The sequence below is a fragment of the Xanthomonas sp. 3498 genome (genome assembly GCF_014199795.1).
Classification (GTDB): Bacteria; Pseudomonadota; Gammaproteobacteria; order Xanthomonadales; family Xanthomonadaceae; genus Xanthomonas_A; species Xanthomonas_A rydalmerensis.
Window position 1 is genome coordinate 171,269 of sequence record NZ_JACHOH010000007.1, and the last position, 54,744, is coordinate 226,012.

General features: G+C 69.8%; 57 protein-coding genes and 2 tRNA genes (2 of these 59 only partly in view). 31 read left to right on the forward strand and 28 right to left on the reverse strand.

Annotation, left to right across the window (positions count from 1 at the left end; translation table 11 throughout):
* Both GGR66_RS18075 and GGR66_RS18080 read right to left on the reverse strand, forming a co-directional pair.
* Positions 1 to 380 carry the 5' portion of a bifunctional alpha/beta hydrolase/class I SAM-dependent methyltransferase gene (locus GGR66_RS18075; protein ID WP_184449598.1) on the reverse strand. It extends 1,375 nt beyond the left edge of the window, so 380 of the gene's 1,755 nt are visible here — the first part of the coding sequence; its start codon is at positions 378 to 380; its stop codon lies beyond the left edge, outside the window.
* A 64-nt stretch (positions 381 to 444) separates the two neighbouring features.
* Positions 445 to 1,059: a CDP-alcohol phosphatidyltransferase family protein gene (locus GGR66_RS18080; protein WP_184449601.1), complete on the reverse strand. Its 615-nt coding sequence runs from the start codon at positions 1,057 to 1,059 to the stop codon at positions 445 to 447.
* Positions 1,060 to 1,385: 326 nt separating this feature from the next.
* On the opposite strand from GGR66_RS18080, the gene purH reads away from it, so the two are divergent.
* The 5 genes from purH (at position 1,386) to yccS (ending at position 8,523) form a co-directional block, all read left to right on the forward strand.
* Positions 1,386 to 2,969 carry a bifunctional phosphoribosylaminoimidazolecarboxamide formyltransferase/IMP cyclohydrolase gene (gene purH, locus GGR66_RS18085; RefSeq protein WP_160966475.1) on the forward strand — a complete coding sequence of 528 codons (1,584 nt, stop codon included), beginning with the start codon at positions 1,386 to 1,388 and terminating at the stop codon, positions 2,967 to 2,969.
* A gap of 16 nt (positions 2,970 to 2,985) precedes the next feature.
* Complete coding sequence (locus tag GGR66_RS18090; RefSeq protein WP_184449603.1) at positions 2,986 to 3,843, forward strand: hypothetical protein; 858 nt, start codon at positions 2,986 to 2,988, stop codon at positions 3,841 to 3,843.
* Positions 3,844 to 3,898: 55 nt separating this feature from the next.
* The gene (purD, locus tag GGR66_RS18095; RefSeq protein WP_184449606.1) at positions 3,899 to 5,188 is read left to right on the forward strand and encodes a phosphoribosylamine--glycine ligase; all 1,290 of its coding nucleotides are present in this window, start codon (positions 3,899 to 3,901) and stop codon (positions 5,186 to 5,188) included.
* A gap of 367 nt (positions 5,189 to 5,555) precedes the next feature.
* A complete protein-coding gene (locus GGR66_RS18100; RefSeq protein WP_184449609.1) occupies positions 5,556 to 6,233 on the forward strand; it encodes a uracil-DNA glycosylase family protein in 678 nt (225 codons plus the stop codon).
* 67 nt (positions 6,234 to 6,300) lie between these two features.
* Complete coding sequence (gene yccS / locus GGR66_RS18105; protein ID WP_160966563.1) at positions 6,301 to 8,523, forward strand: YccS family putative transporter; 2,223 nt, start codon at positions 6,301 to 6,303, stop codon at positions 8,521 to 8,523.
* On the opposite strand, the gene GGR66_RS18110 is transcribed toward yccS, so the two are convergent.
* Positions 8,468 to 9,679 carry an MFS transporter gene (locus GGR66_RS18110; RefSeq protein ID WP_184449611.1) on the reverse strand — a complete coding sequence of 404 codons (1,212 nt, stop codon included), beginning with the start codon at positions 9,677 to 9,679 and terminating at the stop codon, positions 8,468 to 8,470. The two genes, yccS and GGR66_RS18110, sit on opposite strands and share 56 nt — an antisense overlap.
* A 218-nt stretch (positions 9,680 to 9,897) precedes the next feature.
* Here GGR66_RS18110 and GGR66_RS18115 point away from each other — a divergent pair, with 218 nt between their 5' ends.
* The 8 genes from GGR66_RS18115 (at position 9,898) to GGR66_RS18150 (ending at position 15,851) form a co-directional block, all read left to right on the forward strand.
* Positions 9,898 to 10,824, forward strand: coding sequence for a hypothetical protein (locus GGR66_RS18115; RefSeq protein ID WP_184449614.1), 927 nt, complete (start codon positions 9,898 to 9,900; stop codon positions 10,822 to 10,824).
* Between the two features lie 88 nt (positions 10,825 to 10,912).
* Positions 10,913 to 11,857 (forward strand): LysR family transcriptional regulator, encoded by a 945-nt coding sequence (locus GGR66_RS18120; RefSeq protein ID WP_184449617.1) that lies wholly within the window; start codon positions 10,913 to 10,915, stop codon positions 11,855 to 11,857.
* A gap of 27 nt (positions 11,858 to 11,884) precedes the next feature.
* On the forward strand, positions 11,885 to 13,807 hold the full coding sequence (locus GGR66_RS18125) for an MFS transporter (protein ID WP_184449619.1): 1,923 nt from the start codon (positions 11,885 to 11,887) through the stop codon (positions 13,805 to 13,807).
* A gap of 94 nt (positions 13,808 to 13,901) precedes the next feature.
* Positions 13,902 to 14,201 carry a CD225/dispanin family protein gene (locus GGR66_RS18130; protein WP_160966463.1) on the forward strand — a complete coding sequence of 100 codons (300 nt, stop codon included), beginning with the start codon at positions 13,902 to 13,904 and terminating at the stop codon, positions 14,199 to 14,201.
* A gap of 46 nt (positions 14,202 to 14,247) precedes the next feature.
* Positions 14,248 to 14,529: a CD225/dispanin family protein gene (locus GGR66_RS18135; protein WP_160966461.1), complete on the forward strand. Its 282-nt coding sequence runs from the start codon at positions 14,248 to 14,250 to the stop codon at positions 14,527 to 14,529.
* A gap of 59 nt (positions 14,530 to 14,588) precedes the next feature.
* Entirely contained in the window at positions 14,589 to 15,011 is a 423-nt protein-coding gene (locus tag GGR66_RS18140) for a DUF2752 domain-containing protein (protein ID WP_184449621.1), read from the forward strand.
* Positions 15,012 to 15,087: 76 nt separating this feature from the next.
* Complete coding sequence (locus GGR66_RS18145) at positions 15,088 to 15,438, forward strand: CD225/dispanin family protein (protein ID WP_160966457.1); 351 nt, start codon at positions 15,088 to 15,090, stop codon at positions 15,436 to 15,438.
* A gap of 5 nt (positions 15,439 to 15,443) precedes the next feature.
* Positions 15,444 to 15,851 carry a DUF2752 domain-containing protein gene (locus GGR66_RS18150; RefSeq protein WP_160966455.1) on the forward strand — a complete coding sequence of 136 codons (408 nt, stop codon included), beginning with the start codon at positions 15,444 to 15,446 and terminating at the stop codon, positions 15,849 to 15,851.
* A gap of 73 nt (positions 15,852 to 15,924) precedes the next feature.
* Here the strand turns inward: GGR66_RS18150 and GGR66_RS18155 are convergent, their stop codons facing one another.
* Genes GGR66_RS18155 through GGR66_RS18175 form a run of 5 tightly spaced genes read right to left on the reverse strand, consistent with a single transcriptional unit; the run spans position 15,925 to position 19,464 of the window.
* A complete protein-coding gene (locus tag GGR66_RS18155) occupies positions 15,925 to 16,821 on the reverse strand; it encodes a hypothetical protein (RefSeq protein WP_160966453.1) in 897 nt (298 codons plus the stop codon).
* A 52-nt stretch (positions 16,822 to 16,873) separates the two neighbouring features.
* Positions 16,874 to 17,803 (reverse strand): NAD(+) diphosphatase, encoded by a 930-nt coding sequence (nudC, locus tag GGR66_RS18160; protein ID WP_160966451.1) that lies wholly within the window; start codon positions 17,801 to 17,803, stop codon positions 16,874 to 16,876.
* A gap of 48 nt (positions 17,804 to 17,851) precedes the next feature.
* Positions 17,852 to 18,238, reverse strand: a complete 387-nt coding sequence (erpA, locus tag GGR66_RS18165; protein ID WP_160966449.1) for an iron-sulfur cluster insertion protein ErpA — start codon at positions 18,236 to 18,238, stop codon at positions 17,852 to 17,854.
* A gap of 31 nt (positions 18,239 to 18,269) precedes the next feature.
* Positions 18,270 to 18,722 (reverse strand): polymer-forming cytoskeletal protein, encoded by a 453-nt coding sequence (locus GGR66_RS18170; RefSeq protein WP_160966447.1) that lies wholly within the window; start codon positions 18,720 to 18,722, stop codon positions 18,270 to 18,272.
* Positions 18,723 to 18,729: 7 nt separating this feature from the next.
* Positions 18,730 to 19,464, reverse strand: coding sequence for a DUF6776 family protein (locus tag GGR66_RS18175; RefSeq protein WP_160966445.1), 735 nt, complete (start codon positions 19,462 to 19,464; stop codon positions 18,730 to 18,732).
* A gap of 186 nt (positions 19,465 to 19,650) precedes the next feature.
* On the opposite strand from GGR66_RS18175, the gene GGR66_RS18180 reads away from it, so the two are divergent.
* From GGR66_RS18180 to GGR66_RS18190, 3 genes are read left to right on the forward strand one after another with little or no spacing between them, the layout of a single operon-like run.
* Positions 19,651 to 20,277, forward strand: coding sequence for a DUF4126 domain-containing protein (locus GGR66_RS18180; RefSeq protein ID WP_184449623.1), 627 nt, complete (start codon positions 19,651 to 19,653; stop codon positions 20,275 to 20,277).
* 35 nt (positions 20,278 to 20,312) lie between these two features.
* Positions 20,313 to 22,238, forward strand: a complete 1,926-nt coding sequence (locus tag GGR66_RS18185) for an EAL domain-containing response regulator (RefSeq protein WP_184449625.1) — start codon at positions 20,313 to 20,315, stop codon at positions 22,236 to 22,238.
* A 2-nt stretch (positions 22,239 to 22,240) separates the two neighbouring features.
* Positions 22,241 to 24,868 (forward strand): ATP-binding protein, encoded by a 2,628-nt coding sequence (locus GGR66_RS18190; RefSeq protein WP_255421772.1) that lies wholly within the window; start codon positions 22,241 to 22,243, stop codon positions 24,866 to 24,868.
* A gap of 395 nt (positions 24,869 to 25,263) precedes the next feature.
* Here GGR66_RS18190 and bfr read toward each other — a convergent pair whose 3' ends face one another.
* The 3 genes from bfr to GGR66_RS18205 form a co-directional block, all read right to left on the reverse strand.
* Positions 25,264 to 25,734 (reverse strand): bacterioferritin, encoded by a 471-nt coding sequence (gene bfr, locus GGR66_RS18195; RefSeq protein ID WP_160966439.1) that lies wholly within the window; start codon positions 25,732 to 25,734, stop codon positions 25,264 to 25,266.
* Between the two features lie 109 nt (positions 25,735 to 25,843).
* Positions 25,844 to 26,053: a (2Fe-2S)-binding protein gene (locus GGR66_RS18200; RefSeq protein ID WP_160966559.1), complete on the reverse strand. Its 210-nt coding sequence runs from the start codon at positions 26,051 to 26,053 to the stop codon at positions 25,844 to 25,846.
* An 80-nt stretch (positions 26,054 to 26,133) separates the two neighbouring features.
* On the reverse strand, positions 26,134 to 26,745 hold the full coding sequence (locus GGR66_RS18205) for an RNA pyrophosphohydrolase (protein ID WP_160966437.1): 612 nt from the start codon (positions 26,743 to 26,745) through the stop codon (positions 26,134 to 26,136).
* A gap of 120 nt (positions 26,746 to 26,865) precedes the next feature.
* Between GGR66_RS18205 and GGR66_RS18210 the strand changes: the two genes are divergently transcribed.
* Positions 26,866 to 26,942, forward strand: a tRNA-Met gene (locus GGR66_RS18210).
* Positions 26,943 to 26,983: 41 nt separating this feature from the next.
* Positions 26,984 to 27,058: transfer RNA gene (locus tag GGR66_RS18215), tRNA-Gln, on the forward strand.
* Positions 27,059 to 27,490: 432 nt separating this feature from the next.
* Here GGR66_RS18215 and rpsI read toward each other — a convergent pair.
* Together rpsI and rplM are read right to left on the reverse strand one after the other, a co-directional pair.
* Positions 27,491 to 27,883 carry a 30S ribosomal protein S9 gene (rpsI, locus tag GGR66_RS18220; RefSeq protein WP_010341421.1) on the reverse strand — a complete coding sequence of 131 codons (393 nt, stop codon included), beginning with the start codon at positions 27,881 to 27,883 and terminating at the stop codon, positions 27,491 to 27,493.
* A 2-nt stretch (positions 27,884 to 27,885) separates the two neighbouring features.
* On the reverse strand, positions 27,886 to 28,314 hold the full coding sequence (gene rplM / locus GGR66_RS18225) for a 50S ribosomal protein L13 (protein ID WP_010341420.1): 429 nt from the start codon (positions 28,312 to 28,314) through the stop codon (positions 27,886 to 27,888).
* A gap of 214 nt (positions 28,315 to 28,528) precedes the next feature.
* On the opposite strand from rplM, the gene coq7 reads away from it, so the two are divergent.
* The gene (coq7, locus tag GGR66_RS18230) at positions 28,529 to 29,173 is read left to right on the forward strand and encodes a 2-polyprenyl-3-methyl-6-methoxy-1,4-benzoquinone monooxygenase (RefSeq protein ID WP_048489304.1); all 645 of its coding nucleotides are present in this window, start codon (positions 28,529 to 28,531) and stop codon (positions 29,171 to 29,173) included.
* Between the two features lie 234 nt (positions 29,174 to 29,407).
* On the forward strand, positions 29,408 to 29,872 hold the full coding sequence (locus GGR66_RS18235) for a hypothetical protein (protein ID WP_184449627.1): 465 nt from the start codon (positions 29,408 to 29,410) through the stop codon (positions 29,870 to 29,872).
* A gap of 19 nt (positions 29,873 to 29,891) precedes the next feature.
* On the opposite strand, the gene GGR66_RS18240 is transcribed toward GGR66_RS18235, so the two are convergent.
* The gene (locus GGR66_RS18240; RefSeq protein WP_160966433.1) at positions 29,892 to 30,209 is read right to left on the reverse strand and encodes a multidrug efflux SMR transporter; all 318 of its coding nucleotides are present in this window, start codon (positions 30,207 to 30,209) and stop codon (positions 29,892 to 29,894) included.
* A gap of 117 nt (positions 30,210 to 30,326) precedes the next feature.
* Positions 30,327 to 31,121, reverse strand: coding sequence for an adenosylmethionine decarboxylase (speD, locus tag GGR66_RS18245; RefSeq protein ID WP_017910332.1), 795 nt, complete (start codon positions 31,119 to 31,121; stop codon positions 30,327 to 30,329).
* A gap of 147 nt (positions 31,122 to 31,268) precedes the next feature.
* Between speD and crp the strand changes: the two genes are divergently transcribed.
* From crp to GGR66_RS18260, 3 genes are all read left to right on the forward strand, one after another.
* Complete coding sequence (gene crp, locus GGR66_RS18250; RefSeq protein ID WP_160966431.1) at positions 31,269 to 31,958, forward strand: cAMP-activated global transcriptional regulator CRP; 690 nt, start codon at positions 31,269 to 31,271, stop codon at positions 31,956 to 31,958.
* A 27-nt stretch (positions 31,959 to 31,985) separates the two neighbouring features.
* Entirely contained in the window at positions 31,986 to 32,744 is a 759-nt protein-coding gene (locus tag GGR66_RS18255; protein WP_160966429.1) for a sulfite exporter TauE/SafE family protein, read from the forward strand.
* A 191-nt stretch (positions 32,745 to 32,935) separates the two neighbouring features.
* Positions 32,936 to 33,952 (forward strand): glycoside hydrolase family 5 protein, encoded by a 1,017-nt coding sequence (locus tag GGR66_RS18260; RefSeq protein ID WP_255421773.1) that lies wholly within the window; start codon positions 32,936 to 32,938, stop codon positions 33,950 to 33,952.
* 85 nt (positions 33,953 to 34,037) lie between these two features.
* On the opposite strand, the gene GGR66_RS18265 is transcribed toward GGR66_RS18260, so the two are convergent.
* The 12 genes from GGR66_RS18265 to GGR66_RS18320 all read right to left on the reverse strand — a co-directional run bounded on the left by GGR66_RS18265 (position 34,038) and on the right by GGR66_RS18320 (position 44,477).
* On the reverse strand, positions 34,038 to 34,775 hold the full coding sequence (locus GGR66_RS18265) for a haloacid dehalogenase-like hydrolase (RefSeq protein WP_184449630.1): 738 nt from the start codon (positions 34,773 to 34,775) through the stop codon (positions 34,038 to 34,040).
* Positions 34,772 to 35,569, reverse strand: coding sequence for an indole-3-glycerol phosphate synthase TrpC (trpC, locus tag GGR66_RS18270; protein ID WP_160966423.1), 798 nt, complete (start codon positions 35,567 to 35,569; stop codon positions 34,772 to 34,774). The genes GGR66_RS18265 and trpC overlap by 4 nt, the downstream gene beginning before the upstream one ends.
* A gap of 164 nt (positions 35,570 to 35,733) precedes the next feature.
* Complete coding sequence (trpD, locus tag GGR66_RS18275; RefSeq protein ID WP_160966421.1) at positions 35,734 to 36,792, reverse strand: anthranilate phosphoribosyltransferase; 1,059 nt, start codon at positions 36,790 to 36,792, stop codon at positions 35,734 to 35,736.
* A gap of 53 nt (positions 36,793 to 36,845) precedes the next feature.
* Entirely contained in the window at positions 36,846 to 37,484 is a 639-nt protein-coding gene (locus GGR66_RS18280; RefSeq protein WP_184449632.1) for a flavin reductase family protein, read from the reverse strand.
* A gap of 49 nt (positions 37,485 to 37,533) precedes the next feature.
* Positions 37,534 to 38,112, reverse strand: coding sequence for an aminodeoxychorismate/anthranilate synthase component II (locus tag GGR66_RS18285; RefSeq protein ID WP_184449634.1), 579 nt, complete (start codon positions 38,110 to 38,112; stop codon positions 37,534 to 37,536).
* A 10-nt stretch (positions 38,113 to 38,122) separates the two neighbouring features.
* Positions 38,123 to 38,899, reverse strand: coding sequence for an SIMPL domain-containing protein (locus GGR66_RS18290; protein WP_184449636.1), 777 nt, complete (start codon positions 38,897 to 38,899; stop codon positions 38,123 to 38,125).
* Positions 38,900 to 38,920: 21 nt separating this feature from the next.
* Entirely contained in the window at positions 38,921 to 40,060 is a 1,140-nt protein-coding gene (locus GGR66_RS18295; RefSeq protein WP_221236501.1) for an aminotransferase class I/II-fold pyridoxal phosphate-dependent enzyme, read from the reverse strand.
* Positions 39,991 to 41,466: an anthranilate synthase component I gene (trpE, locus tag GGR66_RS18300; RefSeq protein WP_184449640.1), complete on the reverse strand. Its 1,476-nt coding sequence runs from the start codon at positions 41,464 to 41,466 to the stop codon at positions 39,991 to 39,993. Before trpE ends, GGR66_RS18295 begins: the two co-directional genes overlap by 70 nt.
* A 361-nt stretch (positions 41,467 to 41,827) precedes the next feature.
* Positions 41,828 to 42,766 (reverse strand): lipid kinase YegS, encoded by a 939-nt coding sequence (gene yegS / locus GGR66_RS18305; RefSeq protein WP_184449641.1) that lies wholly within the window; start codon positions 42,764 to 42,766, stop codon positions 41,828 to 41,830.
* Positions 42,767 to 42,982: 216 nt separating this feature from the next.
* Positions 42,983 to 43,465 (reverse strand): GNAT family N-acetyltransferase, encoded by a 483-nt coding sequence (locus GGR66_RS18310; RefSeq protein ID WP_184449643.1) that lies wholly within the window; start codon positions 43,463 to 43,465, stop codon positions 42,983 to 42,985.
* A gap of 1 nt (position 43,466) precedes the next feature.
* Positions 43,467 to 44,135, reverse strand: a complete 669-nt coding sequence (rpe, locus tag GGR66_RS18315) for a ribulose-phosphate 3-epimerase (RefSeq protein ID WP_184449645.1) — start codon at positions 44,133 to 44,135, stop codon at positions 43,467 to 43,469.
* A 9-nt stretch (positions 44,136 to 44,144) separates the two neighbouring features.
* Entirely contained in the window at positions 44,145 to 44,477 is a 333-nt protein-coding gene (locus tag GGR66_RS18320; protein ID WP_010341396.1) for a DnaJ domain-containing protein, read from the reverse strand.
* Between the two features lie 141 nt (positions 44,478 to 44,618).
* On the opposite strand from GGR66_RS18320, the gene GGR66_RS18325 reads away from it, so the two are divergent.
* The 5 genes from GGR66_RS18325 (at position 44,619) to GGR66_RS18345 (ending at position 49,871) form a co-directional block, all read left to right on the forward strand.
* Entirely contained in the window at positions 44,619 to 45,545 is a 927-nt protein-coding gene (locus tag GGR66_RS18325; protein ID WP_184449647.1) for a phosphoribosylaminoimidazolesuccinocarboxamide synthase, read from the forward strand.
* Between the two features lie 171 nt (positions 45,546 to 45,716).
* Positions 45,717 to 46,199, forward strand: a complete 483-nt coding sequence (locus tag GGR66_RS18330; protein WP_255421774.1) for a hypothetical protein — start codon at positions 45,717 to 45,719, stop codon at positions 46,197 to 46,199.
* A gap of 310 nt (positions 46,200 to 46,509) precedes the next feature.
* Positions 46,510 to 46,998, forward strand: coding sequence for a hypothetical protein (locus GGR66_RS18335; RefSeq protein WP_184449649.1), 489 nt, complete (start codon positions 46,510 to 46,512; stop codon positions 46,996 to 46,998).
* A 51-nt stretch (positions 46,999 to 47,049) separates the two neighbouring features.
* Entirely contained in the window at positions 47,050 to 48,927 is a 1,878-nt protein-coding gene (locus GGR66_RS18340; RefSeq protein WP_184449652.1) for a peptidoglycan-binding protein, read from the forward strand.
* 461 nt (positions 48,928 to 49,388) lie between these two features.
* A complete protein-coding gene (locus GGR66_RS18345; protein ID WP_184449654.1) occupies positions 49,389 to 49,871 on the forward strand; it encodes an Mpo1-like protein in 483 nt (160 codons plus the stop codon).
* 128 nt (positions 49,872 to 49,999) lie between these two features.
* Here GGR66_RS18345 and GGR66_RS18350 read toward each other — a convergent pair whose 3' ends face one another.
* Positions 50,000 to 50,935, reverse strand: a complete 936-nt coding sequence (locus GGR66_RS18350; protein WP_184449656.1) for an NAD-dependent epimerase/dehydratase family protein — start codon at positions 50,933 to 50,935, stop codon at positions 50,000 to 50,002.
* 416 nt (positions 50,936 to 51,351) lie between these two features.
* On the opposite strand from GGR66_RS18350, the gene GGR66_RS18355 reads away from it, so the two are divergent.
* The 3 genes in view from GGR66_RS18355 to GGR66_RS18365 are tightly spaced (each overlapping or abutting the next) and all read left to right on the forward strand, a layout consistent with a single transcriptional unit that may run on beyond the window.
* The gene (locus GGR66_RS18355; RefSeq protein ID WP_184449658.1) at positions 51,352 to 54,183 is read left to right on the forward strand and encodes a monovalent cation/H+ antiporter subunit A; all 2,832 of its coding nucleotides are present in this window, start codon (positions 51,352 to 51,354) and stop codon (positions 54,181 to 54,183) included.
* A complete protein-coding gene (locus tag GGR66_RS18360; RefSeq protein WP_184449660.1) occupies positions 54,183 to 54,542 on the forward strand; it encodes a Na+/H+ antiporter subunit C in 360 nt (119 codons plus the stop codon). The genes GGR66_RS18355 and GGR66_RS18360 overlap by 1 nt, the downstream gene beginning before the upstream one ends.
* Positions 54,539 to 54,744 carry the 5' portion of a monovalent cation/H+ antiporter subunit D gene (locus GGR66_RS18365; RefSeq protein WP_184449662.1) on the forward strand. Its footprint extends 1,357 nt past the window's final position, so 206 of the gene's 1,563 nt are visible here — the first part of the coding sequence; it begins with the start codon at positions 54,539 to 54,541; the stop codon falls past the right edge of the window. The genes GGR66_RS18360 and GGR66_RS18365 overlap by 4 nt, the downstream gene beginning before the upstream one ends.

The window sequence follows — 54,744 nt, forward strand, 5'->3', positions numbered from 1 at the left end:
GCATAGTCGTGCACCCAGGTGCTGGCGACCACCGCGCCCACGCTCTGCGCGATCACCACGATGTCCTGCACGGCGATGCCGTGGACCTGCCCGATGTGCGCGACGAAGCGGTCCAGGTCGCGCACCAGTGCCGGGAAACCGGGCGCGTCGCCGCGCGCGCCGGGCGAGCGGCCGTTGCCGCGCGCATCCCAGGCGAACACCGCGCAGTCGTCCAGTCCCAATTCCTCGGCCAGGTGCATGACCCGCCCGGAATGCTCGTGGCCGCGATGCAGCAGCACGATCGCCCGCGGCGGCGCCACCGGCGCGGTGGCCGGCCAATGCCGGTAAAACAGCCGTGTGCCGTCGAAACTGGCGAATTCGCTTTCGTTGACCTGCCGCATCCGTTGCCGATGTCCTGTCTGTGGTGAATCCATGTATCCCGCGGCCCGCAATGGCCGCACCCGCTCAGTCGCGCGCGTCCGCCTCGCGCAATCCGGCCGCGACGCGGCGCACCGTCGTCGACACGCACAGGAACGCCACCACCCCAGCGAAGCCATTGACGGCTGGCGCACCGGGCAACCCGCACGCCAGCAACACCCCCAGCACGCCGACGCAGAAGGCGCGATCGCTCTTGCCCATCGGCCCATCGTAACGGCGGCTGGCGCCGACCATCAGCCCCAGCACCCCGGCATACTCGGTCAGCGCCGCGGTCAGCACCATCAACCACACCCAGCCGCCCATCACGCCCGGCACGCTCAGCAGGCTCAGGTACAGCGCCGCATCGGCCACCACGTCGCACAGTTCGTTGAGGTAGGCGCCCAGCCGCGACTGCTGGCCGAACTCGCGCGCCAGCATGCCGTCCACCGCGTTCAAGGCCATCCGCAGCAGCATCCACACCGGCAGCAGCGCATACCACAGCGGCTGCGCCGCGCCTTGCGCGTAGACCACCGCGGCGACCAGCAGCGACAGCAGCGCCGCGGCCACCGTCACCTGGTTGGCGGTGACGCCGAGTCGGTCCAGCACGCGCACGCCCGGCCGCAGCAGGTCCTGGAAACGTCCTTTGAGGGCATAGATCGACACGCGCGTGGTCCTGACGGCGAGGGCGGGGCGGCGACAGCCTAATGCATCGCAGCGGCTGCGCGCGCGATGGCGCAGCCCGCCACGCCCGCGCCAGGCGCCGCGTGCGGCGGCACGACCAGTGCGCGTCGCCGTCACGCCGCGGGGGCCGCGCAGCACTGTCTGCGGCACGAGAACCCACCTACGCAAGGGCCGCCGAGCGCTCGGCGTCATCGCGTGGAATCGACCTTCGCACGCACGATCCGCTTACCCGGTGCGGGCCCCAGCCGGGCGTCGGCGGGCCTCAGCGCCTACAATGGCGGCCCGTTCCGCTGCCCCCGCCCTGCCCCATGCCCTCCGATTTCCTGCCCGTGCGCCGGGCGCTGCTGTCCGTTTCCGACAAGACCGGCCTGATCGACCTGGCCCGCGCGCTGGCCGCGCGCAACGTCGAACTGCTGTCCACCGGCGGCACCGCCAAGGCGCTGCGCGAGGCCGGGCTGGCGGTGAAGGACGTGTCCGAACTGACCGGCTTCCCGGAGATGATGGACGGCCGGGTCAAGACCCTGCACCCGCTGGTGCACGGCGGCCTGCTTGGCCGTGCCGGCACCGACGATGCGGTGATGGCCGAACACGGCATCGCCGCGATCGACCTGCTGGTGCTGAATCTGTATCCGTTTGAGGCGGTCACGGCGAAGGCCGACTGCACGCTTGCCGACGCGGTGGAGAACATCGACATCGGCGGCCCGGCGATGCTGCGCTCGGCGGCCAAGAACTTCGCCCGCGTGGCCGTGGCCACCGACCCGGCGCAGTACGCCGAGCTGCTGGCCGAGCTGGAGGCCAACGACGGCCGGCTGTCGGCGGCCAAGCGCTTCGCCCTGGCGGTGGCCGCGTTCAACCGCGTCGCCCAGTACGACGCGGCGATCAGCAACTACCTGTCCGCGGTCACCGCCAGCGACGCCGCGGTGCCGACGCGCAGTCCCTTCCCGGCGCAGATGAACTCCAGCTTCGTCAAGGTGATGGAACTGCGCTACGGCGAGAACCCGCACCAGCAGGCCGCGTTCTACCGCGACCTCCACCCCACGCCCGGCACCCTGGCTACCTTCACCCAGCTGCAGGGCAAGGAGCTGTCCTACAACAACATCGCCGACAGCGATGCGGCCTGGGAATGCGTGCGCCAGTTCGACGCGCCGGCCTGCGTCATCGTCAAGCACGCCAATCCGTGCGGCGTGGCGGTCGGCGCCGGCTGCGGCGATGCCTACGAACTGGCCTACGCCACCGACCCGACCAGCGCCTTCGGCGGCATCATCGCCTTCAACCGCACGCTGGACGCGGCCACCGCCAAGGTCATTCTGGACCGCCAGTTCGTCGAGGTGCTGATCGCCCCCGACTACGACGACGCCGCGCTCGAATACGCCAAGAAGAAGGCCAACGTGCGCGTGCTGCGCATCCCCGCCGGCGACGGTGCCTACGGCATCGACAGCAAGCGGGTCGGCTCGGGCATCCTGCTGCAGACCAGCGACGCCCACGTGGTGCCGCGCGATGCGCTGAAGGTGGTGACCCGGCTGGCGCCGAGCGAGGCGCAGTTCGCCGACCTGCTGTTCGCGTGGAAGGTGGCCAAGTACGTCAAGTCCAACGCCATCGTCTACGCCAAGGACCACCGCACCATCGGCGTCGGCGCCGGGCAGATGAGCCGGGTGTACTCGGCGCGCATCGCCGGCATCAAGGCCACCGACGCCGGCCTGGCCGTGGAAGGCTCGGTGATGGCCTCCGATGCGTTCTTCCCGTTCCGCGACGGCATCGACGCCGCCGCCGCGGCCGGCATCAAGGCGGTGATCCAGCCCGGCGGTTCGATGCGCGACGCCGAGGTGATCGCCGCGGCCGACGAGCACGGCATCGCCATGGTGTTCACCGGCGTGCGCCACTTCCGCCACTGAGTCCGGAGCGATGCGCATGTCCGCTGTCGCGCCGTGTCCGCTCGCCGTGCTGGCCCTGGCCGGCGCCGTCGTACTCGGCGGCTGCGCGCCGGCGCCGGCACCCTCACAAGGCAAGGCACCTGCGGCAGCGCCCGCCAGCGCCGCCGCGCCAGCGCGCGTCAGCCGCACCGCGGGCCTGCTCGCATTCGTGCAGCAACGCTACGGCAGCGCCGCGACGCTCGCCGGACACTGGCCGGGGCAATGGACCCAGGACGGCGCTAGCCATGCGGTGGACTGGCAGATCTGCGCCGAACAACCGGTGGTCATCGGCGACGGCTGGCAGCAGTTGCTGGCGGTGTGCGGCGCGCTGCGCGATGCCGGCCACCCGGAGCCGGGCACCATCGACTTCTACGTGCTGCGACCCGAGGGCCAGGGCTTCGCCGTCGCCGCCGAACGCACCGGCGGCACCTACGGCAGCCAGGGCCAGCCGGGCGAGGTCGGCATCGTCCGCGCCGGCAGCGACTTCTACGGGTTCCGGGTCGAGGACGGCTGGTTCGGCCAGGGCTACGCGCTGCAATCGCAGACCCTGATCCTGCCCGGCCCCAAGGGCCTGGTCGACGCCGGCAGCGTGCGCAGCCACATCGACAACGGCGGCGCCGCCGACTGCGACGACGCCGATGCGGCGGCGGACTGCAAGGCGGGCCAGTTCAACATCGACTTCGCCCTGCGCTTCGACGACCGCGACCATGCCGCCCGCGTGTGGCCGCTGCTGATCGAGGAAACCGGCACGGACTGCGGCCAGCGTCCGGTGCACCGCGAACACCGTTTCGCGCTGGATCAGAAGACCTGGACCTACCATTTCCCCGAGGCGCTGCAGCGCGAAGGCTGCACGTGAGGCGTGCGCGCCCGGTGCACCCGCTTCCCTTTCCCCTGCAATCTGGAACTCCGCGATGAAACTGCTCGTCATCGGCTCCGGCGGCCGCGAACACGCCCTGGCCTGGAAGCTGGCCCAGTCCCCCCGTGTCGACGAAGTGCTGGTGGCACCCGGCAATGCCGGCACCGCCGGCGAGGCCAAGTGCCGCAACGTGCCGGTCAAGGTGAACGACCTCGACGGGCTGTTGGCGCTGGCCCAGGACGAAGGCGTGGCACTGACCGTGGTCGGCCCGGAAGTGCCGCTGGTGCTGGGCGTGGTCGACCGTTTCCGCGCCGCCGGGCTGCGCATCTTCGGCCCCAGCGCCGCCGCCGCGCAGCTGGAAGGCAGCAAGGCCTACGCCAAGGACTTCCTGCAGCGCCACGGTATTCCCACCGCGTTCTACGCCGTGCACACCGAGGTCGAACCCGCGCTGGCGTACGTCCGCGACAAGGGCGCGCCGATCGTGATCAAGGCCGACGGCCTGGCCGCCGGCAAGGGCGTGATCGTGGCGATGTCGCTGGAGGAGGCCGAGGCCGCGGTGCGCGACATGCTCTCCGGCAACTCCTTCGGCGACGCCGGTGCGCGCGTGGTGATCGAGGAATTCCTCGACGGCGAGGAAGCCAGCTTCATTTCCATGGTCGACGGCCACACCGCGCTGCCGATGGCCACCAGCCAGGACCACAAGCGCGTCGGCGACGGCGACACCGGCCCCAACACCGGCGGCATGGGCGCGTACTCGCCGGCGCCGGTGGTGACGCCCGAGGTGCACGCGCGGGTGATGCGCGAGGTGGTGGAGCCGACCGTGCGCGGCATGCGCGCCGACGGCGTGCCGTTCACCGGCTTCCTCTACGCCGGGCTGATGATCGACGCCAGCGGCGCGCCCAAGGTGATCGAGTTCAACGTGCGCTTCGGTGACCCGGAAACGCAGCCGGTGATGCTGCGCCTGCAGTCGGACTTGCTCGACCTGCTCGAGGCCGCGCTCGACGAACGCCTGCACGCAACCGAAGCGCAGTGGGATCCGCGCCCGTCGCTGGGCGTGGTGCTGGCGGCGGCGCCGTATCCGGAGACCCCGGTCACCGGCGAAGCGATCACCGGCCTGGACGCGGTGCCGGCCAACGCCAAGGTGTTCCATGCCGGCACCACGCTGGACGCGCAGGGCGGCGTGCTCAGCGCCGGCGGCCGCGTGCTGTGCGTGGCGGCGCTGGGCGACAGCGTGGCCGAGGCGCAGCGGCATGCGTACGCCGGTGTGGAGCAGATTCACTGGGCCAGCGAATTCCACCGCCGCGACATCGGCTGGCGTGCGATCGCGCGCGAGCAGGGGGCGTAAGGGGCTGGGAATCGGGAATCGGGAATCGGAGTGAAGCATCAGCCCACGAAGCCGGTCGTGCTGGGCAGTCCACGATGTCGCACCAGACCCTCTGTGGGAGCGACTTCAGCCGCGACGAGCGAAGCCGAAAGCCGGCTGACACTCTCCCTCGTCGGGACTGAAGTCCCTCCCACAAGGATGCCTAACCAACTCCCTGTGGGAGCGGCTTCAGCCGCGACGCATGAAGCCCAAAGCCGACTGACACTTCCCCTCGTCTGGACTGAAGTCCCTCCCACAAAGAGCGCACGTCGAGCGCACGTGGAAACACGCACGCGGCCAGCATCGCCCTTGCGCTAGCCTGAAACTTCCCCCGGTTCGCACACACCCCATGGCCCTCTCTCCTGCCCTCCGCACCCGCTTCCGCGCGCTCGCCGCGCAGACCGACGGCATCGACACCGCGGCCTACGCCGCCTGCGACAAGGATCCGCTCGATCCCATCATCGGCCTTGGCCGCCGCGACGCGCGGGTGTGCATCCTGGGCCGCGACCCGGGCCGCAGCGAGGTGGAGCACGGCGAGCCTTTCGTCGGCAGTGGCGGCCAACTGGTGCGCAAGGCGCTGTACCGGCACCTGCACGACGGGGCGGAGATGCCCGATTTCGCCGCCGGGCTCGAGGCCGGCCGCGTCGCATTCTGGCTCAACACCGTGCCGTACAAGCCGGTGGGCAACAAGGCCTGGTCGATGCCGGTGAAGCGGCGCTTCCATCCGCTGATGCGGCGCCTATTGCTCGAGCAGTGGCGCGGCCGCGATGTGCTCACCCTCGGCCGCGAGGCCTTCCTGTGGTTCGGCATCGACCAGCCGCGCGAGGTGCGTGCGGCGCTGGACGCGTTCTGGGCGCGCGAGGACCGCTTCCAGGCGCAGACCGAGGTGGAGCTGCGCAGCGACGACGGCCGCCGCACCCGCCGCGTGGTGCTGCATCCGCTGCCGCATCCCTCGCCGCTCAACCAGACCTGGTACAAACGTTTCCCGGCACTGCTGGACGCCCGCCTGCGACAACTGGAAGTCTGAGCGCGCTCGCGTAGACGGGCCCTCTAGAGGGGGATCGCATACAGCGACGGTGCGTTATCGTGTCGCGGTGCCGACCCCCTCGATCGAAACCCGCCTGAGCCGCCTGTGGGCCCACGAAAAGGCCAGCTACGGGCTGCGCGTGTTCATCGCGCTGGCGGTGGCGATGGGCGTGTGCTGGCACCAGCAGCAATTGGAGGCGGTGCCGGCGCTCTTCCTGGGCACCATCGCCAGCGCCATCGCCGAGACCGACGACAACTGGCTAGGCCGGATCAAGTCGGTGCTGCTGTCGCTGCTGTGTTTCGCCGCCGCCGCCGCCGCAGTGGTGCTGCTGTTCCCGTATCCGTGGCCGTTCGCTGCCGGCCTGGCGCTGTCCACCTTCGCCCTGACCCTGCTCGGCGCGCTCGGCGAACGCTACGCCTCGATCGCCCAGGCCACGGTGGCGCTGGCGATCTACGCGATGATCGGCCTGGACCATGGCACCCAGAACGGCCACGTCGGCGGCACCGCCTGGCACGGCGTGGCGCTCCTGTTGCTCGGCGCCGGCTGGTACGCGGTGCTGTCGGTGCTGTGGACGGTGCTGTTCGCCAACCGGCCGGTGCGCGAGCGGCTGTCGCGGCTGTACCTGGAGCTGGGCCGCTACCTGCGGCTCAAGGCGGCCCTGTTCGAGCCGGTGCGGCAGAGCGACCTGCACGCGCGGCGGCTGGCGCTGGCCGAGCAGAACGCGCAGGTGGTGGCCGCACTCAACGCGGCCAAGACCGCGATCATCAGCCGCTTCGGCCGCTCCGGCCGGCCCGGCGTGCAATCGGGCCTGTATTTCCGCCTGTACTACATGGCGCAGGATTTTCACGAGCGCGCCAGCTCCTCGCACTATCCGTACGAGGCGCTGACCGACGCGTTCTTCCACAGCGACGTGCTGTACCGCTGCCAGCGTCTGCTGGCCCTGCAGGGCAAGGCCTGCGCGGCGCTGGGCGAGGCGATCCGGCTGCGCCAGCCGTTCGACTACGGCGAGCAGACCCAGCAGGCCACCACCGACCTGCGCGAGTCGCTGGATTTCCTGCACGCCCGCGCCGATCCACGGCAGGCACGGCTGCTCGGTTCGCTGGAATTGCTGGTCACCAACCTGCACAGCATCGAGCGGCGCCTGGCCGAGGCCGCGCAGTCGGACACCACCAGCGACACCCTCGACACCCGCCTGCGCGACTCCTCGCCGCACACCCTGCGCGAGATGCTGCGGCGCCTCGGCCAGCAACTCACGCCCGGCTCGGTGCTGTTCCGGCACGGTCTGCGCATGGCCATCGCGCTGGTGGTGGGCTACGCCATCATGCAATCGATCCACGCCAGCAACGGCTACTGGATCCTGCTGACCACCGCCTTCGTGTGCCGGCCCAACTACGGCGCCACCCGCCTGCGCCTGGTCCAGCGCATGGCCGGCACCCTGATCGGCCTGGGCGCGGCCTGGGCGCTGATGCAGCTGTTCCCCGGCACCGAACTGCAGCTGCTGTTCGCCCTGCTCGGCACCCTGGTGTTCTTCGTCACCCGCACCGACCGCTACATGCTCGCCACCGCGGCGATCACGGTGATGGCGCTGTTCTGCTTCAACCTGATCGGCGATGGCTTCATGCTGATCTGGCCGCGCCTGCTCGACACCCTGATCGGCTGCGCGATCGCCGCCGCCGCTTCGTTCCTGATCCTGCCGGACTGGCAGGGCCGCCGCCTCAACCAGGTGCTGGCAACCGTGTTGTCCAGCAGCGCGCGCTACCTGGCGCAGGTGCTGGAGCAGTACCGCAGCGGCATGCGCGACGACCTGCCCTACCGCATCGCCCGCCGCGACATGCACAACGCCGACGCCGCGCTGTCGGTGGCGCTGTCGAACATGCTGCGCGAGCCCGGCCGCTACCGCCGCAACCTGGATGCCGGCTTCCGCTTCCTGGCCCTGTCCAACACCCTGCTCGGCTATCTGTCGGCGCTGGGCGCGCACCGTGCCGCGCTGGCCGGCGAGACCGATCCGGACATCGCCCGCGCCGGCGATTACCTGCCGCAGGCGCTGGGCGCACTGGCCGACGCGCTGGCCGAGCGGCGCGCGCTGCCGGCCGCCGACGAAGCGGCCGAGACCGCGCTGGCCGACGCGCTGGAGCGCGAGGAGGGCATCGACGAGGCCAAGCGCCGGCTGGTGCGCAATCAGCTCGCGCTGACCCTGCGCCTGCTGCCCAAGCTGCGCGCCGCCGCGCAGGCGGTCACCGCCGCGACGGTGCCGCCGGCGCCGGCGCTTGCCGCGCCGGCCGCACGCTGATGCCCATCCACAGCAGCGCCGCCACCGCCAGCGCCGCGCCGCCGATCGCCACCCCGCGCCAACCGGCGTAGGCATAGGCCGCGGTGCCGAGGCTGGACCCGATCGCACCGCCGATGAAGTAGCAGGTGACGTAGGCCGAGGTGATGCGGTTGCGCGCGGCCGGATCCAATTGATAGATCACGCTCTGGTTGCCGATGTGCACGCCCTGCACCGCCACGTCCAGCAGCACCACCCCGGCGATCAGCAGCCACAGCGAGTGCGGCGCGCCGAGCAGCAACAGCCACGACAGCAGCAGCATGACCAGGCCGCCCCAGCCGACCAGATGGCCGGCGCCGCGGTCGGACAGCTTGCCGGAGAGGTTGGCGGCGAACGCGCCGGCCGCGCCGATCAGCCCGAACAGGCCGATGGTCGCGGTGCCGTAGCGGTAGTCCGGGCCGGACAGCAGAAACGCCAGCGTGGTCCAGAACATGCTGAAGCCGGCGAACAACAACCCGCCCAGCACCGAGCGCGCGCGCAGCACCGGCTCGTCGCGCAGCAGCGCCAGCACCGACCCGATCAGGTGCGGATAGGACAGCCGCGGGTTGCCCGGGTGCCGCGGCAGGCCGCGCCACAGCAGGCCCGAAGCCACCAGGATCAGCACCGCTGCGACCCAGTACACGGTGTGCCAGCCGCCGATCCCGGCCAGCAGGCCGGAGGCCGTGCGCGCCAGCAGGATGCCCAGCAGCAGGCCGCTCATCACCGTGCCGATGACCCGGCCGCGCTCGTGCGGCGCGGCCAGGGTGGCGGCGAACGGCACCAGGATCTGCGCCGCCACCGAACTCAGGCCGGTGATCAGGGTGCCGAGCAGCAGCAGCGCGAAGCTGTGCGCCATCGCGCTGACCAGCAGGCCGACCGCGCTGAGCGCGTACAGGCCGACGATCAGGCTGCGTCGTTCGAAGCGGTCGCCCAGCGGCACCAGGAACAGCAGGCCGACCGCGTAGGCCAGCTGCGCGGTGGTGACCACCGCACCGGCGCGGCGCACGTCGATGGCGAAGGTCTGCGCCAGCACTTCCAGCAGCGGCTGCGCGTAGTAGTTGCTGGCCACCGCCAGGCCGGTGGCGGTGGCCATCAGCAACACCAGGCCGCGGCGCATCGGCGGGTGCGAAGTCGTTTCCATGGAAGGACACCAGAAATCGTGGGGAGGGGCGCAGTCTGTGGCGGCGGTAGCGATCTTTCAAACGCATTTTTTTCACCACTGCCATCTGCTTTTGAGATAGCGTGAGCGCGGCGGCCGGTAGCCGGGCCGCTTCGCCGGGTTGCCGCTGCGGACGCGTGCAATCCTGCAGACCGGAAAGCGGCCCCACCGACTGCCATCGCTTCGAAGGAACGCGTCCCATGCCCAGCACCGACATCGCCGAGGCGCTGCACCAGCACGGGTACGCAGTGGTCCGCGGCTTCCTGGGCGAAGGCGACATTCCCGACAGCCTGTTGCGCTTCCTGGAAGGCGCCGAAAAGTTCCACGACGGCGTGATCGGCGACCTGCCGGCGGCGGACATGCAGCGGATCCAGGCGCGCATCGCCGCCACCGTGCCGCCCGTGGCCGCGGCCATGGGCCTGGCGATCGCCGCCGACCGCTTCGGCTACTGCGCCATCCGCATCCGCGAAAGCCATGCCGCGCCGAGCCTGCGCCTGCCGTTCGACCAACACCGCGATCCGAAGACCGCGCCGGGCGGCGCGCTCAACTGGCACCTGGACCACTTCAGCTATTTCCTGCATGGCGACCATCGCAACTACCTGATCTGCTACATGCCGGTGCGCAAGCCCGATGCCGGCCTGGCCAACGTGGCCATCGTCGCCGACGACGTGGTCGCGCGCCTGGATCCGCAGCTGCACCGGCGCATCCAGGGCCGCGGCGCGCTGCGCTTCCGCTGCGTGGAAGCCGACACGCTGGACTGGTTCCGGCTGCGTTTTCCCGGGCAGGCCATCGCCATCGGCGACTGGTATGCGATCGAGGACCTGCACGACGCCAGTCCCGGCTGGAAGATCGGCTTCGACCTGGAAGCGCACAAGGTGGTGCCGCAACTCGCGGTCGGCGACCTGCTGATCATGCGCGCCGATGTCATCCACCGTACCCACGATGCCGGCTGCGACCGCATCTCGGTGCGCTGCGATGTGCTGCCCGCGCGTGCGCCGCGGCTCGAGACGCTGCACGGCCTGCTCGGCCTGAGCCTGCGCTACCCGTTCATGAGCCGCAAGCGCCGCTACAACATCCGCCTGTGGCTTCGCCAGCAATGGCGCAAGCGGCTGGGGCGCGCGACGTGAGGCGGCCGCTGCGACAAACGTCGTTGCATGCATGCAGCGCCACCACTGCTCGGCTGCCGCGTCGCCACGGCGCACGCCAGGCAACGCCATGCTGACCCTGCGCCAACTCGAATTCGCCGTGGCCGTCGCCGAGGAAGGCAGCTTCACCGCTGCCGCGCGCCGCTGCCACACCGTGCAGTCGGCGCTGAGCCACCAGATCGCCAAGATCGAGCAGGCGCTGGGCGCGCGGCTGTTCGAGCGCGGTGCGCGGCAGGTGCGCGCCACCGCCGCCGGCGAGGTGTTCCTGCACAACGCCCGCGCCACCCTGCGCGCAGCCGAGCGCCTGCACGAAGAGATGGCGCAGACCCTGGGCACAGTGCGCGGCCGCCTGCAGATCGGGCAGATCTCCTCGTTGAATGCGGTGCAGGTGCCGGCCGTGCTGCGCCAGTTCCGTGAAGCGCACAGCGCGGTGGACGTGCACCTGCGCACCGGCATGAGCGATGCGCTGCTGCTGGAACTGAGCGAAGGCCGGCTCGACGTGGCCCTGGTCGGGGTCGGCCCGCATGTGGCGCTGCCGCCGCAGCACCTGTTGCTGCACGAGGAAGGGCTGGCGCTGATCGCCGCGCCCGGCCACCGTTTCGCCGCGCGCCGCGAGGTGGCCCTGCGCGAACTGGAGGACGCGCCGATGGCCGGGCTGATCCCCGGCGCCGGCGTACGCGGCATCATCGACCGCGCCTTCGCCGCCGCCGGCCTGCGCCAGCGCCTGCAGTACGAGGTCACCCACGCCGACCTGCAGCGGCAACTGGTGGCCGAAGACCTGGGCCTGGCGGTGGTGCCGCAGACCATGACCACCGGCATGCGCGGCGTGGCCACGGTGGCGCTGCGCGAGCGCTTCCGCTTCCTCACCTATGCCGTGTGGCGGCCGGACCCGACCCCGGCCGCGCGCGCCTTCATCGCCCTGCTGCGTGCGCGGCGCGATGCACTGCAGGCCGCGGCCGGCAGCGCCGAGGCCGGCCGCCGCGCGCCGCGCCTGCGCGCGCGGCGAACCTGCTAGGCTGCGCGCGTTCGCAAAGGAGCCTGCATGTCCGCCCACAGCCAGTTCGCCCTGTTGCGGCAACGCCGCTTTCTGCCGTTCTTCGTGGTCCAGGCGCTGGGCGCCTTCAACGACAACGTGTACCGGCAGGCGATCATCGGCCTGCTGTTCTATCTGGGCGTGACCCCGGAGCAGCGCACGCTGTACACCAACCTGGCGCCGGCGCTGTTCATCCTGCCGTACTTCCTGTTCTCCTCGCTGGCCGGGCAGATCGCCGAGAAGCTGGAGAAATCGCGGCTGGTGGTCATCACCACCACGATGGAGATCGCGATCATGTCGCTGGCCGCGGTCGGCTTCCTGACCGAGAACATGGCGGTGCTGCTGGTGGCGCTGTTCTGCACCGGCCTGCAGTCGACCCTGTTCGGGCCGGTGAAGTATTCGATCCTGCCCTCGGTGCTCAAGCCAGAGGAACTGACCGGCGGCAACGGCCTGGTCGAGATGGGCACCTCGATCTCGATCCTGTGCGGCATGATCCTGGGCGGGCTGATCTTCCAGATCGCCGGCAGCCACGGGCCGGTGGCCGCGGCCACCGCGGTGGTGGCGCTGGCGGTCACCGGCAACCTGATGGCGCGCTGCATCCCCAAGGTCGACGCCGGCGCGCCGGACCTGAAGATCAACTGGAACCCGCTGCCCGAGTCGCTGGCGATCATGCGCTTGACCCGGCGCCAGCTGGCGGTACGCAACGCGGTGCTCGGCGTGTCCTGGTTCTGGTTCGTCGGCACCGTGCTCACCGCGCAGTTGCCGACCTATGCCGAACTCAACCTGGGCGGCGCGCAGGACCTGTACATCTTCGCCCTGGCGCTGTTCTCGATCGGCACCGGCACCGGCTCGCTGCTGTGCGAGAAGCTGTCCGGGCGCACCGTGGAAATCGGCCTGGTGCCGCTGGGCGCGTTCGGCATCAGCGCTTTCATGCTCGACCTGTACTTCGCCCGGCCCGGCGCCGCGCTGCAGACCGGCCTGAGCATCGGCCAGTTCGTGCACCAGGCCGGCAGCTGGCGGATCATGCTCGACCTGGTCGGCATCGGCCTGTGCACCGGCCTGTTCGTGGTGCCGCTGTTCGCGCTGATCCAGAGCCGCACGCCGAAGGCGGAACTGTCGCGCGTCATCGCCGGGCTCAACATCCAGAACTCGCTGTTCATCGTGCTGGCGGCGATGATCGGCATCGTCCTGCAGATGCGGGAGCTGCACCTGTTCGGCACGCGCGTCGCGATGCCCGGGCTGAGCATCCCGCAGGTGTTCCTGGCGCTGGCCATCGCCAACGCGCTGGTGGCGCTCTGGATCTTCAGCATCGTCCCTGAATTCCTGATGCGCTTCCTCAGCTGGGTGATGGTGCGCACGCTGTACCGGTTGCGCCTGCACGGGGTCGAGCGCCACGTGCCCGAGGAAGGCGCGGCGCTGATCGTGTGCAACCACGTCAGCTACATGGACGCGCTGGTACTGGCGGCGGCGATCCCGCGGCCGGTGCGCTTCGTCATGTACTACCGCATCTTCAACATCCCGGTGATGCGCTGGATCTTCCGCACCGCCAAGGCGATTCCCATCGCCGGCGCGCGCGAAGACCCCGAGCTGATGCAGCGCGCGTTCGACGCCATCGACGCTGCACTGGCCGAGGGCGAGCTGGTGTGCATCTTCCCCGAGGGCGCGCTGACCAAGGACGGCGAGATCGCCGCGTTCAAATCCGGCGTGGAGAAGATCCTGGCCCGGCGCGCGGTGCCGGTGGTGCCGATGGCCTTGCGCAACATGTGGACCAGCATGTGGAGCAAGCGCGATTCGCGGCTGCGGCGCATGCGCGTGCCGCGGCGCTTCCGCGCGCATGTCGAGGTGATCGCCGACGCGCCGGTGGCGGGCGCGCAGGCCACCGCCGAGACCCTGGAAGCGCAGGTGCGGCGCCTGCGCGGCGACGCCGCCTGAGTGCGCCGCAGGTGCCGCAAGCGCGCGCTTCGGGTAAATTAGCCGCAGGGGAGGCGCCACAAGCGGTGGCGTCCATTGCGAAGGACCGAACACAGTGAACCAGGTCGTGCCACCACCAGCGCCCAACGCGACGGGCGTCTATGTGCCCAACAATCTCGTCTGGGCGATCCTGTCCACGCTGTTCTGCTGCCTGCCGCTGGGTATCGTCTCCATCGTCTATGCCTCGCAGGTGGATGGCCGCCGCGCCGCCGGCGATATCGCCGGTGCGCGCGAGGCCTCGCGCAAGGCCGGCCTGTGGGCGCTGTGGTCCGCGCTTGCCGGACCGATCCTGATCGCGCTGTGGTTCCTGCTGTTCGGCGGCCTGGCCTTCCTCGGCAGCCTGACCAGCCACTAGCGCTGGGCGTTTCCCGTTTCACCACCCAACCACCGGAGCAACACGGATGAACACCACCGCACCGCAAGTGTCCAACAACCTCGTCTGGGCGATCCTGACCACGCTGTTCTGCTGCCTGCCGCTGGGCATCGTGTCCATCGTCTACGCCGCGCAGGTCAACACCAAGCTCGCCGCGGGCGACGTGACCGGCGCGCGCGATTCGGCGGACAAGGCCAAGAAGTGGGCGATCTACTCGGCGATCACTGCGGTGGTGCTGATGGTGCTGTACATGATCTTCCTCTTCGCCCTGGGCGGCCTGGGCATGATGCAGCAGGCGTCCGCGTCCTGAGCACCGCGGCCGCCGTCGCCCGGCGACGGCGGCCGGCCACCCACGCTCGCTTCCCTGCCATGTCCCTGCCGCGCCTGCAGTCCCTGCCCCGCTGGCTGCCGCTGGCCGCACTGAGCGGCGCGGCATTGGTCGCCACCGTGGTGCTGCGCCGGATCGATCCCAACGTGCCCGGCAATCCGCTGCCCGGCTGTCCGGTCCGTGCCCTCACCGGCCTGTACTGCCCCGGCTGCGGCAGTACCCGTTGCCTGCACGCGCTGGTGCATCTGGACCTGGCCCACGCCTGGACCAGCAATCCCTTGCTGGTGGTGGCGCTGCCGCTGCTGGCGATCATGGCGCTCAACGCCGCCGGCCTGCGCCTGCGCCCGCTGGCGCCGCTGCTGAAGATCCTCGCCGACCCACGACTGTGGCTGTGGGTGCTGCTCGGCTATGCGCTGCTGCGCAATCTGCCCTGGTATCCCTTCACCCTGCTTGCGCCGCACTGACGGCCCGCCACACCCGCACCGCAGCGACTCGTCTAGACTCCCCGACTGCCGTGCACCACCCATCAAGGAGATCCACATGAGCACCGTCAGCCCCGTCGCGCCTCCGCCGCCCCCCGCCTCCGGCGTCCCCGGCCCGGTTCCCAATCACCTGGCCTGGGCGATCATTTCGACCGTGCTCGGCTTCTGCCTGTGCTGTCCGGCGCTGATCACCGGCATCGTCGCCATCGTGTTTTCCAGCAAGGTCAACGGCCTGCTCAACCAGGGCGACCTGGAGGGCGCGCGCCGCGCCTCCAACACCGCCAAGACCTGGTGCTGGGTGACCACCGCGCTGGCCATCATCGGCCTGCTGATCAACGTGGTCATGTTCGCCACCGGCGGCATGCAGACCTACATGGACTACATGCAGCAGATGCAGCACGCGAGCTGACCGGCATGCGCGCCTGGCAACAACGGGCGTGCCTGGGTGCCGCCGCCGCATTCGCGGCCGGCGGCGCCACGCTGTTGTACCGCTTCGACCCCAATGCCGCGAACAACCCGTTCGCGCCGTGCATGTTCCATGCGCTCACCGGCTACTACTGCCCGGGCTGCGGCATGACCCGTGCGCTGCATGCGCTGGTGCACCTGGACCCGGTGGGTGCGTTTGCGATGAATCCTGGCGCGATGCTCGGCCTGGCGCTGCTGCCGGGGCTGATCGCCTGGAAAGCCGGCTGGCGCGCGGCCTGGTTCGCCCCGGTGGTCGGCGTGGTCTCGCGGCCGAACTTCTGGCTGGTCGCGCTGCCGGGCTACTGGATCGCGCGCAACCTGCCGTGGTTCCCGTTCACCCTGCTGGCGCCGCACTAGCCTGACTGCAACACCTCGCGATGCGGGGCAGACGCAGGCCTACGCCTACGCATCTGCGCCCTCGGCACGCGCCTCAGCTGACCCAGCCGGCGATCACCAGCAGCGCCAGCAGCACCAGCCACAGCAGCAGCACCCGCCAGACCTGGCTCATCGCATCGCGCAGTTCGGGCAGGCGCCGCAGCGCCGGGACCACCATGCCCGCATCGCTGTAGTCGTGCGCCTCGGCATCGAGTTCGCCGCGCACGCTGGCGCAGGCCACCGGCCCGAGGAAGCCGGTGTCCAGCTGCCACCGCTTGCCGCCAGCGGCGCGCCAGGCGCCGAACACCGCCTCGAAATTGCCGACCAGGGCCAGCGAGAAGGTCATCAGGTGCGCCACCGGCCATTCCATCGCCGCCAGCAGCAGACGCGCGCCGGCGGCGGTCGCGGGCGGCAGCCGCGGCGCATACGGGCCGACCGCGGCCAGCGCCAGCAGCCGGTAGCCCAACGCGCCGAACGGCCCCAGCAGCAGGAACCAGAACAGCACCGCGAACCAGCGCCGCAGCGCGCTGACCGCCACCGCCTCGACCAGTCCGGCCGGATCCTCACGCAGCGGCCCGCCATCGGCCTGCAGCTGCGCCACCGCCAGGCGCCGCGCGCTGGCGTCGTCGGCATCGATGATCGCCTCCACGTCGGTGTCCAGGTCGCGCGGTCCCCAGCTGAAGGCCAGCACCGCGATCCCGAACAACAGGGTCAGCAGGCCCAGATGCGGCGCCGCCAGCAGCCACTGCAGCAGGCCGACCAGCAGCAGCGGCGGCAGCAGCGCCAGCGCGATGCCGTAGCGGCCGCGCCAGGCGCTGCCCTCGCCGGCGTGCGTGTCCAGCCAGCTCAGCCAGTCGCCGAAGGCGTCGAAGCGGCGCAACGAGGCCACCATGCCGGGCGCGACATGGCCCAGCACCAGGGCGACGATCACAGCGACGAGGGTCGTGAACATGCAGGTCCTCCGGGACCGTTCTGAAACGGATGCGCGCAGCGCGCCGGCGCGGTCAGGCCGGCGCGCCGTGCCGGTACCAGTCCTCGATCAGCGCGCGGGCGATGGAGATGCGCGGCGGCAGGCGCAGGCCATGGCCGTCGTCGGCGCTGTCGCCGTGCGCGGCCAGGCGCGCCAGCGCGGCGCCGACGTCCTCGCGCTCGAACCAGCGCGCGTCTTCCAGCTCACCGTCCACCTGCGGCGTGTCCGCCTCCGCCTGCGCACTGAAGCCGAGCATCAACGCGCCGGGAAACGGCCACGGCTGCGCACCGTAGTAGCGACAACTGCCGGGCCGCACCCGCACCTGGGTCTCTTCGGCCACCTCGCGTGCCACCGTCTGTTCCAGCGATTCGCCCGGCTCGACGAACCCGGCGATCACCGAGTAGCGCCGCGCCGGCCAGCTCGCCTGGCGCCCCAGCAGCAGGCGCCTGCCGTCGCTGACCGCGACGATCACCGCCGGGTCCACCCGCGGATAGTGCTCGCTGGCGCACTGCGTGCAGACGCCGAGGAAGCCGCCGCGCTGCAAGGCGATGGTGCCGCCGCACACGCCACAGAAGCGGGTACGCGACTGCCAGTGCAGCATTGCACGGGCGTAGGCGAACAGGCCGGCCTCCAGCGCCGGCCATTCGGCCGCGGCGCGGCGCAGATCGATGCGCTGCAGTGGCGGCGCCAACTGCGGCACGGCATCGGCGGCCAGCGCGAACCAGGCCTGGCCCTGGTCCAGGCCGAGAAACAGCGCGTGCTCGGCCAGCGCGCCCAGGGCGGCGGTACTGGCGATCAGCGGGCGTGCGTCGGCATCGGCATGCGCATGGCCATCGGCGTCCAGCACCAGCACCCTGGCCTGTTCCCAGGCCTGGCGCAATGCCGCTGGATCGTTGCGCACGGCATCGGCACGGTCGATCGCAGGACCGGCGAAGGCGAAGGAAGCGGGCGTCGGATCGGACATGCGCCGCAGGGTGCAGGCAAACCGTGCGTCCCGCAAGCCGCAGCGTGTCTACACGCTGAAGCTGCTGCCGCACCCGCAGGTGGTCTTGGCGTTGGGATTGCGGATCACGAACTGCGCCCCGTGCAGGCCCTCGCTGTAATCCACTTCCGCGCCCATCAGGTACTGCAGGCTGAGCGGGTCGACCAGCAGGGTGACCTGGTCGGTCTGCACCGCCAGGTCGTCCTCGGCACGGTTCTCGTCGAACTCGAAGCCGTACTGGAAGCCGGAACAGCCACCGCCCTGGATGTACACGCGCAGCGCCAGCGCGTCGTTGCCTTCCTCGCGGATCAACTCGCGCACCTTGGCCGCGGCGGCCGCGGTGAAGTTCAACGGCCGCTCCAGCGACTGGTAGTCGGGCGTGGGCGCGGCGCCCGGCAGGGAAACGAGAGTGCTCATGGCGGCAGGATGGGGACGGACGGCGCCCGAATCAAGTCTCGGCCGTCAGCGCACGCGGCGGCTCGGCGTCGCTGCCGGCCTGCTCGCGGTGCGCTTCCGGCGGCGCCAGCGCGACCAGGCTGCCGGCGTGGATCAGGCGCCCGGTCAGCTGTGCGCCGGCGTTCATCTCCACCACCTGGTAGTGCACGTTGCCCTGCACCCGTGCCTTCGACGCCAGCTCCACGCGCTCGGCCGCGTGCACGTCGCCGATCAGCTGGCCGTTGATGATGACCACCGGCGCGCGCACCTCGCCCTCGATGCTGCCGTGCTCGGACAGGGTCAGCGTGGCCGGCGCGCCGTCCTCGGCCACGACCTTGCCGAGGATGCGCCCTTCCACGTAGAGCCCGCCGCTGAACACCAGGTCGCCGCGGATCACCACCTGCGCGCCGATCAGCGTATCGACCACGGTCTGGCCGCTGTTGCGGCTGTTCTTGTTCCCAAACATAGGCTGATTATTCCCCTTTGCCGTTACCGGCCAATGTCCAATCGAAGGTCTGGCTGACCGGCGCCCCGCCGCCGCTCAACACCACCCGCACCCGTTGCGGAGTGAAGCCCTTGGGCAGGATCACGCTGCCATCCAGCTGCTGGAAGTAGCGGAACGAGTAGTCCTGCCCGGGCACACCGGTCTTCTGGTGCAATTCGTCCCAGCCGACGCTGGTCAGCTTGCCGCCGCGCACGCCCTCCACGGTCAGCCGCAGTTGCCCCTGGCTGATCGCCCCGCGGTTGAGGTTCTGGGTCAGCACCACGTTGTAGCGCCAGGTGCCGCCGGCCTCGGCGGAGAACTCCACCGAATGCACGCTCAGGCCCTTGCGCTGGCTGGTCGCGCCGACCAGGCGCTCGTAGAACGCCACGTCGGCACGCAATCCGGCGATCTCTTCGTCGCGCTCGGCCAGCGAACTCTGCACCTCGTTGTTGGCGGCGCGGCTGATCTGGTCGGAGCGGGCCAGGGTGGCCTGGCGCTGGTTGAGCGTCTCGATCTGCCGCTGCTGCGCCTGCAGGTTGCGCTCGGCCTCGCGCAACTGCGCGCTGACCGCACTGAGCCGCGGCGCGGCCTGGCGGCTGGCCAGCCACCAGGTCAGCGCCAGCGACAGCAGCCACAGCCCGGCGAGCAACAGCCAGACGGTCCGGCCGCGCGGCGGCGTAGCGCCATTGGGCACGATCTGGAAACGGGGAACGGGTCGGTTCATGCGCGCGGCCGCGCCACCAAGGCGGCGCCGGCGTCGATCCTCGCGGGTCGGCCTGCTGGGCCACCTAGTGTAAGCCACCCTCCTGAGCGGCGCCGGACTGCACGGCCAGCCCGCGCCGCGGGCTGGCCTTCGTGGCGGGCTTGGCCGATAGTGGCCGGCATCCGTGCAGTTGCAGGAGCGCCTGCCATGACCGACGCCCATCTCTTCGTAATCGGCATCCTGCTGGCCTGGCTGGCCGGCATCCGCGTCTACCTGACCGTGTTCGGCATCGGCCTGGCCGGCCTGTGCGGCTGGCTGGAGCTGCCGCCGGCACTGCAGGCGACGCAGTCGTGGTGGGTGCTGGGCACCTCCGGCGCGCTGGCGCTGGCCGAGTTCTTCGCCGACAAGATCCCCGGTGTGGATTCGGTGTGGGACCTGCTGCAGACCCTGACCCGGATTCCGGCCGGCGCCTTCCTGGCCGCGGCCACGCTCTCGCCCGACGGCCAGCTGAGCGCCGGCGCGCTCGCCACCGGGGCCGGCGTGGCGCTGACCAGCCACGTGCTCAAGGCCGGCACCCGCGCCCTGCTCAACACCTCGCCGGAGCCGGCCAGCAACTGGATCGCCTCGCTGGCCGAGGATTCGGTGGTGATCGCCGCACTGGCCCTGGCCCTGGCGCATCCGTGGCTGGCGCTGGCGGTGGTGCTGACGGCGAGCGCGCTCGGCGCGCTGCTGGTGTGGTGGACCTGGCGCCTGCTGTGGCGGGGCATGCGCCGCCTGCTGGCGTCGGCTTCGGCGCCCGCCGCGCCGCAAGGCACGCAGCCTTCGCGAACTTGATCGCATAATTGGACGTGCACCAGGAACCAGACGCGATGCCCGCCAACGACGCCGCTCCGCTTTCCCATCGCGAGGACCCGCGCGCGCGCGCCGTCCGCGCCGAGACTCCGCCGCCGCACTACTGGCGCCGCTGGGTCGGCGACGCGGAGCACGTCGCCGCGCCCGCCGACCTCGCCTCCGATCGCGCGCCTGCCGACCACGCCGCGGCGTCCGCCATGCCGCTGGCCAGCAGCGAGCACGACGATGGCCCGGCCGACGCCAGCGCGGCCGCCTTCCTGGTCGCCGACGCCGACGCCGATCACGCCGCACAGGAAGCGGCCGCGCCGTACCGCGTGCTGATCGTCGAGGACGACCGCGCGCAGGCGCTGTTCGCGCAGAGCGTGCTGCATGGCGCCGGCATGCACGCGCAGGTGCAGATGCAGGCCGAAGGCGTGCAGCAGGCCATCCTCGACTACCGGCCGGACCTGATCCTGATGGACCTGCACATGCCGGGACTGGACGGTATGCGCCTGACCGCGCTGATCCGCCAGCAGCCGCAGCATCAGTTGCTGCCGATCGTGTTCCTGTCCGGCGACGCGGATCCGGAGCTGGAGTACGAAGTGCTCGACAGCGGCGCCGACGATTTCCTGACCAAGCCGATCCGGCCGCGGCACCTGATCGCCGCGGTGTCCAATCGCATCCGCCGTGCCCGCCAACAGGCCCAGCAGGGCCACGCCGAGGCGGTGCCGCTGAACAACCCCGAGACCGGCCTGCCGACCCGCGCCCATCTGCTGCAACTGCTGGACACGACGCTGCGCGCGCGCCGCCCCGGCAGCCTGTACTTCATCGAGATCGCCAGCGCGCTCGGCCTGCGCGAACGCTACGGCTACGCCGCGTTCGAGCGGCTGATGGTGCAGGCCGGGCGCCGCCTGGCCGGCATCACCGCGCCGCAGCCGCTGGCGCGGCTCAATGACAACAGCTTCCTGCTGCTGGCCGAGGACGCCGACGCCGACACGCAGCGGCAACGCGCGCAGCGCCTGCGCGACACCCTGTCCGGCCACGCCTTCGCGCTGCGCGAGGACGAGGCGCTGCATCTGCGCTGCGCGGTCGGCTACGCCGACTTCGGCCATGGCTTCGAGGACGCCGGCAGCGCGCTGGAGGCGGTCGAACGCAGCGCACTGCAGGCGCGGCTGCATCCGCAGGGCGTCGCTGTCTACGTGCCGCCTCAGGCGGAAGAGGATCTGCAGCGCATCGCGATGCTGGAAGGGCAACTGGAGCCGGCCTACCAGCCGATCGTCGCTGTCGCCGGCGGCGACATCGCCCAATACCAGGTGCTGCTGCGCCTGCGTCAGCGCGACGGCAGCCTGCTCTCGGCCGGACAGATCCTGCCGGCCGCCGAAGCCGGCGGACGCATCGCCGACCTCGACCAGCAGGTGCTGGACCACGCGCTGGGCCTGCTGCATCTGTACCAGCACGCCACCCCGCCGCTGCGCCTGTTCGTCTCGCAGTCCACGCGTACGCTGGCGCGCACCGCCTTCGCCGAGTGGCTGATCGAGACCATCGGCCGCCGCGGCGTCACCGGTACGTCGCTGGTGATCGACCTGCGCCTGGACGATGCCCTGGTCCACACCGCCACGCTGCAGCAGTTCTGCGCGCGGCTGATGCCGCTGGGCGTGCAGTTCTGCATCAGCCAGTTCGAACCGGGCGCCGAAGCCGAAGCGCTGCTGGCGCATTTGCCGCTGGGCTATCTGCGCCTGTCGGCGCGCTTCGCCGGCGCGCATGCCGATCCCGAACTCCGCGACCAACTGCGCGCCACCATCGATCTGGCGCACCGCGCCGGGCTGCTGATCATCGGCCAGCAGATCGAGCAGGCGCAGGCGGCAGCGGCGATGTGGATGGGCGGAGTCGATTTCATCCAGGGCAACCTGGTGCAGTCGGTGGGCGACCAGCTGAACTTCGACTTCCAGAACGCGGTGCTCTAGCCATGTCCGACCGCAGACGCCGGCCCGTTCCGTGGCCGGCGGCCTTCGCCGCGGCGCTCGCCGTCGCCGGCACCTTGTTGGCGCTGCCGCCGTTGGCGCTGCCGTTGCCGGCGCCGTGGCACTGGCTGGCGCCGCTGTGCATGGCCGCCGCCGCGGCCCTGGCCACCGTCGCCGGCTGCCGGGCGCGCCAGCAGATCGAACGCCTGGATGCGGCGCTGGCGCGTGCGGCCCTGGCCGAGTCCGAGCGCAACGCCCTGCAGCACGACGTGCACGCGCGCGAGCGGCTGGAAAAGGAGCTGCTGCAGGCCAAGCAGGCCGCAGAGGCGGCCACCCAGGCGGCTGAAGCGGCGGTGCTGGCCAAGGGCGAGTTCCTGGCAACGATGAGCCACGAGATCCGCACCCCGCTCAACGGCATCATCCCGATGCTGGAGCTGATCGGGCGCGGCCCGCTCGGCCTGGACCAGCGCGAGATGCTGCGCGCGGCCAGCACCTCCTCGCTGCAGCTGCTGCGCATCGTCGACGACATCCTCGATTACTCCAAGCTCGAAGCGAACCGGCTGGAGCTGGAGATCACCACCTTCAACCTGCGCGAGCTGCTCGACGGCGTGCTGGAGCTGATGCAGCGCGCGGCCGAGGCCAAGGGCCTGCGCATGGCGCTGCAACTGGACCCGGCGGTGCGCCTGCCGGTGCGCGGCGATCCGGTGCGCCTGCGCCAGGTGCTGAGCAACCTGCTCGGCAATGCGGTCAAGTTCACCGCGCGCGGCGCCATCGACCTGGGCGTGCGCCGGCTCGGCGAGACTCCGGCGCAGCACTTGCTGCGCTTCGAGGTGCGCGACACCGGCATCGGCATCAGCGCCGATCGCCAGGAGCACCTGTTCCAGGCCTTCACCCAGGCCGACGCCTCCACCACCCGCCTGTATGGCGGCACCGGGCTGGGCCTGACCATCTGCAAGCGCATCGTCGAGCTGATGGGCGGGCGCATCGGCGTCGTGTCGCGGCAGGGCCAGGGCGCCACGTTCTGGTTCGAGATTCCGCTGCTGAAGGTGATCGGCGACCTGCCGCAGAGCCCGGGCGGGCTGCCGCGGCTGCATGCGTTGCTTGTCGGCGCCGACCAGCGCCTGCAGCAACGCCTGAGCGTACTGCTGCCGAACTGGGGCGTGCAGGTGAGCAAGGTCGATTCGACCCAGGAAGCGCTGGAGCGGCTGCGCGGCAACGGCAGCGGCGTGCGCCCGGCCTACGACCTGGTGATCGGCGACCTCGACGGCCTGCGGCAGAGCGCGCGCGCCCTGCAGCGCGCGGTGGCGCGACTGCCGGCGCCGCAGACCGCGCGGCTGATCTGGTTGTACGGCGAGGCCGACATTCCCGAGGAGATCCGCGCGCACGGCGCGTTGCTGTCGCGGCAGGCCGCCGACATCGACCTGCGCAGCATGCTGGCGCTGGCGCCGGCGACCCCGAGCCTGACCAATGAAGCCGCGGGCGACGGCACCGCCAACGCTGGCGAGTTCTACCACGACGCCTTCGCGACCGACGCCGTGCACACCCCCGCGCCGGTGCTCGCCGCGGACCCGGCGACCGCCGTGACCGATGCGCCACCGCCGCGCAGCGGCTACCGGCTGCTGCTGGTCGAGGACAATCCGGTCAACCTGATGGTGGCGAAGCGGCTGCTGGAATCGCTCGGCCACCACGCCGACAGCGTCGAGGACGGCGCCGCCGCGCTGGCGCAGTTGGCGCAGTTGGCGCGGCAGCCCTACGACCTGGTGATGATGGACTGCCAGATGCCGGTACTGGACGGTTACGCCGCCACCCGGCAATGGCGCCAGCGCGAGGCCGAGACGGGACGCCCGCGCCTGCCGATCCTGGCGATGACCGCCAACGCGATGGCCGGCGACCGCCAGCGCTGCCTCGATGCCGGCATGGACGATTACCTGTCCAAGCCGATCGACCGCACGCGGCTGGAGGCCTGCCTGCAACGCTGGCTGCCGCTGCAGCCGGTGGCCATGCCGGCCAGCGCGGCGTTCGCGCCCGAGCCCGCCGCCGCAGCGGCATCGCAAACAGCGCCGGAGATCGCCGCGAGCGGCCAGGTGCCGGACACGATCCCTCTTGCCAAGACATCCGCGGAGGCGCAGCCCGCTACACAGGTCGAAGCGCAGGCACCGGTTGCCGCAAAGCCCGATGCGGCATCGGCATCCACCGTGGCGACGTCCGCGCCGACCGACGCGACCGACGCCGACGCGGTGGTCGAGCCCCCCGCCGTGCCGGCGCCGGTACTGGAGATCGCCGTGCTCGACGAACTGCGCGATGTCATCGGCAGCGCCAGCGTCGCGCAGATCGTCGAGCTGTTCCTGGCCGATGCGCCGCTGCTGATCCAGCGCCTGGAGCAGGCCGCGGCGACGGCGGAGCCCGACGCGCTGCGCGAGGCCGCGCACACGCTGAAATCCTCGGCCGCCAACCTCGGCGCACTGGCGCTGTCGGCAGCGGCACTGCGCATCGAGTCGGGCGTGCGCACCGGTACCCTGGATCGCCCCGTGGTCGCAGTCGCCCTGGTGATCGCCGAGTTCGCACGCGCGCGCCTGGCGCTGAGCGGCTACCGCGCCAGCGTTCGCGACAACGCCGAACCCGCCGCGCCGTAGCGCGGCATCGCACTGCGCCACGACTGCGGGCGACACGATCGCCCGCAAGACCTGGCCACAGTGCATCGAAGACGCAGACGCACGGCCTGCTGCTTTCCTAGTAGGAGCCGCGTCAGCCGCGACAGGGCGTTACCGGTAAAGCCATCGCGGCTGAAAAGCCGCTCGCACAAAGAGAGCGACGTCGCGCGATGCCGATGCTATGCCGTCCGCATGGACCCGCGCAGGAGCGGCATGTGCCGCTTTTCAGGATCAGCGCCTTCAGCCGGCACCGTGTCGCGGCTGAAGGCGCTCCTACACGCACACGACAACGCCGACGCATATCCGGGAGTGCGGGGCGAACAGCATCCAGCGCGGCGCGGACACAGGCCAGCGCCGCGGCGTCATGCGCCGACGATTCAGTCGTCGAGCTTGGTCAGCAGGTAGTTCGGCTCGCCGATGCGCTCGATCAGGTCGAGCTGGGTTTCCAGCCAGTCGATGTGCTCTTCTTCCGATTCCAGGATGTCGGCCAGCAACTGGCGGCTGACGTAGTCCTGGATCGATTCGGCGTAGGCGATGCCGTCGCGCAGGGTGACGGTGCCTTCCTGCTCCAGCGCCAGGTCGCACTCGAGGATTTCCTTGGGGTTCTCGCCGATGCGCAGCTTGCCCAGTGCCTGGAAGTTGGGAAGTCCCTCGAGGAACAGGATGCGGTCCGCCAGCTTGTCGGCGTGCTTCATCTCGTCGATGGATTCCTTGTACTCGTGCTCGGCCAGTTCCTTCAGGCCCCAGTTCTTCAGCATCTTGGCGTGCAGGAAGTACTGGTTGATCGCGGTCAGCTCGTTGTAGAGGACCTTGTTGAGGAACTCGATGACTTTGCTGTCGCCCTTCATTGCATCGCTCGCGTAAAGCCGGAAAGCGCAGACTCTAGCGAATCGCGCCGCGGCGTGAAGGAACGCGAATCGTGATCATCCCGAATGCGCCGCAGCGCGGCGACGGGACTCAGGCGGCGCGGGCCAGGCCGCCCAGCACCGGCAATGGCAGCTCGCGGCTCAGCGCGCGCTGCAGCAGGTCGCCGGCCATGTCCAGGCAGGAGCCGCAGGTGGCACCGCAACCGGTACGCATGGTCAGTTCGGACACGCTGCGGCAGCCGGCTTCGGCGGCTTCGCGGATCTGGCGATCGGTGACCCCATTGCAGATGCAGACGTACACGGCGGGCTTGGCGGCGAACGGCGCGGACTGCGCCTGGCGCCCATTCAAACCAAAGTGAGAATGGTTGTCAATTCCGCCCGTTAATCGTTATTAATCCGCGCCGCCCAGGGCCCGCCGCGCTTGCGTGGACGCTTGCGCGGCCGATCGTGGCCGGCGGTATTGCCCGGCAACCAGGCCTCCTGGGCCAGGGTCGGCATGGCACGGATGCCGGCACCGGCGATGCTCTGCGCCAGCGGCGCCAGGTGGCGCAGCGCCCGCGCGTAGACGCCACGCTTGAACAGCACCACGTGCTCCACCGGGTACCAGAAATCGACCCAGCGCCAGTGGTCGAATTCCGGCGTCTCGGTCAGTTCCAGGTTCAGCTGGCTCTCGTCGCACTGCATCCGCAGCAGGAACCAGACCTGCTTCTGGCCGATGCAGACCTGGCGCTCGTTGCGGCGGATGGCCCGGCTGGGCAGGCGATAGCGCAGCCAACCGGGGGTGGCGCCGAGCACTTCCACGTGCTCGGGCAACAGCCCGGTTTCTTCGCGCAACTCGCGGTACATGGCCTCCACCGGGGTCTCGTCGGTGTTCATGCCGCCCTGCGGGAACTGCCAGCCGTCCCGGCGCACACGACGTGCCCAGAACACCTGACCATCCGGCCGCATCAGCACGATGCCTACGTTCGGTCGATAGCCGTCCGGATCGATCACGATGCGGACTCCTGAAAAATCTACTGGCTCCGACTCTGCCATGGCTGCGGCCGGGCCACAAGCAGCGTAGAAACCCGTTGACAGCCGCCCGCTTCTCTATAAGAATTAGCGGTTCACCAAGGCTATGTAGCTCAGCCGGTTAGAGCACAGCACTCATAATGCTGGGGTCGGTGGTTCGAGTCCACCCATAGCCACCATGGTGTGTACGCCCAAGGCGTGCGATACTTGCAGTCCACATTGCCCCGTCGCCAAGCGGTAAGGCACCTGACTCTGACTCAGGCATTCGGTGGTTCGAATCCATCCGGGGCAGCCAAACACACAAAAAAGGCCGATCTTTCGATCGGCCTTTTTTGTGTGTTTGGCTGCGGGTTCGCGCAGGCGCTACGCACCTGCGCCCCACACCTTGCTGCGCAAGGTGCGGGCCCCGGCCTTCCGCCTCCACATCCCCGCGCCTGTCGGCGCGCCCCCTTGGACTCCAAGGGGGCTTTTCACCAGACGGTTGATGCAGACTCATCGAGCTGCAGGCGAACTGCAATCGCCTGCCAAGCCTGTTGAATACCGACCTTGCGCTAGACGATGAAATCGCGAGCGACCCATCGCCGCCGCCACTGTCCAGCTCCGGCATCCAAATGGAGTGCCGGCTAGCACTGCGGAGCTGAGTCCCAAACGAAAAAAGCCCGGCCGAAGCCGGGCTTTTGCTTGGTCCCAGCGAGCTCCCGAAGGAGCCCACGCCAGGCGCGATGGATCAGCGCTTGGAGAACTGGGTGGCGCGACGGGCCTTGTGCAGACCGACCTTCTTACGCTCGACTTCGCGGGCGTCGCGGGTCATGAAGCCGGCCTTGCGCAGCTCGGTCTTCAGGGTTTCGTCGTACTCGACCAGCGCACGGGCGATGCCCAGACGGATCGCACCGGCCTGGCCGGTGGTGCCGCCGCCGGTGGCGGTGACCAGGATGTCGAAGCTCTCGGTGTTCTTGGTCAGCTCCAGCGGCTGGCGCACGATCATGCGCGCGGTCTCGCGGCCGAAGAACTCGTCCAGCGGACGGCCGTTGACGGAGATGTTGCCGGTGCCCTTGCGCAGGAACACGCGGGCAGTGGAGGACTTGCGGCGGCCAGTGCCGTAGTTTTGCGAAATCGCCATGATTAGATATCCAGAACCTGCGGCTGCTGAGCGGCGTGCGGATGCTCCGCACCGGAATAGACCTTGAGCTTGCGGTACATCGCGCGACCCAGCGGGCCCTTGGGCAGCATGCCCTTGACGGCGATTTCGATCACGCGCTCCGGGTGGCGCTCCAGCGCCTGCTCCAGGCTCTCGGTCTTCAGGTTGCCGATGTAGCCGGTGAAGCGGTGGTACTTCTTGTCCTTGAGCTTGTTGCCGGTGACGACGATCTTCTCGGCATTGATCACCACCAGGTAATCGCCGGTATCGACGTGCGGGGTGTAGACCGGCTTGTGCTTGCCGCGCAGGCGGCGGGCCAGTTCGGTGGAAAGCCGGCCCAGCGTTTTGCCGGCGGCGTCGACGAGATACCAGTCGCGCTGGACGGTCTCGGACTTAGCAGTGAAGGTGCTCATGATCAGACTCGGTTGGTCGGGCGGATTCCTGCAGCGAACGGCCGGAACTTTGCCACGCGTTGTGAATTGCAAAAACGCAAGAGGCGGAATTCTACGTGGCCCGGCCGCAGCGCGCAAGTCCGCCCTGCCGGAGTCGGCAGGACCGGCGGCGCGCTTGGCAGTGCGCCGGCCGGCGGCGAAAATCGGGGTTCCCCACCGCTTCCGGGCTTCCCCCATGACGGCCAGCCGCCAGCATTCCCCGCTCGATCGCGCCCTGGTCGAGGCCCAGCGCGCGCTGGAAACCGTGTTCGGCGACCCGCCGGCGCAGCGCCCCTATCCCGCCGCGGCCACCGCCGATGTGGTGCTGGCGCCGGACGAGCGGCGCCATGCCGCCGGCCTGATGCGCATCAACCACGTCGGCGAGGTCTGCGCGCAGGGCCTGTACTTCGGCCAGGCCGCGGTCGCGCGCGATCCGGCCACGCGTGCGCACCTGCTGGAGGCGGCGCAGGAAGAAACCGACCACCTGGCCTGGTGCGCGGCGCGGCTGCGCGAACTGGACAGCCGCCCCAGCCTGTTCAATCCCCTGTGGTACGCCGGCAGCTACGCGATCGGCACCCTGGCCGGGCTGCGCGGCGACGGCTGGAACCTGGGCTTCGTGGTCGAGACCGAGCGTCAGGTCGAGGCGCACCTGGACGAACACCTGCAGACCCTGCCGCCGGCGGACCTGCGCAGCCGCGACGTGCTGAAGGTGATGAAGGCCGACGAGGCCCGCCACGCCGAGCATGCCGAACAGGCCGGGGCGCGGCGCCTGCCGCCGCCGATCCCCACGGTCATGGCCGCCGCCTCGCGGCTGATGAAGGCGGTCGCCTATCGGCTGTAGCCGCCCGCCGGTCGGGCTGCGACCGGGCCGACTGGCATTGTCGGCCCAATCGGGTTAAAGTGAACGAACGCTGACTGATCCACGTCGACGCACGCCGCTTCCGCCGCAGCATCTCCCCGTGCCGCAGTCATCCGATGTACCCCCGCCGAGTCACGCCCGCGTGCGCTCCGCCTGCCGATTGCCATGCCCGCCTCTTCGCTCCACCTCCATCTGCCTTCGCCCCGCACCCGCTGGTTGTCGCGCCTGCTGTTCGCGAGCCTGTTCGCGCTCGGCGGCGGCGCCCTGCTGCATCACCTGCTCGGCGACTATCGCCAGGCCAGCGCGATCCTGCGCGACCATTCGGTCGCCACCGTGCCGGTGATCGCCGATGGCGCCTTCGGCGTACAGACCGAGCCGCTGGTGCGCTACCGCTTCCATTACGTGTTCGAGAGCAAGGGCCGCCTGCACAGCGGCGCCTTCGAAGCCAGCGGTGCCGAAGCCGCGCCGCTGCTGCTGGACGGTGCCACCGTCGAGATCGCCTACGCCAACGCCGACCCCTCGCGCTTCGGGCGCCTGGACCAGCTGCAGCACGCCGGCAACCTCGGCAGCGTGTTCACCCGCGCGATGATCGTGCTGTCGATCGTCGCCCTGCTGGCGGTGATCGCGCACCGGATGCTGATCGGCCGGGTGCTGACCCGGCGCCGCACCGTCGTCGCCTGAGCCCAGCGCTGGCCCGCGCTCAGTGGCCGACCAGCTTCAGGCCGATCACCCCGACCACGATCAGGCCGATGCAGGCCAGCCGCGCCGGCGAGGCGCTGTCGCCGAACAGGACGATGCCGAGCGTGGCCGTGCCCAATGCGCCGATCCCGGTCCAGATCGCATAGGCGGTGCCCAGCGGGATGTGCTTGAGCGCCTGGGTCAGCAACCACAGGCTCAGGCCGGCACCGGCCAGGGTGGCCACGGTCGGCCAGGGCCGGGTGAAGCCTTCGCTGTACTTCAGGCCGAGGGCGAAGCCGATCTCGAACAGGCCGGCGAGCAACAGGTAGATCCAAGGCATTGTCTTTCTCCGTAGACAAATCCAAATGAAAACGGCCCGATGTCTGCACATCGGGCCGCCGTCGGCAGGGGTCGCAGCGCAGGCTGCGGGCGGGCCGTCCCGCCGGTACGAGGTCGCTTACTCGGACAGATTGCGCCCGTGGAACAGCTCCTCGATCTCGCGCTTGAGCAGCGCTTCGATACGCATGCGCTCCTTGAACGAGAGGTTCTTGGCCTTCTCCTCGAACAGGTACTGGTCCAGGTCGAAGTCCTTCAGGTGCATCTTGGTGTGGAAGATGTTCTCCTGATAGACGTTGACGTCGAACATCTCGTAGCGCGACTTGACGTTCTTGGCCAGGAAGTTCTGGATCGAGTTGATCTTGTGGTCGATGTAGTGCTTCTTGCCCTTCACGTCGCGGGTGAAGCCGCGCACGCGGTAGTCCATGATCACGATGTCCGATTCCAGGCTCTCGATCAGGTAATTGAGGGCCTTCAGCGGCGAAATCACGCCGCACGTGGCGACATCGATGTCGGCGCGGAACGTGGCGATACCGTGCTGCGGATGGGTTTCCGGGTAGGTATGGACGGTGATGTGGCTCTTGTCCATGTGCGCGACCACGGCATCGGAAATGATCTCCTTGCCCGCGGCCTTCTTGTCGATGACCGGCTCTTCGGAGATCAGGATCGTCACCGAGGCGCCCTGCGGATCGTAGTCCTGGCGCGCGATGTTGAGGATGTTGGCGCCGATGATCTCGGCCACATCGGTGAGGATCTGGGTCAGGCGGTCGGCGTCGTACTGCTCGTCGATGTACTCGATGTAGCGCTGGCGCTCCTCTTCGGAGATCGCGTAGCAGACGTCGTAGATGTTGAAGCTCAACGCCTTGGTGAGGTTGTTGAAACCTTGCAGCCTCAGACGAGGCAACGGCTTGACCACGGCGTGGATCCTCTGGAAGTGGGTCGGGGGGAAAGCCAATCAATTATGAGCCAAATGACCGCGTCGCGAAACGTGGCGTCCGTCTCTAGTTTGCCGCCGCGAACGCGTCCCGTTAAGCTTCAGGAATTACGCCGTAGCGAAGCCGCCATGAGCCCCGGAAACACATCCACTGCAGCACCTGTGCGCATCGCTCCAAGTCCTTTGACGTTGGACACCGCCACCATCGACCGCTTCCTGGCCCACAGCCACCGTCGCCGCTATCCGGCGCGGACGGACGTGTTCCGGCCCGGCGATCCGGCCGGCACCCTGTACTACGTGGTCAGCGGCTCGGTCAGCATCATCGCCGAGGAAGATGACGACCGCGAGTTGGTGCTGGGCTATTTCGGCAGCGGCGAGTTCGTCGGCGAGATGGGCCTGTTCATCGAATCCGACCAGCGCGAGGTGATCCTGCGCACCCGCACGCCCTGCGAGCTGGCCGAGATCAGCTACGAGCGCCTGCATCAGCTGTTCCTGGGCTCGCTGTCCTCCGATGCGCCGCGGGTGCTGTTCGCGATCGGTGTGCAGCTGTCCAAGCGCCTGCTGGACACCTCGCGCAAGGCCAGCCGCCTGGCGTTCCTGGACGTCACCGACCGCATCGTGCGCACCCTGCACGACCTGGCGCAGGAGCCGGAGGCGATGAGCCACCCGCAGGGCATGCAGTTGCGCGTGTCGCGGCAGGAACTGGCACGACTGGTCGGCTGCTCGCGCGAGATGGCCGGCCGCGTGCTGAAGAAGCTGCAGGTCGACGGCATCCTGCATGCCCGCGGCAAGACCGTGGTGCTGTACGGCGCGCGCTGACCGCCATGGGTCGATAGGCCCGGCGCGATGCTGCTGAGCGAGACCTTCTACTGGTTCGTGCTGGTCGGCCTGGCCGCGCAGCTGGTGGACGGCGCGCTGGGCATGGCCTTCGGCCTGGTCTCCTCGTCGGTCCTGCTGAGCCTGGGCCTGCCGCCGGCAGTGGTCAGCGCCAGCGTGCACAGTGCCGAGGTGTTCACCACCGGTGCCTCCGGGCTGTCGCACCTGGCCCTGGGCAACGTCGACAAGCGGCTGTTCCTGCGCCTGGCACTGCCCGGCATGGTCGGCGGCGTCGCCGGCGCCTACGTGCTGACGCAGTTGCCGGGCGAGTTGATCCGCCCCTTCGTCTATCTGTACCTGCTCGCGCTGGCGGTGCTGATCCTGCTGCGCGCGGCCGGACGGGCGCTGCCGCGCCGCGAGGTGCGGCGGGTGCCGCTGCTGGGCTTCGTCGCCGGCCTGCTCGACGCCAGCGGCGGTGGCGGCTGGGGGCCGGTGGCGACCTCGACCCTGCTCGCGCACGGCGGCCAGGCCCGCACCACCATCGGCACGGTCAACGCCGCCGAGTTCCTGGTGACGCTGTCGATCTCGCTGACCTTCCTGCTGACCATGGGCGTGCAGCACCTGGACATCGTGCTCGGCCTGCTGGTGGGCGGCATGCTCGCCGCGCCGCTGGCGGCGCTGCTGGTCAAGCGCGTGCGCGAGCGCTGGGTGCTGGTGTCGGTGGGCCTGCTGGTGCTGGGCATCAGCCTGTATCAGGTGGGGAGCGCGCTGTATCGGTGGGTGGGCTGATGCCCGGGAGTCGGGAGTCGGGATTGGGGATTCGCAGGAGCGGCGTCGGCGGCATCTGACGCGGTGCTGGCTGCGCTGCAGGCGGTTAGGCCGCGTTCGCTTTTCCCGGGGCGGGCCGCGCGATGATCGCGGCCGGGACGCTGCCGCCGATGGCTGCACGTCTCGCCCCGCCCCTGCCCCGCGAGACCGCCATGCGCCGTGCCGTTCCGCTTTTCCTGGCCTTGCTGTGCCTGGCGCTGCCTGCGCCGCGCGCGCAGGCCGACGACGCCTTCGCCCGGCTCGGGCGCGGGGTCAACATCCTCGGCTACGACCCGCTGTGGACCGACCCGGCGAAGGCGCGCTTCCGCCCGCCGCTGTACCGCACGATCCGCGACGGCGGCTTCCGCACGGTCCGGGTCAACCTGCAGGCCTTCGCGCACATGGACGCGGCCAACCAGCTCGACCCGACCTGGCTGAAGACGCTGGACACGGTGGTCGACCAGGCCACCGCGGCGGGCTTGAACGTGATCCTGGACGAACACGACTTCCACCCCTGCGCCGCCGATGCGGCGGTGTGCCGGACCAAGCTGCTGGCGTTCTGGAGCCAGATCGCCCCGCGCTACCGCCATGCGCCGCCGTCGGTGCTGTTCGAGATCCTCAACGAGCCCAACGGCCAGATGACCAGCGCGGTGTGGAACGAGCTGCTGCGCGATGCGCTGCAGATCATCCGCCGCGACAACCCGACCCGTACGGTGGTGGTGGGCCCGGGCAACAGCAATTCCTTCACCGCGCTCGACAGCCTGCGCCTGCCCGACGACGACACGCACCTGCTGGTCACCGTGCACTACTACAACCCGTTCCGCTTCACCCACCAGGGCGCGCCGTGGGCACCTGCGGACATCCGCGACCACACCGGCGTGGCCTGGGGCAGCGCGGCCGACCGCACCAAGCTGTACGGCGAGTTCGACCGCATCGCGGCCTGGGCCAAGGCGCACCATCGGCAGGTGCTGCTGGGCGAGTTCGGCGCCTACGAGCAGGCACCGCCGGCCGATCGACTGGCCTGGACCGTGGCCGTGGTCAATGCCGCGGAGAAGCGCCACTTCGCCTGGGCGTACTGGGAATTCGAGGGCAGCTTCGGCGCCTACGACATCGACCGCGGCCAGTGGGTCGCGCCGCTGCACCATGCGCTGGTGGGCAGCGACAGCACGTACGCCAAGTCCGGCAGTTGATCGCCGCAGGCAGCACCCGTACGAACGGCGCTGACGAGGCGCGGCCGTGGACGCTGCGTCGCCGAATGCGACGCGGCGCAGTGACTCACTCGGAAGCGACGGCCTCGCCGGCGCGGTCGCGGCAGCCCCAGTTGAGGATGGGCGTGCCGGACGGCAGCACGCGGCGGAACACCGCCACTGCGCTGTGCTTGGGATTGACCACCACCGGCGCGGCCGCGGCCTGCAGCAGCGGCAGATCGGCGGTGCTGTCGGAATAGGCCATGGCGATCTCGCCGTAGCCCAGTTCGCGCAGCATGCGCATCTTTTCCTCGTTGTGGCAGTGGCGCGTGGCGGTGACCGCGCCCAGGCGCGGGCCGATCAGGCTGCCGACCACCGGCACGTCCTGGTGCGCGACGAAGCCGAGGATGGCGCGCGCCAGTTCCGGCGGCGCGCCGGTGGCGACCACCACCCGGTCGCCGGCGGCGCGGTGCCGGGCGAACACGTCCAGCGCCTGCGGCAGCAGCCGCTGGCGGATCTGCGCCTGGTGCTGCAGCACGTACTGGTCGATGATGCGGTTGAACTCGCGCGCGCGGCGCAGGCCGAAACTGGCGATCCAGACATAGCCGGAGATGCCGGTGCGCCGGGTCGGCAGCATCGCCACCAGCGGCCCCAGCAACGGCGTGGCCAGCACCGCGGCGGCCAGGCGCAGCGGATTGCGCTTGATCAGCCAGGCGAACAGGTGGCTGCCGGAGTCGCCGTCGTACAGGGTGTGGTCGAAATCGAACACCACCAGCGGCGCATCGGCACGCGGCAGCGGATACGCGCTCGGATCCTGCGCGCTCATGCCGCGAAGAACAGCTGGCGCAGCGCCTCGCCCGGCTCCTCGGCGCGCATGAACGCCTCGCCGACCAGGAACGCATGCACGCCGGCGCCGCGCATCAGCGTCACGTCGTCCGGGCCGAGGATGCCGCTTTCGGTGACCAGCAGGCGGTCGCGCGGCACCGCGTCCTGCATCGACAGGGTGGTCTGCAGCGACACCTCGAAGGTGCGCAGGTTGCGGTTGTTGATGCCGATCAGCGGCGCCGGCACCTGCAGTGCGCGCTCCAGTTCGTCGATGTCGTGCACTTCCACCAGCACGTCCATGCCCAGTTGCAGCGCCAGCGACGACAGCTCGGCCAGTTGCAGGTCGTCCAGCGCCGCCACGATCAGCAGGATGCAGTCGGCGCCGAGCGTGCGCGCCTCGTAGACCTGGTACGGATCGATGGTGAAATCCTTGCGCAGCACCGGCAGCGTGCAGGCATCGCGCGCCTGCTGCAGATAGCGGTCGTGGCCCTGGAAGAAATCCTCGTCGGTCAGTACCGACAGGCAGGCGGCGCCGCCGAATTCGTAGCTGACTGCGATGTCGGCCGGGTGGAAGTCGGGCCGGATCACACCCTTGGACGGGCTGGCCTTCTTGACCTCGGCGATCACCGCCGGATCGCCGTTGGCGATGGCGGCCTGCAGCGCGCGGGCGAAGCCGCGGGTGGGCGGCATGGCCTCCGCGCGGGCGGCCAGCTCGGCCAGCGGCACGCGCGCGCTGCGCGCGGCGATCTCGTCGGCCTTGCGCGCGAGGATGGTGCGGAGAATGTCGCTGCTCATGCGGTTGGGATCCTGGGGGATGGCCGGATTATCGGCGATGTGGGGTAAAGAAGGGATCGGGACCCGGGACCCGGGACCCGCAACCGCCTAGGCCGCCATGCACGTGTTGCAACTGACGACTGGATGGCCGGACGCGAATCGCCGCAGATCGGCGAACTGCGCTCTTACCGGGTCCCGGGTCCCGGGTCCCGGGCCCCGACCAGACCCTGCGTACATGCCACATACGCCTCCAGCTTGGCCCGCGCACGCCCATCGGCGATGGCCGCGCGCGCCAGGGCGATACCGGCGCCGATGTCCTCGGCCAGGCCGGCCACGTACAGCGCCGCGCCGGCGTTGAAGGCGACGATGTCCAGCGCCGGGCCCGGCGCGTTGTCGAGCACGGCGCGCAGCATCGCCATCGATTCGGCGGCGTCGGCGACCTTGAGGTTGCGGCTGGCCGACATGGCGATGCCGAAGTCCTCCGGGTGCACCTCGTACTCGCGGACCTGGCCGTCGCGCAGTTCGCCGACCAGGGTGCCGGCGCCGAGCGAGAGTTCGTCCATGTCGTCGCGGCCCCACACCACCAGCGCGCGCTCGGCGCCCAGTTCCTGCAGCACGCGCGCCTGGATGCCGACCAGGTCGGGGTGGAACACGCCCATCAGGATGTTCGGCGCGCCGGCCGGATTGGTCAGCGGGCCGAGGATGTTGAAGATGGTGCGCACGCCCATCTCGCGCCGCACCGGTGCCACCACCTTCATCGCCGGGTGGTGCACCGGCGCGTACATGAAGCCGATGCCGGTGGCGTCCAGCGCCTGCGCCACCTGCTCGGGCTGCAGTTCGATCGCCGCGCCCAGCGCCTCCAGCGCGTCGGCGCTGCCGGACTTGGAGGAGACGCTGCGGTTGCCGTGCTTGGCGACTTTGGCGCCGGCGGCCGCGGCGACGAACATCGCGCAGGTGGAGATGTTGAAGGTATGCGAGCCGTCGCCGCCGGTGCCGACGATGTCGACCATGTGGGTGCGATCGACGACCGGCACGGTGCGCGAGAACTCGCGCATCACCACCGCCGCGCCGGCGATCTCGCCGACCGTCTCCTTCTTGACCCGCAGCCCGGTGAGGATGGCCGCGGTCATCATCGGCGACACCTCCCCGCGCATGATCTGCCGCATCAGCCCGACCATCTCGTCGTGGAAGATCTCGCGATGCTCGATGGTGCGTTGCAGGGCTTGCTGGGGGGTGATGGTCATGGGGGAGGATCTGCTCGTAGGGCTGGAAGTGGGAGGCGCCGCGCCGGATGCGCTTAGCGCGCCTGCGTCGGCCGCGGCATGCGCAGGCGCCCTTGCGCCAGCACCTCGAAGTAGTCGGCCGGGCCGCCGGCGCGCAGCAGGGTGGCGACCGCTGCCGGGTCGTAGATCCCGTCCTGCAGCGCGTGCTCGGCGATGTGCACGCCGATCACTTCGCCCAGCACCAGCCAGGTCTGGATCGGCTCGCCGCGCGCGCTCTGCAGCGGCAGCAGCTGGCTGAGCCGGCATTCGAAGCTCACCGGGCTGGCGGCGACCCGTGGCGCGGCGATCAGGCGCGAGGGCGCGGCAACGAGGCCGGCCAGGGCGAACTCGTCGACCTCCGGCGCCACCGCGGCGGAACTGGCGTTCATCGCCTCGGCCAGCGGCCGCGTGGCCAGGTTCCAGGTGAACTCGCCCGTGGCCTCGATGTTGCGCACGCTGTCCTTCCAGCCGATGCTGGCGAAGCCGACGATCGGCGGGACGTAGTTGAAGGCGTTGAAGAAGCTGTAGGGCGCCAGGTTGGCGACGCCATCGGCACCGCGCGAGCCGATCCAGCCGATCGGCCGCGGCCCGACGATGGCGTTGAACGGATCGTGCGGTAGCCCGTGGCCATTGGCCGGTTCGTAGAAATGGAAGGCGTCGGTGCGATCGTGCATCGGCAGGGTCCGGCAATGACGGAAGGCGCGCGGCGTCGGCGCAGCGCGCTCAGCGCTCCAGGAAGTTCTTGAGCAAGGCGTGGCCGTGCTCGGTGAGGATGGACTCGGGATGGAACTGCACGCCCTCGACCGGGAACTGGCGATGGCGCAGGCCCATGATCTCCTCCACCGTGCCGTCGTCGTGTTCGGTCCAGGCCGTCACCTCCAGGCAATCGGGCAGCGTGGTCTTCTCCACCACCAGCGAGTGGTAGCGGGTGGCCTCGTAGCGGTCCGGCAGGCCGGCGAACACGCCGCGGCCTTCGTGGCGGATGCGCGAGGTCTTGCCATGCATGATGGTGCCGGCACGCACCACCTGCCCGCCATAGACCTGGCCGATGCTCTGGTGGCCCAGGCACACGCCCAGGATCGGGATGCGCTGGCCCAGTCGCTCGATCAGCGGCAGCGACACCCCCGCCTCGTTCGGCGTACACGGCCCCGGCGAGATGACGATGCGCTCGGGCGCCAGGCGCTCGATCTCGTCAACGCTGAGCGCGTCGTTGCGCACCACCTTGACCTCGGCGCCCAGCGCCTGCAGGTACTGCACGAGGTTGTAGGTAAAGCTGTCGTAGTTGTCCAGCATCAGCAGCATGGCGAAGGACTCATTGCGCGATCAGGAAGACCGCATAGACGTTTTCGGAAAGGGTGAGGGTGCCGGCTTCGAGGGATTCGGCCATGCCATCGGCCGCACGCGCTGTGGAGAGGTCAGCTGCCGGCGCCGGTGGCGCACTCACCAACTGCACCGCGACCGACTCGGACGGCCACTGCCCGGCCTGGATGCCGTAGGCGAAGTTCGGCGCCACCTCGGAGATGGTGTACAGACCGCCCAGGCGCACGCCGTAGGCCTTGGCCAGGGACTGTGCGGAGCTGCGAGTCTGCTCGGCCGCCTGGCGCTTGAGCTCGGCGCGCAGCGCGGCTTCGCCGCTGTAGCGTGGCGCGATTCCCGACACCTGCACGTCCTCGCTGGTAGCCAACGCGCCCAGCAAGGCGCGCACATCGTCCAACGCGGCGAACTCGGCCGACAGTGTGCGCTGCACGCGAGTGCCTTCGAACAGTTGCTTGTCTCCTTGGTAGCGACGCTCGGGCGCGATCGACAGCGTCGTGGCCTGTACGCTGCCGGCCAGCGCGTGGCGCTGTGCGAACGCGGCCAGCACCTTTTCGGCATTTGCCTGCACGCGCTTGCGCGCCGCACCTGGGTCGGCGTCCACGGCGCTGAGGGTGATGGTTAGACCGAAGCGATCCGGCACCACTTCGCGCTTGGCTTCGCCCTTCACCAACAAATGCGACTGCGACGGCAGGCTGTTGACCTGTGCGCTAGCGCACGCCGGCAGCGCCAGCACGGCGGCAAGAACCCATGGACCGATCTTGCTGAGTTTCATCGTCCTCTCCTTGGTGGAAAATCAGCCGGCCGCACGCGGCGCGCCGGACTGGATCAGCGTCGCGAAATCCGCGATCAACGCATCGACCGCCGCGTCCTGCGTGGCCCACGAGGTGACGAAGCGGATCACCCAGCGGCCGTCGTCCAGCAGTTGCCAGCGCTCGAAGTCGTAGCGCTGCGCCAGGGCCTCGAACGCGGCGGCGGGCAGGATCACGAACAGCTGGTTGGTCGGCGAGTCCGAGGCGAACTGCGCGCCTGCCGCGGCCAGCCCGGCGCGCAGCCGCGCGGCCATGCGGTTGGCGTGCGCGGCTAGCTGATAGAACAACCCGTCCTCGAACAGTGCGGCGAACTGCGTACCCAGCACCATGCCCTTGGCCAGCAGCGCGCCGCGCTGCTTGAGCAGGTAGCGGAAATCCGCTTTAAGGGCCGAATCGAGGATCACCAGCGCCTCGCCGAGCAAAGCGCCGTTCTTGGTGCCGCCGATGTAGAACGCATCGGTCAGCGCGGCGACGTCGGCCAGCGTCAGGTCGTTGCCCTCGGCGGTGAGCGCGCTGCCGATGCGCGCACCGTCCAGGAACAGCAGCAGGCCGTGTGCGTCGCAGAACGCGCGCAGTGCCTGCAGTTCGTGCCTGCGGTACAGGGTGCCGACTTCGGTGGTGTTGGACACGTAGACCAGACGCGGCTGCACCATGTGCTCGTTACCGTGCTCGGCGAGCAGCGGCGCGATCCGCTCCGGCGTGAGCCGGCCGTCGGCCGCGTCCACGGTGAGCACCTTGTGCCCGGTGGCTTCGATCGCACCGGTCTCGTGGGTGGCGATGTGGCCGCAGACCGCGGCGATCACCGCCTGGTGCGGGCGCAGGAACGCGGCGATGGCGGTGAGGTTGGCCTGGGTGCCGCCGACCAGCAGGTGCACGTCGGCGTCGGCGCAGCCGATCTCGGCGCGGATCAGTTGCGCGGCGCGCGCGCTGTGCCGATCCAGGCCGTAGCCGGCGTTCTGCTCGACGCTGGCCGCGGCCAGGGCGGCGAGCAGGCGTGGATGCGCGCCTTCGCTGTAGTCGTTGCGGAAGCCGATCCGCGGCGACGCGGCGGCGCTCACAGCCCCTTCGCCGCTTCGGCGACCGCGCGGAACAGCGCGCGGCCCTTGTTCATCGTCTCGTCCCATTCGGCCTGCGGGTCGGAGTCGTAGACGATGCCGGCGCCGGCCTGCACGTGCAGGCGGCCGTGCTTGATCACCGCGGTGCGGATGGCGATGGCGGTGTCGGCGTCGCCGTGCCAGCCGAGGTAGCCGATGCTGCCGGCATAGACGTTGCGCTTGATCGGCTCCAGCTCGCGGATCACTTCCAGCGCGCGGATCTTCGGCGCGCCGCTGACGGTACCGGCCGGGAAGGTGGCGCGCAGCACGTCGGCGTAGCTGAGCCCGGGCAGCAGGGTGCCGGTGACTTCGCTGACGATGTGCATGACGTGGCTGTAGCGTTCGATCACGAAGCGCTCGCCGACCGCGACGCTACCGGCCTGCGAGACGCGGCCGGCGTCGTTGCGGCCCAGGTCGATCAGCATCAGGTGCTCGGCGCGCTCCTTCGGATCAGCCAGCAGCTCCGCTTCCAGCGCCTGGTCCTCTTCCGGCGTCTTGCCGCGCGGGCGGGTGCCGGCGATCGGGCGCACGGTGACCTGGCCGTTCTCCAGCCGCACCAGGATCTCCGGCGAGGAGCCGACCACCTGGGTGTCGCCGACGTCGAGGAAATACATGTACGGCGACGGATTCAGCGCGCGCAGCGCGCGATACACGTCCACCGGGCGCGCGGTGAACGGCACGCTCAGGCGCTGGCTCAGCACCACCTGGAAGATGTCGCCGGCGCGGATGTAGTCCTTGGATTTCTCCACCGCGGCGATGAAACCCTCGCGGGTGAAGCCGGAGACGAAGTCGCTTTCGTCCAGCACGTCGCGCGCCAGCGGCGCGGGGTAGCCGGCACCGGGCTGGCGCAGCGTGGTGGTGAGCGCATCCAGGCGCGCCTGCGCGCGTTCCCAGGCATCGACCTCGGTCGGGTCGGCATGCACGATCAGGTACAGGCGGCCCTTGAGGTTGTCGAAGACCGCCACTTCCTCGGACAGCATCAGCAGGATGTCCGGGGTGTCCAGCTCGTCGCGTGCGACGGCGCCGGCCAGGCGCGGCTCGATGTAGCCGATGCATTCGAAGCCGAACCAGCCGACCAGGCCGCCGGTGAAGCCGGGCACGCCGGCCAGCTTGGGCACCACATGCTGCGCACGCAGCGCCTCGACCTCGGCGAAGGGATCGGCGACCTCGCGGTGCTCGATCAGTTCGCCATGGTCGCGCACCTCGAGCGTGTGCCCGCGGAAGGTGTACACGCGGCGCACCGGCAGGCCGATGATCGAGTAGCGCCCGAAGCGTTCGCCGCCTTCGACCGATTCGAACAGGTAGGTGTGCGGGGCGTCGGCGAGCTTGAGATAGACCGACAGCGGCGTGTCCAGGTCGGACAGCACTTCGCGGACGACGGGGATGCGGGTGTGACCTTCAGCGGCGTAGCGCTGGAACTGCTCGCGGGTAATCAAGACGGCTTTCCTTCCGGGACTCGGTGACAGGGCGGACGACGGCTGCAGGCCACCATCGCCACGCACGGCGAGCGGAAGTGAAGGAAAGCGGGGTCGTCAGGCTGGACACGGCGGCTACTTTACCGCAACTGCGGCGACTGGCAACGGTTGCAGACGCGACCGATCGATCGCGATGCGCAGGCGCTCGGCGAGGATGTCGCGTCGGGGCTGAAGTCCCTCCCACAGGGGTTGATTGCCTGGGTACATCTCCGTAGGAGCGGCTTCAGCCGCGACGGGCGTTACCGGGAATGCCCGTCGCGGCTGAAGCCGCTCCTACGAGAGCAATACGCTGGCAGCACGCGAGCAGACGAATGCGGGGCCGCTAACGCCTGCGCGGCTGCAGCAACGGCGACTCCGGCGGCAGGTGCATGCGCAGGCGCCCTGGCACGCAATCGATGCGGAAGTGGCGCGAGGTTTCCGGCTCGCCGTCCAGGTTCAGGGTCAGCGGCTGCGCCGCCTCGATCTGCAGCCACGGCAGGCGCGCGCGCACCGCCACCCGCTCCAGCGCCGCCTGCTTGCCGGAGGTGACCAGGGTGCCCAGGGTCGCGGCGACCTCGCCGGTCAGTTCCGGCACCAGGGTCAGATCGAGCAGGCCGTCGTCGAGCAATGCGTCCGGGCACAGGACCTGGCCGCCGCCGGCCTGGCGGCCGTTGCCCAGGCCGAGCGCGATGAAATCGCCTTCCCAGGAAAAGTCCGGCCCCGCGAAACGCGCCCGGATCGGATCGATCCGGCCCAGCCGGCTCATGCCGGTGACCAGGTAGGCCAGCCCGCCCAGCATCTTCTTCAGGCCTTCGTCGGTCTCCACCGTGACCTGGGTGCCGAAGCCGCCGCTGGCGACGTTGGCGCACCAGTGCGGGCCGTGCTCGGCCTCGATGCGCAGCAGGTCGATCGGCAGCGCCGGGGTACGTGCGATCAGTTCCAGCGCCTCCAGCGGCGGCAGCGGAATGCCGGTCGCGGTGGCGAAATCGTTGGCCGTGCCCAGCGCGACCAGGCCCAAGGCCGGCAGCTCGGCGGCCGATTCCTGGCGATGCGCCAACGTCGTGGCGACCTCGCTCAGGGTGCCGTCGCCGCCGGCGGCGACGATGCAGGCCGCGCCATCGGCCACCGCCTCGGCCACGTAACGTTCGGCATCGCCCTGCTCCCAGGTCACCCGCACCTGCAGCGCCACGCCGCGGGTACGCATGGCCATGACCGCCTCGCGCAACGCCTCGTCGCCGGCCGACTTGCCGTTGAGGATCAGACGCCAGTGCGCTGCAGCCATGCGGACCTTCCCGGGGTGAGGCGCCCACGCTAACGGGCACGGCATGCGCGATGCGTGAATCCAGGCGCGCACGTTGTCATACGCACGTCACCGAGCGTCCGGAACATGGAAGGCCATAGCAAGGAAGACGGATGGAGGCAGGATCAGCCTCCGATTTCTCTCCCAGGGGCCGCACCGGCGACGGTGCGGTTCTTTTCTTTGGCGGCCCGGCGCCGCTCAGCCGGCCGCGAATCTGGCCAGCGCCTCGCCCTGCAGCCGGTACACGGTCCACTCGTCCTGCGCGCGGGCGCCAACCGCTTCGTAGAAGTCGATCGCCGGCTGGTTCCAGTCCAGCACCGACCATTCGAAGCGGCCGCAGCCCTCGGCCACCGCCTGCCGCGCCAGATGCTGCAGCAGCGCCTTGCCGGCGCCCACGCCGCGGTGCGCCGGGTCCACGTACAGGTCTTCCAGGTACAGGCCGTTGCGGCCGAGCCAGGTGGAGTAGTTGTAGAAGTACACCGCGTAGCCGATCGGCTGGCCATCGGCCTCGCAGATCAGCGCCTGCGCGCGGACGTCGGCGCCGAACAGGCTGGCGCGCAGGCCGGCCTCGTCGGTCTGCACCGCGTCCTCGGCGCGCTCGTAGCGCGCCAGGTCGCGGATCAGGCGCAGGATCAGCGCCGCGTCGTCGGCCACCGCCGGGCGGATGTGCAGGGCCGCCACCTCAGCGCGCCGCCACCGCGGCGCGCATCTGCGCGATCACCGCGGCGTAGTCCGGCGCATTGAAGATGGCCGAGCCGGCGACGAAGGTGTCGGCGCCGGCGGCGGCGATCGCGGCGATGTTGTCCGGCTTGACCCCACCGTCGATCTCCAGCCGGATCGGCTTGCCGCTGGCATCGATGCGGGCGCGGATCGCGCGCAGCTTGTCCAGCGCCGAGGGAATGAAGGCCTGGCCGCCGAAACCCGGGTTGACCGACATCACCAGCACCAGGTCCAGGTCGTCCAGCACCCAGTCCAGGATGTCCACCGGCGTGGCCGGGTTGAGCACCAGGCCGGCCTTGCAGCCGTGCGACTTGATCAGCTGGATGCTGCGGTGCACGTGGCGGCTGGCCTCGGGGTGGAAGCTGATGATGCTGGCACCGGCCTCGGCGAAATCCGGGATCAGCCGGTCCACCGGCTCGACCATCAGGTGCACGTCGATCGGCGCGGTGACACCGTGCTTGCGCAGCGCCTGGCAGACCATCGGGCCGATGGTCAGGTTCGGCACGTAATGGTTGTCCATCACGTCGAAGTGGATCCAGTCGGCGCCGGCGCGCAGCACGGCATCCACTTCCTCGCCGAGGCGGGCGAAATCGGCGGACAGGATGGACGGGGAGATGATGCAGTCGGACATGGTGGGATCTCAGCGCTTGCGCAGGGTGCGGATACGGTCGTAGGCGGTGTTGAGCTGGCTGGCCTTCTTCTCGGCGCGAGCGCGCAGCTCGGGGCTGGCGCTGGCGACCTTGTCGGGGTGGTACTGGGACATCAGCCGGCGATAGGCCAGTTCGATCTCGGCGTCGGTGGCGTCGCGGGTCAGGCCCAGTTCCCGATAGGGATCCTCGCGCTGGGACAGCTTGAACCAGTCAGCGTCGAAGGCATGCCCGATCAGCAGCCCGATCAACGCGCCCAGCACCGGCGTGGGCCGCAGCAGCAGGGCCCCGGCGATGGCGCCGAGCAGTTTTCCGTACCAGGGCATGGGCGAGGGCGGGCGCGGCGTCAGGGCCGGCCATTTTACGGCACAGCGGGGCATTCCGGCCGTACACTACGCGGCCCGCCGTCCGCCGCGGGCCCGCCGGGTCCCGGGACGGTCGCCATTGCGAAGTCCGTAGGAGTGCCTGTGTCCACCACGCTGTTGCAATCCGATCTGCCCGGCCTGCCCTTGCGCCACCGCGGCAAAGTCCGCGACGTGTTCGATATTCCCCGCGAGCGCCTGCCGGCCGACGCGCCGCCCGGCGACTACCTGCTGATGGTCGCCACCGACCGCCTGTCCGCCTTCGACGTGGTGCTGCCCGACCCGATCCCCGGCAAGGGCGAGATGCTGTGCCAGGTCTCCAACTTCTGGTTCAAGAAGACCGACCACCTGATGCCCAACCACCTCACCGGCATCGACGTGGCCGCGGTGCTGCCCGAGGGCGTGGACAAGGCCCTGTACGCCAAGCGCGCGGTGGTGACCCGCAAGCTCAAGCCGGTGCCGGTGGAAGCCATCGCCCGCGGCTACCTGATCGGCAGCGGCTGGAAGGACTACCAGCGCACCGGCAAGGTCAGCGGCATCGAACTGCCCGACGGCCTGCGCCAGGCCGAGAAGCTGGCCGAACCGATCTTCACCCCCTCGACCAAGGCGGCGGTCGGCGACCACGACGAGAACATCGACTTCGACGCCATGGTCAAGACCGTGGGCGCCGAACTGGCCGAGCGCGTGCGCGACGCCACCCTGCGCATCTACCGCTTCGCCGCCGACTTCGCCGCCGAGCGCGGCATCCTGCTGGCCGACACCAAGTTCGAGTTCGGCACCGACGCCGACGGCCGGCTGTACATCATGGACGAGATGCTGACCCCGGATTCCTCGCGCTACTGGCCGGCCGACGAGTACGAAGTCGGGACCAGCCCGCCGAGCTACGACAAGCAGTTCGTGCGCGACTACCTGGAGACGCTGGACTGGGGCAAGACTGCGCCCGGCCCGCGCCTGCCGCAGGACGTGATCGACCGCACCCGCGCCAAGTACGCCGAGGCGCTGCAGCGGCTGGCGGGGATTTCGGTCGACTGAGCGCGGTGCTGCCATGCGCCGGTGTGCCGGCGCATGCGGGTGGTCGCGGAAGGCGGCCACCTTGCGGTCACGCGCCGCTCTGCCTGTTGCTTCACCAGCTGATAATCCTGGCCAACTAGACTCGGTCATCCGCGCGAGCGCTCGTGCGTCCGACCTGATCAGGAGGATCCGTTGGCTACTGAACGCCCCATTCTGACCTTACTGGCCCTGGCAGCCGGCCTGGTCGCGTGCAAGGCGCACTCTGCCGGGTCCGATCCTGCTGCGACGACGCCAACGGCTCCACTGCGCCCCGCAGCCGCAGCCACGCCGCGCTGCCAGGACGCCGATTTCGATGCCTTCCTCAAGCGCTTCAGCGCCGACATCGCGGTCCAGGAAAAGGCCACCGCCGACCCGTTGATGATGATCCATATCGATCCGGACGCGCAGCCGGAGCCGGCACCGGTCACCCGCAACGTGCCGCTGGCCGAAGTCGAATGGCCGGTGATCCCGAACCTGGACGCGGCCCGCAAGGGTGGGCGCGAGGTCGTGGTGACGCAGAACGCCCAGGGCAGGCAGGTCATGGTGCGCATGCCCGATACCGGCGACCAGCAGGTCTACCAGTTCGCGCAGAAACCGTGCTGGACGCTTGTGAAAGTGGACGATCAGACGCTGTAACCAGCGCGCTCTGGCCACATGGCGCGGGCACTCCCTCAGCCCTGTGTTCCTTCACCAGGCTGTATCCCGCCCACGCTACATTTCCGCAATCCTGCTCACACCTGAGGTAAAAATGCGCTCGTCCCGTCCTTCCCGCGGCCTTGGCAATCGCGTTGTGTGGCCCGCCGTTTCCGTGTTGCTCCTTGCGCTGAGCGCGTGCAGCAATGGCCAGTCCGCCGCCCCTGCCGCCGTGGCTGCAGCCGACCCCGCGCCTGCCAAGCAAGCACCTCCGGCTACACCCCCACCTGCAGGCGCCACATCTAACGATGCAGTGCAGCAACTGCTGCAGTCGAGCGGCGTGCAGTGCGAAGACGGCAAAACGGCACGGAACTGTACAGCGGGCAATCTGGACGCGGGCGACTACTACGACGTCGAGCTGACCGCAGACTGTGGCGCGCAGGGATTCTTCGCGGGCGTTGCGGACGCCAAGGGCGCGTCTGCGCTGAATGTCGTGCCGACCACGGGAAGCCATGCCACACCGCGCGCCACCCTCTCGCAAGGCCAACTCGTCTGCGTTCAGGGCATCGCCCGCGCCGGCCAAAACCCCATGTATTACTACGTCGTCGCGATTCCTGCCGACAGCGTGGCGAAGTGCAAGGGCAATGCGCTATGCAAGCAGTATGGGGACCGTCCAATCCAGTGGACCTCCCCCGCAAATGGCGACGCCTGCCATGTCGCTGCGCCAGGTCGCTATGCCGGAAACTGCGCGCAAGGCTGGGTCAGCGCCAGTGCGCTGGATGTGTTTTCAGACGGAATGTAGCAACCGTTTCCACAAGCACGCGTGCTTGTCCAATCGCAAGGAGAGCAAGGTATGTCGGACCCCAAGATCACTCGACTCGTCAGCAGCGTCGGCACAACGCGCACAGTAGAGATGGACGATGGAAGTACCGTTAGCCGATCAGGCGGATCGGTGTCGTGGCGCAACAACAATCCCGGAAACCTCAAGTTCGAGTTCGCCGGCAGCGCAGACAAAACGGTGAACAACCCGCGTACACGCGAAGAGGCATTGCAGTCGGCGCAGGATCGATATCGCGGTGTCGTTGGTCTGGACCAATGGGGCAACGCCGTTTTCGAAAGCTATGAGGCGGGCCGTGCTGCCAAGATCCAGCTGCTGGAGCGCCGCTTCGGCAACGACACCGTCGAACAGATGCTGCCGCGCTACTCGAAGGCCGATTACAGCGGCACCACGCATCATCGCGAACAGGCCGCCACCATCTTCGCGGAGGGCGACCGTCAAGGCGTGGACCTGCGCAATAAAACGGTCGCGCAGATGAGCGAGCGCGAACGCGAGGCGCTGGCCGACGGCATCAGGCGCTTCGAAGGCTGGCGGGCGGGCGACGTCACGGTACAGACGCCCGCTCGGACCGCGGCACAAACCACCACGCAACCGCAGTCCCAAACTACGCCAGTTGCGTCGAACCCCGCCCCAGCCGCGTCCAGCACCCCTAGCGCGGCGGTCTACAACGAAGCGTACCAGCACTTCTTCAACGAGGGCCGGCGCTACGAGTACGGTCGTCCGGACCACCCCAGGCCGGGGCGCGACAGCAGCCGCCTTGAGCGTGATGGCGATGGCGACGGTCGCCTTGGCGTGGACTGTTCGGCCTTCGTCTGGCGCGGGCTCAAGAACGCTGGCTACGACGTACCGGGCGAGAACGCCGCAGGATTCACGACCGCCAAGCTTTTCAATGGCTCGCAGGTCACGCCGTATGCGCGCGAGCATTTCGATGTCACCTCCGCGGCGGAGGCGCGCAAACCCAATGGCTCGTTGCACCAGGGCGATCTGCTGCTGTTCCCTTCGCCAAACGGACAACACATCGGCATCTTCAAGGGGTACGACAAGGCCGGAAACATCCAGTTCATCGGCTCGCAGGGCAGCACCGGGCCGGCGGAGGTCACGATTCGCCCAGGCGGCTACTGGGATGGAGGCAGTACCCGTATCGTCGGCGCGTTGACCCCCAAGCCGGAATTCCAGGTTCGCGCTCCACTGCATGGCAATGGCGAGGTTCCTGCACGGCAGGCATCCGCCGCACCTGCAGAAGCACACGGCGCCAAGAGTGCGGCCATGGCCGATGGCCTGCTCAAGCAGGGCGAGCGCGGCAATGACGTGGAAGCGTTGCAGCGCCAGCTCAACCGCATCGGCGTACGCGACGCACAGGGTAAGGCGTTGGCCGAGGATGGACGCTTCGGCGAGCATACCCGCGAGGCGGTCCTTGCCTTCCAGAAACAGCGCGGCCTCACCCAGGACGGCATCGTCGGCCGCGATACCCGGGCCGGGCTGGCGGCCGCCGAGCCTGCGCAGGCCAAGCCGGCGAACGGTCCGCAGCTCGGCGAGCCGGGGCATCCGGATACGCCGCTGTACGACAAGATGCGCACGGAAGCCGATCGCGGTGCGGAGAAGGCCAATCCGCCGCACGCCAAGCTGTCGAACGAAGCAGTAGCCAACCTCACCCTGCAGGCCAAGCAGGCCGGGATCGATAGCCCCGACAAGCTGAAGGAGGTCAATGTCGCCAACGACAAGGCCTTCGTCGCCGGGACCACGCCGGGCTTCCGTGCGGTGGTGGACCTGCAGCAGCCGGCACCGCCGCTGGAGCAGACCAGCGCGCAGTTGGCCCGCCAGTCCGCACAGCAGCAGGAGTCGGTGCAGCGCGAACAGCAGCAGGAGACGAACAGGAGCATGGCGCGCGCCTGAGCCGCCAGGCCGTGGCGGGGCGGTCGTGCCGACAGCGCGATCGCCCCTGCTCGGCGACTCCACCGCTTGCCTGCGACGACCGCTCAGGCGGCGCCCGACGCCTCTAGGACGCCGTTCGTCGAAACGAAAAAAGCACCTCTCATCCCCTGCATCCGGCACGATCGAACCAGATGCAAGTTGCCTTGTGAAAGCGACGGGGCGTCCCCGGTAAAGCCCGTCGCGGTTGACGCCGCTCCCACAGGACATTGCCCGAAGTTTTGGGACCCCGAAGGTCGCTCCGCTGGGGACGGCTGCATGCGTGCTGCGCTGGGCGAGGACATGGACGGTGTCGGGCGCGACCAGCAAACGGGCAAGGCGTCCGTGCTGCTGGCAACGGCTGCCCGCGTCGCCGGATGCACGGCCCGGTGTCTCCGCATCGCACCGACGATGGCGCTATGCTGGGCCGGTTCCTGGGAGGGAAGATGGATACCACCGCCTACGCGCGCCCGATCGACCGCTATTTCGCCAGCTATTCCGACGATCACCGCAATGCCGCCAACCAGCGCATCCACCTGGTCGCGGTGCCGGCGATCCTGTGGTCGGTGGTGGCGCTGCTGTGGTGCATCCCGGTCGGCGGCACCTGGTTCCAGAGCGGGCTGTGGGCGGCGCTGGGCATGTTTGCGGCGTGGATGTACTACAACCGCCTGTCGCGTCCGCTGGGCTACGGCATGCTGGCAGCGTTCTTCTTCTGCGGCTGCCTGTGCCGGCTGCTGGAAGCGCACCTGGGCCTGCAGGGGCTGCTGTGGCTGGCGATCGGCGTGTTCGTGGTGGCCTGGATCGCGCAGTTCATCGGGCACGCACTGGAAGGCCACCGACCCAGCTTCCTCACCGACCTGACCTATCTGCTGATCGGCCCGGCCTGGGTGCTGGCCAAGCTGTACCGGCGCATGCACTGGCGCTACTGAGCGCGACCGCCCCACACCGCAGCACAGCCGCCGGGTACGCGCGGACGCTGCCCGGACCTCCCTCCCCTCGTTCGCCGCGGCGCCTGCGCGCCGTCCGCACCCAGCTGACGCGTGCGCGCGACGCGGCGTCAGCCCTGCTTCGCCGTGTCCCCAAGGTCCAGGCCCAACATCGCCGCATCCGGCGCGAAGGCGCACGGTGCGTAGCCGAAATCCTGCCGCGCCGGTTGCAGATCGAATGCCAGATCCTCGCGCATGCGCTGCAGCGCGGCGCGGTTCATGCCCTGCAGGCGGCCGCAGGCGTGGGCCAGCGCCAGCGTCGACGCGAACAGCGTATGCGGCAGCGTCAGCAACCGCGCTGGCGGACGCAGTACGGCCAAGACCCGCCGCACCATCTCGCGATAGGGGAGCGTCTCGCCGCCACCGAGGGCGTAGCTGCGCCCGTGCGTGGCCGGATGCGCCAGCACCGCCAGCGCCGCGTCGGCCAGGTCCTGCACGTGCACCGGCTGGCGCAGGCCGCTGGCGCTGCGCGGCAGCACGAACCAGCCGGTGCGCCGCGCCAGTGCCGCGATCGCGCTGAGGGTGCGGTCGCGGCCGGCGCCGTAGACCAGGGTCGGCCGCAGCACCGTCGCCGCCGCGCCGCGCTCGGCCGCGACCGCGAACACGATGGCCTCGGCTTCGCGCAGGCGCCGGGCGACGTCGCGCTCGGCCGGATCCAGCGAGTCGCGCTTGACCTCCAGGCTGGTGGAGCCGAACGCGACCACGCGCGCCGCGGCGACCGGCGCGCGCCGGTACCAGTCGGCGAAGGCGTCCAGCGGACCGCAACTGAACACCACGTCGGCCGCCACCGGCGGCGCCTGCAGCGCGCTGAGTTCACCGGCATGCCAGTGCAGGCCGGATTGCGGCGCGCGCGTCTGACGGGAGTAGGCATGCACCTCCCAGCCGTCGGCCAGCAAGCGGTGCAGCAGGCGCTCGCCGATCTGGCCGCTGCCGCCGAACACCAGCGCGATGCGCGGCGAGGCGACGGACGGAGGGGAAGCGGACGCAGCGGCAGGCGAATCGGTCATCGACACAGGATAGTGCGTGCACGGCCGTTTGCGGCCTGGAGCATGCGGGATCGGGCCGCTGCACAGCACGCCACGGCGGATGGAGGCGCGCGATTACGCGGCGCTGGCATACGCAATCGCCCACGATCGCCACGCTCACGGCGCCCTCGCCCTACGCCGCACGTGCCCGCATCGAGAGCGACAGGCGCCTCTGCTGCAGAACATGCCCACCCACGGCAACGCTCGTGCCACACGCATGGCGCACGCCATGGACGGTCGGCATTCGACAGCCCCATGCAACGCGTACTCGCAGGCACATCACCTGCCTGCGGCTACGCTGTGCGCATGACCGTGCACGCCTTTCGTTCCCGCGCCGGCCACCGCCGTGACGCGCCTGTTACACTCGGGCTCCTGCTCGCGAATCTCGTATTCCCTGCATGATCCCAGCCCTCGACCTCCTGCTGGCCTTGCCGTTTCTGATGGCAGTGGCCGTGGTTGCCCTGCGCCACCGCTCGCGTGCCACCCTGGCCTGGGCCGCGGCGCTGGCGCCGTTGGCGGGCTTGGCAATATTGGGCGCGCTGACGCCGACCGTGCTCGAGGGCGGCATCGTCCGCGCCGACCACGCCTGGCTGCCGCAGATCGGCCTGCAGTTCTCGTTGCGCCTGGACGGCCTGGCCTGGATGTTCGCCGGTCTGGTGCTGGCGATCGGCGCGCTGGTGGTGATGTACGCGCACTACTACCTGAGCGCGCGCGAGAACGCGGCGCGCTTCTACGCCTATCTGCTGCTGTTCATGGGCGCGATGCTGGGCATGGTGATCGCCGGCAATCTGTTGCTGCTGATGGTGTTCTGGGAACTGACCAGCATCAGTTCGTTCCTGCTGATCGGTTTCTGGTCGCACCGCCAGGACGCGCGCGACGGCGCGCGCATGGCCCTGGTGATCACCGGCGGCGGCGGCCTGGCGCTGCTCGGCGGCGTGCTGCTGCTGGGGCGCATCGTCGGCAGCTACCAGCTCGACGCGGTGCTCGCCGCCGGCGACGTGATCCGCGCCAGCCCGCTGTATCCGTGGGCGCTGGGGCTGGTTTTGCTCGGCATCTTCACCAAGAGCGCGCAGTTCCCGTTCCATTTCTGGCTGCCGCATGCGATGGCCGCGCCCACCCCGGTGTCGGCCTACCTGCACTCGGCGACGATGGTGAAGGCCGGCGTGTTCCTGTTGGCGCGGCTGCATCCGGCGCTGGCCGGCAGCGACCTGTTCTTCTACACGGTCAGCGGCATCGGCGCGGTCACCCTGCTCACCGGCGCCTGGTTCGCGATCTTCCAGCACGACCTCAAGGGCCTGCTGGCGTATTCCACGATCTCGCACCTGGGCCTGATCACCATGCTGTTCGGGCTGTCCACGCCGATGGCGGTGGTGGCCGGCGTGTTCCACATCCTCAACCACGCGGTGTTCAAGGCCTCGTTGTTCATGGCCGCCGGCATCATCGACCACGAGACCCACACCCGCGACATGCGCCGGCTCGGCAACCTGCGCCGCTGGATGCCGATCACCAGCGCGCTGGCGATCACCGCCTCGCTGTCGATGGCCGGCATCCCGCTGCTCAACGGCTTCCTGTCCAAGGAGATGTTCTTCGCCGAGGCGCTGGGCGCCGACGGTCCGGCGGCGATGCGCCTGTTCACCGCGACCTCGGCACTGCTGGCCGGCGTGTTCGGCGTGGCCTACAGCCTGCGCTTCGTCTACGAGACGTTCTTCGGCAAGGGCCCGCGCGATCTTGAGACGATGCCGCACGAGCCGCCGCGCTGGATGAAGATCCCGGTGGAGATCCTGGTGCTGGTGTGCGTGGCGGTCGGCATCGTGCCGGCGCTGACCGTGGCGCCGGTGCTGCGCAGCGCCGCCGGCGCGATCCTCGGCGACGCCCTGCCCGATTACAGCCTGGCCGTCTGGCACGGCTGGAACGCGCCGCTGGCGATGAGCATCGCCGGCGTGGTCGGCGGCGTGGCGCTGTATTTCGGCCTGCGCCGGTTGACCGCGCTGTACACCGAGGTGCGGCACTCGCTGGGCAAGCGCGTGTTCCACTGGCACGTGCAGACCCTGTTCGGCGTGGCCGCGCGCTTCACCCGCGTGCTCGCCAACGGCAGCCTGCAACGCAGTCTGCGCTGGCTGGTGCTGGCCGCGGTGGTGGTGGTGGCCGCGCCGCTGTTGAACGCGCCACCGTTGTGGCAGCAGTGGCCGGCGCCGCAGGGCATGCCGCTGCTGGGCTGGGGCCTGTGGCTGCTGATCCTCAGTTGCGCGCTGTCCACGCTGTTCCTGTACCGGCAGCGCCTGCTGGCGGTGCTGGTGCTGGGCGGCAGCGGGCTGGGCGTGAGCCTGGTGTTCGTGTTCCTGTCGGCACCGGACCTGGCGCTGACCCAGTTGTTGGTGGAGATGGTGACCCTGGTGCTGATGCTGCTGGGCATGAACTACCTGCCCAAGGCCTCGCCGCTGGAACCGCGGCGCTGGCGCCGCTGGCGCGATGCGGCCTTGGCGATCGTCGCCGGCGGCGGCATGGCGCTGCTGGCGTATTCGGTGATGACCCGGCCGGCGACGACCATGGCCGGCGAGTTGCTGCAGCGCGCGCTGCCGGAAGCCTACGGCCGCAACGTGGTGAACGTGATCCTGGTGGACTTCCGCGGCTTCGATACCTTCGGCGAGATCACCGTGTTCGGCATCGCCGCGCTGGTGGTGCACGCGCTGCTGCGGCGCGCGCGGATGGCGCCGGAGAAGGTGATGCCCGGGCCGCCGATCAAACTGCCGGTGCCGGCCGACCTCGCGCAGCTGATGTTCCCGCTGACCCTGACGGTGTCGATCTTCCTGTTCCTGCGCGGCCACAACGCGCCCGGCGGCGGCTTCATCGCCGGGCTGGTGCTGGCGGTGCCGCTGCTGATGCAGTACGTGATCCAGGGCGCGGCCTCGGTGGAGTCGCGCTTCGGCTTCGACTACATCCGCTGCATCGGCCTGGGCCTGCTGCTGGCCACGCTGGGCGGCATGGCCTCGATGCTGTTCGGGGTGCCATTCCTGACCAGCGGCCATCTCGACCTGGCGCTGCCGCTGATCGGCAGCGTGCCGCTGGCCAGCGCGCTGATCTTCGATACCGGCGTGTATCTGGTGGTGTTCGGCGGGACCATGCTGTCGCTGTCGATGATGGGCACCATCAAGCCCTCGCGCACCCGCGATTCGCAGCGCGGGCAGATCGACCCGGCGCAGCGTTCGCCCATCACCGGAGAGATGCACTGATGGAACTGGCACTGGCGAGCGCGATCGGGGTGCTGACCGCGGTGGGCGTGTACCTGCTGCTGCGGGCGCGCAGCTTCGACGTGATCCTGGGCATGACCGTGCTGTCCTACGCCACCAACCTGCTGATCTTCGCCGGCGGCCGGCTGGTGCAGGGCAAGGCGCCGGTGCTGCGCGACGGCGTCGCCCCGACCCTGGCCGAGCACGCCGATCCGCTGCCGCAGGCGCTGGTACTGACCGCGATCGTGATCGCCTTCGCGATGACCGCGGTGAGCATCGTGCTGGCGATGCGCAGCCGCGGCGACAACCACAGCGACCACGTCGATGCGCACCAGGATCCGACCGAGGGCCAGGCGCCATGACCCATCTGCTGATCCTGCCGATCCTGATCCCGTTGCTCGGCGCGGCGCTGTCGCTGTTCGTGGAGCACCGCCGCTACGGCCGCAAGGTGCGCCGCGTGGTGGCCTGGACGGCGATGACGGCGCTGGCCGCGACGGTGCTGGCGCTGTGCGTGCAGGTGAGCGACGGCCAGGTCCACGCCTACCTGCTCGGCGACTGGCCCTC

Excerpts from the sequence above, each read along its gene's own strand:
- GGR66_RS18120 (WP_184449617.1), top strand. The coding sequence starts at position 10,913 with ATGCTGACCCTGCGCCAACTCGAATTCGCCGTGGCCGTCGCCGAGGAA.
- GGR66_RS18150 (WP_160966455.1), top strand. The coding sequence starts at position 15,444 with ATGCGCGCCTGGCAACAACGGGCGTGCCTGGGTGCCGCCGCCGCATTC.
- GGR66_RS18295 (WP_221236501.1), bottom strand. The coding sequence starts at position 40,060 with ATGGGACGAGACGATGAACAAGGGCCGCGCGCTGTTCCGCGCGGTCGC.
- GGR66_RS18140 (WP_184449621.1), top strand. The coding sequence starts at position 14,589 with ATGTCCCTGCCGCGCCTGCAGTCCCTGCCCCGCTGGCTGCCGCTGGCC.
- GGR66_RS18115 (WP_184449614.1), top strand. The coding sequence starts at position 9,898 with ATGCCCAGCACCGACATCGCCGAGGCGCTGCACCAGCACGGGTACGCA.
- GGR66_RS18100 (WP_184449609.1), top strand. The coding sequence starts at position 5,556 with ATGGCCCTCTCTCCTGCCCTCCGCACCCGCTTCCGCGCGCTCGCCGCG.
- GGR66_RS18090 (WP_184449603.1), top strand. The coding sequence starts at position 2,986 with ATGTCCGCTGTCGCGCCGTGTCCGCTCGCCGTGCTGGCCCTGGCCGGC.
- GGR66_RS18175 (WP_160966445.1), bottom strand. The coding sequence starts at position 19,464 with ATGAACCGACCCGTTCCCCGTTTCCAGATCGTGCCCAATGGCGCTACG.
- bfr (WP_160966439.1), bottom strand. The coding sequence starts at position 25,734 with ATGAAGGGCGACAGCAAAGTCATCGAGTTCCTCAACAAGGTCCTCTAC.
- GGR66_RS18155 (WP_160966453.1), bottom strand. The coding sequence starts at position 16,821 with ATGTTCACGACCCTCGTCGCTGTGATCGTCGCCCTGGTGCTGGGCCAT.
- GGR66_RS18240 (WP_160966433.1), bottom strand. The coding sequence starts at position 30,209 with ATGCCTTGGATCTACCTGTTGCTCGCCGGCCTGTTCGAGATCGGCTTC.
- GGR66_RS18180 (WP_184449623.1), top strand. The coding sequence starts at position 19,651 with ATGACCGACGCCCATCTCTTCGTAATCGGCATCCTGCTGGCCTGGCTG.
- GGR66_RS18320 (WP_010341396.1), bottom strand. The coding sequence starts at position 44,477 with ATGCCCTGGTACGGAAAACTGCTCGGCGCCATCGCCGGGGCCCTGCTG.
- nudC (WP_160966451.1), bottom strand. The coding sequence starts at position 17,803 with ATGTCCGATCCGACGCCCGCTTCCTTCGCCTTCGCCGGTCCTGCGATC.
- GGR66_RS18255 (WP_160966429.1), top strand. The coding sequence starts at position 31,986 with ATGCTGCTGAGCGAGACCTTCTACTGGTTCGTGCTGGTCGGCCTGGCC.
- GGR66_RS18290 (WP_184449636.1), bottom strand. The coding sequence starts at position 38,899 with ATGAAACTCAGCAAGATCGGTCCATGGGTTCTTGCCGCCGTGCTGGCG.
- rpe (WP_184449645.1), bottom strand. The coding sequence starts at position 44,135 with ATGTCCGACTGCATCATCTCCCCGTCCATCCTGTCCGCCGATTTCGCC.
- rpsI (WP_010341421.1), bottom strand. The coding sequence starts at position 27,883 with ATGGCGATTTCGCAAAACTACGGCACTGGCCGCCGCAAGTCCTCCACT.
- GGR66_RS18355 (WP_184449658.1), top strand. The coding sequence starts at position 51,352 with ATGATCCCAGCCCTCGACCTCCTGCTGGCCTTGCCGTTTCTGATGGCA.
- GGR66_RS18145 (WP_160966457.1), top strand. The coding sequence starts at position 15,088 with ATGAGCACCGTCAGCCCCGTCGCGCCTCCGCCGCCCCCCGCCTCCGGC.
- GGR66_RS18265 (WP_184449630.1), bottom strand. The coding sequence starts at position 34,775 with ATGAGCGCGCAGGATCCGAGCGCGTATCCGCTGCCGCGTGCCGATGCG.
- rplM (WP_010341420.1), bottom strand. The coding sequence starts at position 28,314 with ATGAGCACCTTCACTGCTAAGTCCGAGACCGTCCAGCGCGACTGGTAT.
- GGR66_RS18185 (WP_184449625.1), top strand. The coding sequence starts at position 20,313 with ATGCCCGCCAACGACGCCGCTCCGCTTTCCCATCGCGAGGACCCGCGC.
- GGR66_RS18360 (WP_184449660.1), top strand. The coding sequence starts at position 54,183 with ATGGAACTGGCACTGGCGAGCGCGATCGGGGTGCTGACCGCGGTGGGC.
- purD (WP_184449606.1), top strand. The coding sequence starts at position 3,899 with ATGAAACTGCTCGTCATCGGCTCCGGCGGCCGCGAACACGCCCTGGCC.
- GGR66_RS18350 (WP_184449656.1), bottom strand. The coding sequence starts at position 50,935 with ATGACCGATTCGCCTGCCGCTGCGTCCGCTTCCCCTCCGTCCGTCGCC.
- GGR66_RS18345 (WP_184449654.1), top strand. The coding sequence starts at position 49,389 with ATGGATACCACCGCCTACGCGCGCCCGATCGACCGCTATTTCGCCAGC.
- GGR66_RS18340 (WP_184449652.1), top strand. The coding sequence starts at position 47,050 with ATGTCGGACCCCAAGATCACTCGACTCGTCAGCAGCGTCGGCACAACG.
- GGR66_RS18190 (WP_255421772.1), top strand. The coding sequence starts at position 22,241 with ATGTCCGACCGCAGACGCCGGCCCGTTCCGTGGCCGGCGGCCTTCGCC.
- GGR66_RS18285 (WP_184449634.1), bottom strand. The coding sequence starts at position 38,112 with ATGCTGCTGATGCTGGACAACTACGACAGCTTTACCTACAACCTCGTG.
- trpC (WP_160966423.1), bottom strand. The coding sequence starts at position 35,569 with ATGAGCAGCGACATTCTCCGCACCATCCTCGCGCGCAAGGCCGACGAG.
- crp (WP_160966431.1), top strand. The coding sequence starts at position 31,269 with ATGAGCCCCGGAAACACATCCACTGCAGCACCTGTGCGCATCGCTCCA.
- trpD (WP_160966421.1), bottom strand. The coding sequence starts at position 36,792 with ATGACCATCACCCCCCAGCAAGCCCTGCAACGCACCATCGAGCATCGC.
- erpA (WP_160966449.1), bottom strand. The coding sequence starts at position 18,238 with ATGAGCACTCTCGTTTCCCTGCCGGGCGCCGCGCCCACGCCCGACTAC.
- coq7 (WP_048489304.1), top strand. The coding sequence starts at position 28,529 with ATGACGGCCAGCCGCCAGCATTCCCCGCTCGATCGCGCCCTGGTCGAG.
- yegS (WP_184449641.1), bottom strand. The coding sequence starts at position 42,766 with ATGGCTGCAGCGCACTGGCGTCTGATCCTCAACGGCAAGTCGGCCGGC.
- GGR66_RS18125 (WP_184449619.1), top strand. The coding sequence starts at position 11,885 with ATGTCCGCCCACAGCCAGTTCGCCCTGTTGCGGCAACGCCGCTTTCTG.
- GGR66_RS18110 (WP_184449611.1), bottom strand. The coding sequence starts at position 9,679 with ATGGAAACGACTTCGCACCCGCCGATGCGCCGCGGCCTGGTGTTGCTG.
- GGR66_RS18280 (WP_184449632.1), bottom strand. The coding sequence starts at position 37,484 with ATGCACGATCGCACCGACGCCTTCCATTTCTACGAACCGGCCAATGGC.
- GGR66_RS18135 (WP_160966461.1), top strand. The coding sequence starts at position 14,248 with ATGAACACCACCGCACCGCAAGTGTCCAACAACCTCGTCTGGGCGATC.
- GGR66_RS18260 (WP_255421773.1), top strand. The coding sequence starts at position 32,936 with ATGCGCCGTGCCGTTCCGCTTTTCCTGGCCTTGCTGTGCCTGGCGCTG.
- GGR66_RS18170 (WP_160966447.1), bottom strand. The coding sequence starts at position 18,722 with ATGTTTGGGAACAAGAACAGCCGCAACAGCGGCCAGACCGTGGTCGAT.
- purH (WP_160966475.1), top strand. The coding sequence starts at position 1,386 with ATGCCCTCCGATTTCCTGCCCGTGCGCCGGGCGCTGCTGTCCGTTTCC.